The sequence below is a fragment of the Streptomyces sp. NPDC002306 genome (assembly GCF_053593435.1).
The window spans coordinates 1-56,824 of sequence record NZ_JBSFCK010000024.1 but is presented as its reverse complement, the minus strand read 5'-3'; the positions used below and the strand labels follow the sequence as shown (position 1 = coordinate 56,824).

50 protein-coding genes and 2 pseudogenes are annotated in these 56,824 nt (G+C 70.0%); 27 read left to right on the top strand and 25 right to left on the bottom strand.

From position 1 onward, the window contains the following. Positions 1-257 precede the first annotated feature (257 nt). On the top strand, positions 258-1,973 hold the full coding sequence (locus tag ACWCQK_RS31640; protein ID WP_451160819.1) for a HEAT repeat domain-containing protein: 1,716 nt from the start codon (positions 258-260) through the stop codon (positions 1,971-1,973). 231 nt (positions 1,974-2,204) lie between these two features. Here the strand turns inward: ACWCQK_RS31640 and ACWCQK_RS31635 are convergent, their stop codons facing one another. Further along, positions 2,205-3,074, bottom strand: a complete 870-nt coding sequence (locus ACWCQK_RS31635; RefSeq protein ID WP_451160817.1) for a helix-turn-helix domain-containing protein — start codon at positions 3,072-3,074, stop codon at positions 2,205-2,207. A gap of 104 nt (positions 3,075-3,178) precedes the next feature. On the opposite strand from ACWCQK_RS31635, the gene ACWCQK_RS31630 reads away from it, so the two are divergent. Both ACWCQK_RS31630 and ACWCQK_RS31625 read left to right on the top strand, forming a co-directional pair. Then, positions 3,179-4,213, top strand: coding sequence for an alpha/beta hydrolase (locus ACWCQK_RS31630; protein WP_451160815.1), 1,035 nt, complete (start codon positions 3,179-3,181; stop codon positions 4,211-4,213). A 302-nt stretch (positions 4,214-4,515) separates the two neighbouring features. Next, complete coding sequence (locus tag ACWCQK_RS31625) at positions 4,516-5,784, top strand: APC family permease (RefSeq protein ID WP_451160813.1); 1,269 nt, start codon at positions 4,516-4,518, stop codon at positions 5,782-5,784. Between the two features lie 1,587 nt (positions 5,785-7,371). On the opposite strand, the gene ACWCQK_RS31620 is transcribed toward ACWCQK_RS31625, so the two are convergent. Beyond that, positions 7,372-8,793 (bottom strand): RICIN domain-containing protein, encoded by a 1,422-nt coding sequence (locus tag ACWCQK_RS31620; protein ID WP_451160811.1) that lies wholly within the window; start codon positions 8,791-8,793, stop codon positions 7,372-7,374. Between the two features lie 652 nt (positions 8,794-9,445). On the opposite strand from ACWCQK_RS31620, the gene ACWCQK_RS31615 reads away from it, so the two are divergent. From ACWCQK_RS31615 to ACWCQK_RS31605, 3 genes and pseudogenes are all read left to right on the top strand, one after another. Next, the gene (locus ACWCQK_RS31615) at positions 9,446-9,826 is read left to right on the top strand and encodes an alpha/beta hydrolase fold domain-containing protein (RefSeq protein ID WP_451160809.1); all 381 of its coding nucleotides are present in this window, start codon (positions 9,446-9,448) and stop codon (positions 9,824-9,826) included. 389 nt (positions 9,827-10,215) lie between these two features. Next, entirely contained in the window at positions 10,216-11,058 is an 843-nt protein-coding gene (locus ACWCQK_RS31610) for an alpha/beta fold hydrolase (protein WP_451160807.1), read from the top strand. Positions 11,059-11,135: 77 nt separating this feature from the next. After that, positions 11,136-11,276, top strand: a pseudogene (locus ACWCQK_RS31605) (IS630 family transposase); the annotation flags it as partial. A 107-nt stretch (positions 11,277-11,383) separates the two neighbouring features. On the opposite strand, the gene ACWCQK_RS31600 reads toward ACWCQK_RS31605, so the two are convergent. The 3 genes from ACWCQK_RS31600 to ACWCQK_RS31590 form a co-directional block, all read right to left on the bottom strand. Beyond that, positions 11,384-11,701 (bottom strand): immunity 53 family protein, encoded by a 318-nt coding sequence (locus tag ACWCQK_RS31600; RefSeq protein ID WP_451160805.1) that lies wholly within the window; start codon positions 11,699-11,701, stop codon positions 11,384-11,386. Positions 11,702-12,102: 401 nt separating this feature from the next. Then, positions 12,103-12,798, bottom strand: coding sequence for an NUDIX domain-containing protein (locus ACWCQK_RS31595; RefSeq protein ID WP_451160886.1), 696 nt, complete (start codon positions 12,796-12,798; stop codon positions 12,103-12,105). A gap of 77 nt (positions 12,799-12,875) precedes the next feature. Beyond that, a complete protein-coding gene (locus ACWCQK_RS31590) occupies positions 12,876-13,259 on the bottom strand; it encodes a DUF4406 domain-containing protein (protein WP_451160803.1) in 384 nt (127 codons plus the stop codon). A 48-nt stretch (positions 13,260-13,307) separates the two neighbouring features. Between ACWCQK_RS31590 and ACWCQK_RS31585 the strand changes: the two genes are divergently transcribed. Together ACWCQK_RS31585 and ACWCQK_RS31580 are read left to right on the top strand one after the other, a co-directional pair. Then, positions 13,308-14,066, top strand: coding sequence for a DeoR/GlpR family DNA-binding transcription regulator (locus tag ACWCQK_RS31585; protein ID WP_451160801.1), 759 nt, complete (start codon positions 13,308-13,310; stop codon positions 14,064-14,066). A gap of 585 nt (positions 14,067-14,651) precedes the next feature. Beyond that, a complete protein-coding gene (locus ACWCQK_RS31580; RefSeq protein ID WP_451160799.1) occupies positions 14,652-16,808 on the top strand; it encodes an outer membrane protein assembly factor BamB family protein in 2,157 nt (718 codons plus the stop codon). A 190-nt stretch (positions 16,809-16,998) separates the two neighbouring features. Here the strand turns inward: ACWCQK_RS31580 and ACWCQK_RS31575 are convergent, their stop codons facing one another. Both ACWCQK_RS31575 and ACWCQK_RS31570 read right to left on the bottom strand, forming a co-directional pair. Continuing rightward, positions 16,999-17,799 carry a crotonase/enoyl-CoA hydratase family protein gene (locus tag ACWCQK_RS31575; RefSeq protein ID WP_451160797.1) on the bottom strand — a complete coding sequence of 267 codons (801 nt, stop codon included), beginning with the start codon at positions 17,797-17,799 and terminating at the stop codon, positions 16,999-17,001. Positions 17,800-18,000: 201 nt separating this feature from the next. Next, positions 18,001-18,465 carry an acyl-CoA thioesterase gene (locus ACWCQK_RS31570; RefSeq protein ID WP_451160795.1) on the bottom strand — a complete coding sequence of 155 codons (465 nt, stop codon included), beginning with the start codon at positions 18,463-18,465 and terminating at the stop codon, positions 18,001-18,003. Positions 18,466-18,666: 201 nt separating this feature from the next. On the opposite strand from ACWCQK_RS31570, the gene ACWCQK_RS31565 reads away from it, so the two are divergent. After that, on the top strand, positions 18,667-19,584 hold the full coding sequence (locus ACWCQK_RS31565; RefSeq protein ID WP_451160793.1) for a class I SAM-dependent methyltransferase: 918 nt from the start codon (positions 18,667-18,669) through the stop codon (positions 19,582-19,584). A gap of 166 nt (positions 19,585-19,750) precedes the next feature. Here ACWCQK_RS31565 and ACWCQK_RS31560 read toward each other — a convergent pair whose 3' ends face one another. The 3 genes and pseudogenes from ACWCQK_RS31560 to ACWCQK_RS31550 form a co-directional block, all read right to left on the bottom strand. Continuing rightward, the gene (locus ACWCQK_RS31560; protein WP_451160791.1) at positions 19,751-20,737 is read right to left on the bottom strand and encodes a hypothetical protein; all 987 of its coding nucleotides are present in this window, start codon (positions 20,735-20,737) and stop codon (positions 19,751-19,753) included. 364 nt (positions 20,738-21,101) lie between these two features. Further along, positions 21,102-22,640, bottom strand: a complete 1,539-nt coding sequence (locus ACWCQK_RS31555; RefSeq protein ID WP_451160789.1) for a CYTH and CHAD domain-containing protein — start codon at positions 22,638-22,640, stop codon at positions 21,102-21,104. Positions 22,641-22,755: 115 nt separating this feature from the next. Continuing rightward, positions 22,756-23,015, bottom strand: a pseudogene (locus tag ACWCQK_RS31550) (kinase); the annotation flags it as partial. A gap of 664 nt (positions 23,016-23,679) precedes the next feature. On the opposite strand from ACWCQK_RS31550, the gene ACWCQK_RS31545 reads away from it, so the two are divergent. Together ACWCQK_RS31545 and ACWCQK_RS31540 are read left to right on the top strand one after the other, a co-directional pair. Next, complete coding sequence (locus ACWCQK_RS31545) at positions 23,680-24,843, top strand: 4-hydroxybenzoate 3-monooxygenase (protein WP_451160884.1); 1,164 nt, start codon at positions 23,680-23,682, stop codon at positions 24,841-24,843. 75 nt (positions 24,844-24,918) lie between these two features. Next, positions 24,919-26,655 (top strand): methyltransferase, encoded by a 1,737-nt coding sequence (locus ACWCQK_RS31540; RefSeq protein ID WP_451160787.1) that lies wholly within the window; start codon positions 24,919-24,921, stop codon positions 26,653-26,655. A 683-nt stretch (positions 26,656-27,338) separates the two neighbouring features. Here ACWCQK_RS31540 and ACWCQK_RS31535 read toward each other — a convergent pair. Together ACWCQK_RS31535 and ACWCQK_RS31530 are read right to left on the bottom strand one after the other, a co-directional pair. Beyond that, the gene (locus ACWCQK_RS31535; RefSeq protein WP_451160785.1) at positions 27,339-27,812 is read right to left on the bottom strand and encodes a VOC family protein; all 474 of its coding nucleotides are present in this window, start codon (positions 27,810-27,812) and stop codon (positions 27,339-27,341) included. A 413-nt stretch (positions 27,813-28,225) separates the two neighbouring features. After that, positions 28,226-29,116 carry a LysR family transcriptional regulator gene (locus ACWCQK_RS31530; protein ID WP_451160783.1) on the bottom strand — a complete coding sequence of 297 codons (891 nt, stop codon included), beginning with the start codon at positions 29,114-29,116 and terminating at the stop codon, positions 28,226-28,228. A 385-nt stretch (positions 29,117-29,501) separates the two neighbouring features. Here ACWCQK_RS31530 and ACWCQK_RS31525 point away from each other — a divergent pair, with 385 nt between their 5' ends. From ACWCQK_RS31525 to ACWCQK_RS31505, 5 genes are all read left to right on the top strand, one after another. Further along, complete coding sequence (locus ACWCQK_RS31525) at positions 29,502-30,290, top strand: SDR family NAD(P)-dependent oxidoreductase (RefSeq protein ID WP_451160781.1); 789 nt, start codon at positions 29,502-29,504, stop codon at positions 30,288-30,290. A gap of 84 nt (positions 30,291-30,374) precedes the next feature. Further along, the gene (locus tag ACWCQK_RS31520; protein ID WP_451160779.1) at positions 30,375-30,722 is read left to right on the top strand and encodes a carboxymuconolactone decarboxylase family protein; all 348 of its coding nucleotides are present in this window, start codon (positions 30,375-30,377) and stop codon (positions 30,720-30,722) included. 427 nt (positions 30,723-31,149) lie between these two features. Beyond that, entirely contained in the window at positions 31,150-31,995 is an 846-nt protein-coding gene (locus ACWCQK_RS31515) for a hypothetical protein (RefSeq protein ID WP_451160777.1), read from the top strand. Positions 31,996-32,427: 432 nt separating this feature from the next. Continuing rightward, positions 32,428-32,850 carry a DUF4395 domain-containing protein gene (locus tag ACWCQK_RS31510; RefSeq protein WP_451160882.1) on the top strand — a complete coding sequence of 141 codons (423 nt, stop codon included), beginning with the start codon at positions 32,428-32,430 and terminating at the stop codon, positions 32,848-32,850. Positions 32,851-32,857: 7 nt separating this feature from the next. Then, positions 32,858-33,286, top strand: coding sequence for a thioredoxin family protein (locus ACWCQK_RS31505; RefSeq protein ID WP_451160775.1), 429 nt, complete (start codon positions 32,858-32,860; stop codon positions 33,284-33,286). A gap of 186 nt (positions 33,287-33,472) precedes the next feature. On the opposite strand, the gene ACWCQK_RS31500 is transcribed toward ACWCQK_RS31505, so the two are convergent. Continuing rightward, the gene (locus tag ACWCQK_RS31500; RefSeq protein WP_451160773.1) at positions 33,473-33,910 is read right to left on the bottom strand and encodes a hypothetical protein; all 438 of its coding nucleotides are present in this window, start codon (positions 33,908-33,910) and stop codon (positions 33,473-33,475) included. A 322-nt stretch (positions 33,911-34,232) separates the two neighbouring features. On the opposite strand from ACWCQK_RS31500, the gene ACWCQK_RS31495 reads away from it, so the two are divergent. Beyond that, a complete protein-coding gene (locus ACWCQK_RS31495) occupies positions 34,233-36,296 on the top strand; it encodes a TolB family protein (RefSeq protein ID WP_451160771.1) in 2,064 nt (687 codons plus the stop codon). Between the two features lie 178 nt (positions 36,297-36,474). Here the strand turns inward: ACWCQK_RS31495 and ACWCQK_RS31490 are convergent, their stop codons facing one another. Beyond that, complete coding sequence (locus tag ACWCQK_RS31490; RefSeq protein ID WP_451160769.1) at positions 36,475-37,101, bottom strand: TetR/AcrR family transcriptional regulator; 627 nt, start codon at positions 37,099-37,101, stop codon at positions 36,475-36,477. Between the two features lie 89 nt (positions 37,102-37,190). Between ACWCQK_RS31490 and ACWCQK_RS31485 the strand changes: the two genes are divergently transcribed. Continuing rightward, positions 37,191-38,447 (top strand): NADH:flavin oxidoreductase/NADH oxidase family protein, encoded by a 1,257-nt coding sequence (locus tag ACWCQK_RS31485; protein WP_451160767.1) that lies wholly within the window; start codon positions 37,191-37,193, stop codon positions 38,445-38,447. A 461-nt stretch (positions 38,448-38,908) separates the two neighbouring features. Here ACWCQK_RS31485 and ACWCQK_RS31480 read toward each other — a convergent pair whose 3' ends face one another. Beyond that, positions 38,909-40,510: a succinic semialdehyde dehydrogenase gene (locus tag ACWCQK_RS31480; protein WP_451160765.1), complete on the bottom strand. Its 1,602-nt coding sequence runs from the start codon at positions 40,508-40,510 to the stop codon at positions 38,909-38,911. An 11-nt stretch (positions 40,511-40,521) separates the two neighbouring features. Beyond that, on the bottom strand, positions 40,522-41,439 hold the full coding sequence (locus ACWCQK_RS31475) for an acetoacetate decarboxylase family protein (RefSeq protein ID WP_451160763.1): 918 nt from the start codon (positions 41,437-41,439) through the stop codon (positions 40,522-40,524). A gap of 382 nt (positions 41,440-41,821) precedes the next feature. Between ACWCQK_RS31475 and ACWCQK_RS31470 the strand changes: the two genes are divergently transcribed. After that, positions 41,822-42,070, top strand: coding sequence for a plasmid stabilization protein (locus ACWCQK_RS31470; RefSeq protein WP_451160761.1), 249 nt, complete (start codon positions 41,822-41,824; stop codon positions 42,068-42,070). A 160-nt stretch (positions 42,071-42,230) separates the two neighbouring features. Here the strand turns inward: ACWCQK_RS31470 and ACWCQK_RS31465 are convergent, their stop codons facing one another. Next, positions 42,231-42,680: a hypothetical protein gene (locus tag ACWCQK_RS31465; protein WP_451160759.1), complete on the bottom strand. Its 450-nt coding sequence runs from the start codon at positions 42,678-42,680 to the stop codon at positions 42,231-42,233. Here ACWCQK_RS31465 and ACWCQK_RS31460 point away from each other — a divergent pair. Beyond that, entirely contained in the window at positions 42,668-42,925 is a 258-nt protein-coding gene (locus ACWCQK_RS31460) for a hypothetical protein (protein ID WP_451160757.1), read from the top strand. The genes ACWCQK_RS31465 and ACWCQK_RS31460 overlap by 13 nt on opposite strands. Before the next feature lie 299 nt (positions 42,926-43,224). Further along, complete coding sequence (locus ACWCQK_RS31455; protein ID WP_451160755.1) at positions 43,225-45,192, top strand: potassium transporter Kup; 1,968 nt, start codon at positions 43,225-43,227, stop codon at positions 45,190-45,192. A 203-nt stretch (positions 45,193-45,395) separates the two neighbouring features. On the opposite strand, the gene ACWCQK_RS31450 is transcribed toward ACWCQK_RS31455, so the two are convergent. Beyond that, positions 45,396-45,854: an ATP-binding protein gene (locus ACWCQK_RS31450; RefSeq protein ID WP_451160753.1), complete on the bottom strand. Its 459-nt coding sequence runs from the start codon at positions 45,852-45,854 to the stop codon at positions 45,396-45,398. A gap of 171 nt (positions 45,855-46,025) precedes the next feature. Between ACWCQK_RS31450 and ACWCQK_RS31445 the strand changes: the two genes are divergently transcribed. The 3 genes from ACWCQK_RS31445 (at position 46,026) to ACWCQK_RS31435 (ending at position 48,358) form a co-directional block, all read left to right on the top strand. Continuing rightward, positions 46,026-46,388, top strand: a complete 363-nt coding sequence (locus ACWCQK_RS31445) for an STAS domain-containing protein (protein WP_451160751.1) — start codon at positions 46,026-46,028, stop codon at positions 46,386-46,388. Between the two features lie 197 nt (positions 46,389-46,585). Beyond that, complete coding sequence (locus ACWCQK_RS31440; RefSeq protein ID WP_451160749.1) at positions 46,586-47,941, top strand: PP2C family protein-serine/threonine phosphatase; 1,356 nt, start codon at positions 46,586-46,588, stop codon at positions 47,939-47,941. 192 nt (positions 47,942-48,133) lie between these two features. Continuing rightward, positions 48,134-48,358: a hypothetical protein gene (locus ACWCQK_RS31435; RefSeq protein WP_451160747.1), complete on the top strand. Its 225-nt coding sequence runs from the start codon at positions 48,134-48,136 to the stop codon at positions 48,356-48,358. Between the two features lie 318 nt (positions 48,359-48,676). Here the strand turns inward: ACWCQK_RS31435 and ppk2 are convergent, their stop codons facing one another. Together ppk2 and ACWCQK_RS31425 are read right to left on the bottom strand one after the other, a co-directional pair. Beyond that, positions 48,677-49,708 carry a polyphosphate kinase 2 gene (gene ppk2 / locus ACWCQK_RS31430; protein ID WP_451160745.1) on the bottom strand — a complete coding sequence of 344 codons (1,032 nt, stop codon included), beginning with the start codon at positions 49,706-49,708 and terminating at the stop codon, positions 48,677-48,679. A 140-nt stretch (positions 49,709-49,848) separates the two neighbouring features. Next, positions 49,849-50,055, bottom strand: a complete 207-nt coding sequence (locus ACWCQK_RS31425; protein WP_451160743.1) for a hypothetical protein — start codon at positions 50,053-50,055, stop codon at positions 49,849-49,851. 226 nt (positions 50,056-50,281) lie between these two features. Between ACWCQK_RS31425 and dps the strand changes: the two genes are divergently transcribed. Continuing rightward, a complete protein-coding gene (gene dps / locus ACWCQK_RS31420; protein ID WP_451160742.1) occupies positions 50,282-50,845 on the top strand; it encodes a DNA starvation/stationary phase protection protein Dps in 564 nt (187 codons plus the stop codon). A gap of 106 nt (positions 50,846-50,951) precedes the next feature. Here the strand turns inward: dps and ACWCQK_RS31415 are convergent, their stop codons facing one another. The 5 genes from ACWCQK_RS31415 to ACWCQK_RS31395 all read right to left on the bottom strand — a co-directional run bounded on the left by ACWCQK_RS31415 (position 50,952) and on the right by ACWCQK_RS31395 (position 55,469). Beyond that, on the bottom strand, positions 50,952-51,983 hold the full coding sequence (locus ACWCQK_RS31415; RefSeq protein ID WP_451160740.1) for an iron-containing redox enzyme family protein: 1,032 nt from the start codon (positions 51,981-51,983) through the stop codon (positions 50,952-50,954). Next, positions 51,980-52,240: a CDGSH iron-sulfur domain-containing protein gene (locus tag ACWCQK_RS31410; RefSeq protein ID WP_451160738.1), complete on the bottom strand. Its 261-nt coding sequence runs from the start codon at positions 52,238-52,240 to the stop codon at positions 51,980-51,982. Before ACWCQK_RS31410 ends, ACWCQK_RS31415 begins: the two co-directional genes overlap by 4 nt. Continuing rightward, the gene (locus ACWCQK_RS31405) at positions 52,224-52,865 is read right to left on the bottom strand and encodes a HemK2/MTQ2 family protein methyltransferase (RefSeq protein WP_451160880.1); all 642 of its coding nucleotides are present in this window, start codon (positions 52,863-52,865) and stop codon (positions 52,224-52,226) included. Before ACWCQK_RS31405 ends, ACWCQK_RS31410 begins: the two co-directional genes overlap by 17 nt. Positions 52,866-53,121: 256 nt before the next feature. Continuing rightward, positions 53,122-53,388, bottom strand: a complete 267-nt coding sequence (locus ACWCQK_RS31400; RefSeq protein WP_451160736.1) for a DUF4235 domain-containing protein — start codon at positions 53,386-53,388, stop codon at positions 53,122-53,124. 497 nt (positions 53,389-53,885) lie between these two features. After that, complete coding sequence (locus tag ACWCQK_RS31395) at positions 53,886-55,469, bottom strand: sensor histidine kinase (RefSeq protein ID WP_451160734.1); 1,584 nt, start codon at positions 55,467-55,469, stop codon at positions 53,886-53,888. A 112-nt stretch (positions 55,470-55,581) separates the two neighbouring features. Between ACWCQK_RS31395 and ACWCQK_RS31390 the strand changes: the two genes are divergently transcribed. Together ACWCQK_RS31390 and ACWCQK_RS31385 are read left to right on the top strand one after the other, a co-directional pair. After that, positions 55,582-56,355 (top strand): response regulator, encoded by a 774-nt coding sequence (locus ACWCQK_RS31390; protein ID WP_451160732.1) that lies wholly within the window; start codon positions 55,582-55,584, stop codon positions 56,353-56,355. Positions 56,356-56,530: 175 nt separating this feature from the next. Next, positions 56,531-56,701 (top strand): hydrophobic protein, encoded by a 171-nt coding sequence (locus ACWCQK_RS31385; RefSeq protein ID WP_451160730.1) that lies wholly within the window; start codon positions 56,531-56,533, stop codon positions 56,699-56,701. The last annotated feature ends 123 nt before the right edge of the window (positions 56,702-56,824 follow it).

Genomic DNA, 56,824 nt, shown 5'->3' with positions numbered 1-56,824 from the left:
GTCGTACTCGTAGGTGCTACTGCCCCTACGACAAACTGACCGGACGGCCTCCGGTTTCGTGACAAGATCCCCTATCTGCCGTGGCGGGCCGGTCGCGGTCACTGAGTGGGGCAGGGCCACGGCGTACCAGAAGCAGCACTCCAGGAGTGCCGGCCCGTCGACCTCGACTCGGATGACGTCGTCGATCACGATCATGAGCGGCGAGACGGCAGTGCGGCCCGGGCGTCGGTGTCAGTGCCCTCCGTCATCCTTCGTCCGTGACCAACCAACTTCACGGCATCGACTGGGCGGCGATGAGTCATGCCTACGGCCCGGCCGACGACGTTCCGGTGTGGCTGACGGAGATGACTTCGCCCGATCCTGACGTTCGGGAGAAGGCGCTGAGGAACTTCTACAGTGCTGTCCACCATCAGGGAGACCTGTACCCGTGCACTGCCGCGAGCTTGCCGTTCCTCTTCACACTGGCCGACGATCCCGGGACGCCGGACCGTGCCGCGATCGTTGGGCTGCTGCTCAGTATCGGAGCCGCATCTTTGGATCATGACGTCGACGCCATCCATTTTTCGCCGGACGGAACCGAGTCGACGGCTTACGCGGACATCGCGGCGGTGATGCGCGAGCGCGCCGAGGCCTTTGTCCGGTACACGGCGGATCTGGATCCGTTGGTGCGCCGGGCGGCGATCGAGGGTGTGGGCTCCTTCCTCGACGACGGTGACCGCGCGGTGGAGATCCTGCGAGGCCGACTCGTGGCCGAGAGCGACACCGTGGAACGGCTGTTGGTCGTCCGGACGATGGTCGGCATCGCCTTGCGACTGCCGACCGTACGATCCGCTGTCACGGACTGGCTCGACGCGTTGGCCGATGACGCGACCGGTCTTCCGATAGACGCCGCCACCCGGCTTGCCGCCCTGACCCACCAGGTCCGCCTCGCCCCCGAGCGGAGCGGTGAGGACCTCGTGCCGCGCGCGATCGCGTTCCTGAGGGAGATCACCCGCGTGCCCGCGGTCGCCGAGCAGTGCGACGGGTGCGTGTGGTGCCGTCGGACGTCTCACGTGCGAGGGCGGGACACCCTCTCCAGTTCGACACGCCCCGAACACCTCGCCGCCAATCACTTCGACCGGCAGCACCACTGGCCGGAACACTCTCCGGTCAGCAGCGTGATACGCGCCCTTCATGTGGCTCTGGGTGATCGGGTCCATGACCGTGCCGCCCTCCTGGCCGAGCAGCTCACCAGCTCCGATATCGCCACCCGGTACGACGCGGTAGAGATGGCCAAGGATTTCCCCGGTCCGCTACCCCGCGACCTGACGCTCCTCGTCCTCCGCCTTCTCCTTCCCGACGACCCCTACATCGCCGGTCGGATCACTCACGGACTCAGCCGCTGGTGGGGAAGCGCGCTCTCCGTCGCCCTCGAAGACACCGCCACCGCCTGTGACGCCCTCGCTGCCTACGTCGCCACTCAACGAGGTGAACACGGTCCCGATGTGTGGGCTGTTGACAACCCCTTGGTCCGCCACGCCTACCAAGAAGCGATCATGTCCCTGGCCGACCACCGGGACTCCCGTGCCCTCCCCGACGTGCTGACCGCTCTCGAGACCGGCGTCGACGACTGGCGCGTTCTGTACGGCGTGGGCGGCTACCCTCAAGCCGCCCACCAGCTCGTACCGCTCCTCGCCGACGGACTGCGCCGCGTCGACCCGGCCGACCCGCACGCCCCCATACCCGCCGGCCTTTACCTGTCCTGTTTGGCTCAACTGGGTGACGCCATCGCCGTGCCTGTGATCACCGACTCCCTTACGTGGGCGCTTCATCACGAATGCAGGAGTGTGGTGGTCGACTCCCTCGAAGCACTCACGGCATTCGGGACAGCCGCGGCATCGGCTGTCGCCCTCATCCAGCCGTTGGCCAAGGCGCAGGACACGAGCGTGCGCACCGCCGCCGAGGCCGCTCTGGTCGCTATCGGGGCAAGGTAGATCGCAACTCGCCCCCATGCAGACGGAGTACCTGCTTCTGCCTCACCAACTGGCCGCGCTGGACATAGGGAACCGTGGAGCCTTGCCCTGTAGCTCGCGGGCGTGTCGTCGTAGCGCCTGGCGGCACGGTGGCAGGCCGCCTGCGCAGGGCGCCGGGTGTGCGGCCCGCCGTAGCCCTCGTTGTTCGCGGTCCGTGTCGGGAGCGCTGCCGCCATCACGTCAGAGGGCGGCTCAGCCGCTGGTTTCGGGGGTGTGGCGGGTGGGAGGGCCGGCGGCCCAGGAGGCCAGCAGGCGGAGGGCGTCGTGCGAGGGGGTGCCGGGTTCGGCGGTCATGACCAGCAGTTGCTGGTCGGCGGTGTGGGAGAGCACGTCCCAGTCGAGGGTGAGGTCGCCGACCACCGGGTGACGGTAGCGCTTGGTGCCGCTGATCATGGTCGCCACGTCGTGGTCGGCCCACCAACTGCGGAAGTCGGGATCCCGCACGCACAGTTCGCCGACCAGGGCGGTGAGTCGGGGGTCCTCGGGATTGTGGGCGGCTTCCATGCGCAGGAAGGCCACGCAGGTGCGGGCGACGTCCTCCCAGTCGCGCATCATTCCGCGTGTCCGGGGATCGGTGAAAGCGAGGCGTACGAAGTTGCGCTGGTTCTCTGGAATTTCCGAGAAATCCGTGATGAGTGCGGCGGCGAGGGGATTCCACGCGAGGATGTCCGTGTAACGGCCGAGGATCAATGCGGGTGATTCCGTGAGCTGGTCGAGGAGTCGCCGCAATTGCGGCCGCACCTGCTGGGTGGTCCGTTTCCGGGGACGGTCGGTATTCTTCCCTGCGAGGCCGAGCAGGTAGGCGCGCTGGTCGTCGTCCAGACGCAGGACGCGTGCGAGCGTGGTGAGGACGGTTGCGGATGCCTGAAGGCGGCCTTGTTCCAGGCGGGCGTAGTAGTCGGGGCTGATCGCCGCCAGCTGGGCGACCTCCTCCCGGCGCAGGCCCGGCACCCGGCGCACGGAGCGGCTGTCCGGCAGGCCCACCGCCTGGAGGCTCAGCTCGGACCGGCGGGCCTTGAGGAATTCCCCCAGCTCGTTGCGCTTCGCGCTCTTGCCGCTCATACCTCTCATTGTCGCAGCTCCGGCCGTTGTTGTGAGGGGGAGAGTTTTGTCCTAGGCACGCCTTGTCCAGATAGGAATTCTCCGCTTTTCGGGTGCGGGCCCGAATGTCAGACTCAATTCTGTGGACGCGATCGAAAGCGTCCCGAAAATCATTGAAAGGGACGGTGGCGTTCCCCGCTCCGCCCCTCGGATCGCGTGCCAGGGCACGTGAAGGAGATCCAAGCATGAAGTCGAATGTCACGTTTCCCAGCAGCGGCATGATGCTGGCCGGACATCTGTACACGCCCGACGACCACACCGGCGGCCGTCGCCCCGCGGTGATCGTGGCGCATCCCTTCGGGGGCGTGAAGGAGCAGACCGCGGGCCTGTACGCGGAGAAGCTGGCCCGCGAGGGTTTTGTCACCCTGGCCTTCGACGCCGCCTGCCAGGGTGAGAGTGAGGGCGAGCCGCGCTTCCTGGAGAACCCCTTCCAGCGTGCCGAGGACGTCAGGAGCGCGGTCAGTTTCCTGTCCACCCGTGGCGAGGTGGACTCCGAGCGCATCGGCGCCCTGGGTATCTGCGCCGGCGGCGGCTATGTGCCTTACGCGGCGCAGACCGACACGCGTGTCAAGGCGGTCGCCACGGTCAGCGCCGCCGACATCGGTGCACTGTTCCGCGAGGGCCTCGGCGGCGGGCAGGGCGAGGAGGTCGTCCGCGGCATGCTGGAGCAGGCCGGCCGGGACCGGATCGCGGAGGCCCGCGGCGAAGAGCCCCGTCTGGAGCGCGTCGTCCCGGAGTCCGAGGCCGACGCGCAGGGCTTCCCCGTCCTCTACCAGCAGGGCCGCGAGTACTACCGCACTCCGCGCGCCCAGCACCCTCACTCGCCGAACTGGTACGTCGCCCGCAGCGTCGACCAGCTCGCCCAGTACTCCTCCTACGACCTCATCCGCCTCATCTCCCCGCGTCCGCTGCTGATGATCGCCGGGACCGAGGCCGACACCGCCTACTTCAGCCGCGAGGCGATCGAGAAGGCGAACGAGCCCAAGGAACTGTTCTGGATCGACGGCGCCAGCCACATCGACCTCTACGACAAGGAGGAGTACGTACCGACCGCCGTCGCCAAGCTGGCCGACTTCTTCCACCATCACCTGACCGACTGACGGCAGCGGCCCGGCGCAGCGGGCCGTCGGCTCCATGAAGCTCGCCGCGCCGACATCCCCCGGCCGGGGGCGCCCAGTTCCTGCACACGGGCATGCCGAGAGGAATCCGGGTCGGCCAGACCGCGTACGGGCCGAACCCGGACCCCTCACCCGGAACCGCCACCAGCAATGGAACAGCCGGTGGCGTGCATCCGGTATGTAGCGCGGCAGAGTCGAGGGCCTGCCGCCGGACAACTGATGCGATACCGTGCGCCGGTATCGGAGGCCGTGATGACTGCGGGACCGTGGTCGAGGAGCGCACGATGGGGACGACGGCGGCTGCCGAATCGGGAGACCTGAAGCCACACCTGGGCATGTTCGACGCCGTGGCGATCGGGCTCGGGTCGATGATCGGCGCGGGAATCTTCGCGGCACTCGCCCCCGCCGCGGTCGCGGCAGGGTCCGGGCTGCTGCTGAGCCTGGTTCTGGCCGCGGTGGTGGCGTACTGCAACGCCACCTCCTCCGCCCGGCTGGCCGCGCGCTACCCGCGGTCCGGAGGGACGTACGTCTACGGCCGTGAGCGCCTGGGGGACTACTGGGGCTACCTCGCCGGCTGGTGCTTCGTGGTCGGCAAGACGGCCTCCTGCGCGGCGATGGCCCTGACGGTGGGCTCGTACGTATGGCCGACCCAGGCGCACGCCGTCGCGGTCGCCGCGGTGGTGGCGCTGACCGCGGTGAACTACGTCGGCGTGCAGAAGTCCGCGTGGCTGACGCGTGGCATCGTCGCGGTCGTCCTGGCGGTGCTCGCCGCCGTGGTCACCGCCTGCCTCAACAGCGGCACGGCGCAGACCGCGCGCCTGGACGTCGGGACGGACGCCACCCTCGGCGGTGTGCTCCAGGCGGCCGGGCTGCTGTTCTTCGCGTTCGCCGGCTATGCGCGCATCGCCACCCTTGGTGAGGAGGTGCGCGAGCCCGAGCGGACCATTCCTCGCGCGATCCCGACCGCCCTCGGCCTCACGCTGATCGTCTACGCGGCCGTCGCCGTCGCCGTGCTCGCTGTTCTCGGGCCCGACCGGCTCGCCCACAGCGCGGCCCCGCTCGCCGAGGCCGTACGCGTCGCCGGTGTCCCGGACCTGGTGCCGGTGGTGCGCGTCGGGGCGGCTGTCGCGGCGATCGGTTCGCTGCTGGCGCTGATCCTGGGGGTCTCACGTACCGCCCTGGCGATGGCGCGCGACCGGCACCTGCCGCATGCCCTGGCCGCCGTCCACCCACGGTTTCACGTGCCGCACCGGGCCGAGATCGCGGTCGGCTCGGTGGTCGCCGTCCTGGCCGCGACCACGGATGTCCGGGGCGTGATCGGCTTCTCCTCGTTCGGCGTGCTGGCGTACTACGCCGTCGCCAACGCCTCCGCCTGGACCCTCACCCCCGCCGAAGGGCGGCCGGCGAGGATCGTGCCGATCCTCGGCACGGCGGGCTGCCTGGTCCTGGCCTGCGCTCTGCCGCTCGCCTCGGTGCTATGGGGAACCGCAGTGATCGCCGCCGGCGCCGCCGTCTACGGTCTACGCAAAACCCTGAACCGACGCGCCACTTGACCGCCTGGGCGCCGGACCGCCCGCGATGTCCTGGCACCCGGCGGCGCCGGCAACTGGCCGGCCTCGTCTCTGGAGACATCGCCGTCGGTCAACCTGCTCTGTGCGTCGGCTCACTGTTCGCTGCGGTCCAACGTCGACCGCCGCTGTTCGCACCTGCGGGTGTCAACTGCTGATGTCAGGAACCAGGGTGCTCGTCGAACTCTGAGTACCTGTACGCCGGATCATCTCCACGACCTGCGCCGTCTGCTCCTTGCGGGCCCAGAGCCGCACGGGTCCCGCAGACGATTCACATTCGATCACCAACGTGCTGGTCGGGAGCCACATCGATTCGCGGAGGGTCGTTTCGCGTGTACGGACGTAGCGCAGATCTGCCGGGAGTTCGCGCAGCCGCGTCCACGAACGGCGAGGCTCCCATCGGAACTCGTTTGCGGTCCGTACCCGTCCGAGGCTGTATCGGCGCCCCTTCTCCGGCAGGTTGGCCCCGACATGGAAGAGGACTGCTTCCCCCGCTTCGGCGCGAGCAGCTGTCCGCCGGGCTCGCCGCGTCGCGAGCATCGTCCCGATCACCATGCCGAACAGGACGCATATCGCCGTAGTCATGTGCGAAGTACATCAGGCGGCCTCCTGTTCACCAAGGGGTGGGCGCGCCTCTGACCTGGCGTTGTGGAGCGCGCCGTAGGAACCGGCACGAGTACCGGCACTCCTTGTACTCGAAGATGGGGCGCTCGCGCCTGCGTCACGGACACGAGCCTTGGCCGAGGGTTCAGTCCCGCGCAAGCCATCTCTTGACGTTGTCAGCCTCATCGACGGCGAGTTGACCGTCCCCCTGATCATGAACTGGGCGTACGTCCGAATCGCTGAAGTCCGGTGAGGGCGCGGCACCACGCGGAAGTTCAACCGGTGCGGGGGATGTCGCCGGGCGTTCCGGGGCGAGGGTCGCCCCCGAGAGGCGCGGTTGCGGAAGGGGAGCGGGAGCCCAGTCGGTGCCGCGGTGAGTCAGCCACCACTGGCCGATGACGTGGAACTTCTCCTCGAAGTGGCGGTCCCGTTGGAGAACTCCGGTGAGCGGTGCCCTGAGTCGGGTGCGGCGGCCGCCGGCCTCGTACAGCGCGATGACCCGACAGCCCGTGACTCGCTCGACGCGGACACTCTGCACGGACGCCCACGGAATGGTGCGGCGGCGGATGCCGTGCACCCTGGCGGCCGACGGGGTCAACGTGATCCCGAAAGGTGAAACCACAGCCGCCGCCACCGCCGCCAGCACGATCCACAGGCCAAGGAACCGTGTATCGAACATCGGCGTGCCGACAGCGTGACCGCCCGCAGGGCGGTGTTGAACCCCAGCCACACGGTCATGGGGAGCAAAGGGAGCACGCGTTGCCGGACGCCGAGCCGGAAGCGAATCGCCTCCGGGGCCGGGACCCCGCTCACCTCGGATTCCGTCATCGCCGTCCTGTCTCCCCCGGTCATACGCTGCTGATCCGTGCAAGATCGCCCGCGCAGCATGGCAGACGATCGCAGCATGGCCGGAGGCCCCCCGGCATCCCCCGCCCCCGCCAGCGGCTGGTGCCCTCGCACATCGCTCCGTCAGGAGGGATGGATGATGTCCCACTCCTGGTCGTCGGCATTGCTGCAGGTGAAGATCGTCAGCGCGGTGTCGTTGCCTCCCGTGCCGTAGCCGGAGACGTCCAGGCACAGGTGGTTGCTGGAGTAGTTGCGGATCCAGTAGTGGCCGCCGTCCTGCTTGTCCAGCCACCACAGCTGGTTGTCGGCGGTCGTGCCGTCGCACCGGTACTCGTACACGCCCGTTCGCGCGGGCTTGGCGCCGTAGTCGGGCAGGTCCATGCACATCTGGTCCTTGACGTTGCGGATCTGGAACAGGTCCGACTTCTGGGGACCGACGCCCCTCTCCCGCACCTCCAGGTTCCAGAGCTGGTTGTCGTGCGCGGTCCCGTCGCACGTGAACTCCCGCACCGGCCCTGCCGACTGGCCCTTCTCGTAGCCCGGAATGTCGGCGCACTTCTCGGTCGTGACGTTCCTGAGGACGACCCCGGACGCGGGAAGCGGCCCCGTCGCCGCCTTCTTCGTCGCCTTCGGACTCGCCACCGCGCCGCCGTCTCCGCCTCCGTCGCCGGCCGCGGGCGACTGCTGCGCCGGGGCCTGTGTCGGCTCCTGGGCGGGAGCCTGACTCGGTGGCGCAGGCGGGCTGGGCGTGGGCGCGGGAAGGGTGCTGACGCCGGCTTCCTGGAGCTTCTCGGTGGCGGCGCTGCGGACCTGGGGCCTGTACGCCAGCCACAGCATCACGAACGTGATCGCCAGCGCCATGAAGACACCCAGGAACGTCGCGAGCCACCGGGGCAGGAACCCGCGCTGCACATACGTGCCCTCCACGGGCTGCGGCTTCGTCCCCGACCGCAGGACGGCAAGGGTGTACGGCCGCTGCTCCTTCGACCCGAACCAGATGATCTGCCGCGGCCTCAACGTCGCCTTCACAAAGGCGGCGCGCCCCGGCTCGATCTGCACATTGCCCGGATGGATCTCGTAAGCGAGGTGGTCCCCGTTGTCACTCCCACTGACCGACGCCGTCAGCTTCGTATTGCCGAGGTTGTCGATCGCGAGCTTCGGCCGCCCGCGAAAGCGCCCCTTGACCGTCGGTGGCACCAACTCCGCCCGCAGCTCGGCGAACGGAGTGATCGTCAGGTTCCCCTCGGGGACCGTCGTCGCTTCCGGGTGCCCGGTCGACGTGATCCGCACGGCATACGGATTCGGGCCCGCCGCCGCGTCCGGACTCCGCGGCGGCGCGAACGTCAGCTCCACCGTGCCCGTCGTCCCCGGATACAGCCGCAGCGTCTGCGGTTCCACCGTCGTCCAGGGCGCGATCGGGCCCACCGGCTCGAAACGGTACTCGTCGACGATGTCGGCGGTGTTGCGCAGGCGCAGCCGTACGCGCGTGCTCGCGCCCGGGTCCACGGTCGCGGACGCGGGTTCCAGAGAAGTCCACATACTCACCGTCGGGACGGTAGCCGCGCGAGCGGTGCCGGTCAGGAGACCCAGGGGCAGGGTCGCCGGACTAACAGGCAGGTAAGGGTGCCCACGGGGGCGCCCCGCACCGGCAGGCACGAGACCAGGATGACGTGGCCGCGCGGTGAGTCCAGCGGTGCCGCGACGTGCGGGACATCACCGTGGATCACGGCGCAGGGGGTGTCGGAGCGGCCGGTCCGGGTCGGGGTCACCAATCCGGTCCGCGCGAACCCGATGGGCCAGTCGGCGCTGTCCGCCTGCACACCGAAAGCGCACGAGTCGTGTCGTTCCCGGCCGCGCCACCCGCCCCACCCGACGCGCCATCCGCCCGGCTGGTGACCGGACGACCCGACCCCAGGTAGCTACCGCCGACCCAAGATCGCTGCCGAATCCCGGGAGACGCACTTCGGTACGTGTCACACATTTGGGACGCACTCGGTCATAGGTGTGAAAGCGGGCACGAGCCCGCCGACCCGAGGAGTGCGGTGATGACCATGCCCGACCTGAAGCCCGCAGCTCAGAGGCTTGCGGCCGCGACGGCCGACCCGCCGTTGCTGTACGAGGTCGGTCCGGGAGATGCGCGGAAGGGGCTGGACGACCCGCAGGTGGCGCTGGTGGCGAAGCCGGACGTGACGGATGAGTGGATCACGGCGCCCTTCCAGGTGCGCCGTCTGCGGGCACCCATCGCGAGCCGGCCGTCGTCGCGTATGGCCGCTCGCCGCAGGCCGCGTACCCTGCCGCCATCAAGCAGGCATACGCGGCTGCTCGACGGATCACCGCGAAGAGCGCCAAGGGCAGCCTGCGCGCCTCGCACCTGGCGGTGCCCGGCGGCCCCGTCAGCGGCCATACGACCGCCGCCCTGACCCTCATGGCCAGGCAGCCGACCGCGCTCGTCATAGTCGACGAGAACGACGTACCGCGGGACGAGAGTGAGACCTGCGCCCGCGAGCTGACCCAGGCCACGACCACTCCGAACGACAGGGCCGCTCACGCCCCACCCACCGCCGCCCGCGGCACCTGAGACTGCCCGCAGCTCAGTCGCGGCGTCCGCAGGACCCACAGCACCGACGCTGTGCACCGCTTTGTCGCTCGTGAACGCGAGGGACCGTACGAGCGCAGAACAGTGATCATCCGAATCCGTTTCCTCCGCTGTCATCGACCCTACGGGCACGGTGAGCGGTGCGGGCGGGCCGATCAGCATCGACGCTCGGCAGCCTGCCCACCCGCGCGCGGGACCGTCGGGCCCGATCGATTCACCGAGCCGGCGCCTGCTCCTGGCAAGCCCCGGACATGGTCCCGCTTGCCGCCCACGATCCGCCTCTCCATGACTTGCGGCATCTCCTGCCGTACTACGCGGCCATCTCCAACTGTCCGGACATGGCCGAAACCTTCGCCTCGAAAGGGCTCTTCATGTCTCGTCATTCGCTTTCTCGGCGTGCCCGCACACCCCTCGCCCTCGCGGCCACAGCGGCTGTAGCCGTCGGTGTCGCCGCCACGGCGGTCGGTCCGGCGAGCGCCGCCAAGCCCACTTCCTCGAAGGCCGGCAAGCCGACCGTCGTCCTCGTCCACGGCGCGTTCGCCGATTCCTCCAGCTGGAACGACGTCATCAAGAAGCTGAAGAGGGACGGCTATCCGGTGGTGGCCGCGGCCAATCCGCTGCGGGGTGTGAGCAAGGACGCCGCCTCTGTCAAGGACCTGCTGGCCGGCGTCGACGGGCCCGTGGTCCTTGTCGGGCACTCCTACGGCGGAGCGGTCATCACCAACGCCGCCTACGGCTCCGACAAGGTCAAGGCACTGGTGTACGCCGACGCGTTCCTCCCCGACAAGGGCGAGAGCGCCAACGAGCTGGTGAGCAAGTTCGAGGGCAGTGTCATCGGCACGGTTCTGCGTCCCGTCCCGATCACCAACCCCGACGGCTCCAAGGACTTCGACTTCTACATCGACCAGTCCAAGTTCCACCAGGCGTTCGGTGCGGACGTCTCCGCGCACACCGCCGGCCTGATGGCGGTCACCCAACGTCCCGGGACCGGTACCGCCCTCAACGAACCGTCTGGTGAGCCTGCCTGGAAGACCACCCCCACCTGGGCCCTGGTGGGTACCAACGACAAGATCATCCCCCGGAAGCTCCAGGTCTACATGGCCAAGCGCGCCCATGCCCACATCGAGGAGGTCAGGTCCTCCCACGCGGTGAGCGTGTCCCACCCTGACGCCGTCACCCGCGTCATCGAAAAGGCAGCGCGGACGGTCCGCTGACCCGCCGTCGCAGAGCCTCGCAAGGTCACGGACTCCTCCGACTGCGGAGGGGCCCGTGACCGCTCGTTGGGGGTGTGGTGGCTGAGCCTGTCCGTGTGCGTAGGCCGACCGACCAGGAGAGGCGGAAGCCGCAGACGATTGCGCGCCGTGGCAGCATCAGTTCGGCGCGCTACCGGCGCGCGATGATGCTGCTGGCCTCGGGCGGCGGGCGAATGCCCGCTGCCCCGGCATCCTCGCCGCCCAGCAGACGGAGCGCGCTCATCTCCGCGGTGAGAGGGGCATCCGTGGGGTGGCAGGCCCGCACTCGCGGCGTGCGAAGCTCTGCTCAGAGGTCTTCCGCGACACTCTCCGACGCCCACATCCTGAACAACGAGAGTCCCTCGGTCAGATTGCCGGGGCCGCAGGCGATGTGAAAAGTCTGCTCGGACGTCCACGCCATCACCCAGTCATGCTCGTCTCGAGTAACGCGCTGATGAGGATGCTCCCGGTCAGCCAACTCCGTCTCCTCAAGATCGATCTTGACGAACCATCCCGGGTTGTCGAGCGTCTCGATCCTCACGCCCCATTCGTGTTCCCAGTCGCCATCGCACTGCATGGCGTACCAGTTCTGCAACCACTCAAGGACGTGCTCGGACTCGGACATGGACGCGATGGTAGGCGTACCACGCGCGGACCAACGGACCCGGTGAACCTTCCCGGTCATGGCACTGGCACTGGCACCTCCGAAGCATGATCGCGTCCAGGTGGGCACGGGCAGGCGGACAACCGAGAGGGCGATCTCGCTCGCGGAGTCCAGCAGGGCCTCGAACAGCGCGGTGGCCTCCTGTAGACCGCCCTCCCTCAACCGGCCCTCTCCCAACCGGCCTTCCCCCGCGGCTGGCTTCCCCTGCGGCCGACTCCCCCAACGGGACCCGAGCGACGTCCGCCGCCGCGTCCGAGTCGGACTTCACGAGCCGGTCCGAGCGTGGACGCTCCCGCTCCGCGGGCACGGGCCGCCCCGGGAGCGCCGGCGGGCGAGCCGCTGTGCCCGGTGCGGTACCGAGCTCACGCCGGAGCCGGCCGAGCTCCGTCCCGGGGGAGTCGGCCGGTGTCCGCTGCGCGGGCGAACGGACCGTCCAGAGCTGCCCATTGCAGGAGCATGATGGTCTTGCCGTCGGTGATGCGTCCGTCGCGGGTCATGGCGAGGGCCTCGGCGAAGGGCAGTTCGAGGACTTCGATGTCCTCGCCGTCCGCCTCGAGTCCTCCGCCGGTGCCCGTGCGGTCGGCGGGTGTGTACGGGGCGGCGAAGAAGTGGAGGCGTTCGGTGACGGAGCCGGGGCTCATGTAGGCGTCGAAGACGTGGGTGAGCTGGCCCAGGGTGACGCCGAGTTCCTCGGCGCTCTCGCGCCGGACGGCGGCGGGCGGGTCATCCGCGTCGAGCAGCCCCGCGGCCGCTTCGATGAGCATGCCGTCGGGGTGGTCGTTGACGTAGGCCGGGTAGCGGAACTGCCGGGTGAGCAGGACGCAGCCGCGTTCGGTGTCGTAGGGCAGGGCGACGGCGCCGTTGCCGCGGTCGTACGTCTCGCGTTGCTGGGTTTCCCAGCGTCCGTCGTGGCGGCGGTAGTCGAAGGTGGTGCGGCGCAGGACATGCCAGCCCTGGGAGGTGAGTTCGACGTCGCGGATCACGACGTCGGGATTGCCGTCCAGGCTGCGTCCGGCCTGGTCGAGGCCGGTGCGGCCGCGATGGTCGGGGGTGTCGATGCCGGGGTGGCCCGAACCCTCGCGGGGGCCGCTCCCGCCGGGGCGGGCAGCCCCTCCCCGGCCCTTCGCCGGGCTGGTCACGCGGCCTCCTGCGGCGCGTAGTGGGGGATCTCGGCCACGTCGTGGTAGACGGGCAGCCCGCGGCGCCGGGCGGTGGCGACGTCCTGGTCGGCTCCGGCGGAGTCGCCGGGCAGGCGCAGCACGGCGTCGCCATGGGCGAGCAGGCGGTCGGCGGTGGGGTAGAGCACGTCGTCGGCGAGGGGGTCGGTGGGGTCCGCGCCGGCGGAGCGCAGGACGGGCAGGGCGATCCATTCCCCGATCGCGGGGAGGTGGCCCGCGGCGAAGACCGGCCAGGCGGCGTCTTCGAGGCGGGCGAGGTTGGCGGCCATGGCCTGCGGGTCGCCGCCGGTGCCGGAGCGGTAGGGGCCGGCGATCAGGATGAGCATGCGCTGGTCGGTCACAGGCGCTAGAGTACATGCAGAAACGTGCAAGAACGGGAGAGAACGTGAATGCTGGCTGCTGAACGACGCGACCATCTGCTCGGTCTGCTCGCTCGCGAGGGCAAGATCGTGGCGAAGAACGTCGCCGTCGAACTGGGGATCTCCGAGGACAGCGTGCGGCGCGATCTGCGCGATCTCGCCGCCGAGGGACTGTGCCAGCGGGTCTACGGCGGCGCCCTGCCCGCTTCGCCGGCGGTGGTGGACTACGCCGCTCGGCAGGCCGTGGCCCCGGACGGCAAGCGGAAGGTCGCTTCGGTGGCGGCCGGCTTGGTGCGGCCCGGCGGCGCGCTGATTCTCGACGGCGGGACCACCGCGCTCGCCGTCGCCCAGGCGCTCCCGCAGGATCTCGCCTGCACCGTGATCACCCACAGCCCGACGATCGCCGCGGCCCTGCTCGACCATCCGCGGGCGGAGCTCTTCCTCCTCGGTGGCCGCGTCTTCAAGCACTCGGCGGTCACCTGCGGCGCCGCCGCGGTCGAGGCGGCGCAGAACGTCTCCGCCGACCTCTGCCTGCTCGGTGTCACCGGCGTACACCCCCAGGCGGGACTGACGACAGCTGACGCCGAGGAAGCCGCGATGAAACGTGCCCTGTCCGCGCGGGCCGCGGACACCTACATCCTCGCCTCCGCCGAGAAGATCGGCACGGCTTCACGGTTCCGCGTCCTGCCCTGGGAAAGAGTCAGCGGACTGATCACTGACGCCGACTCCCACGACCCGGTCGTCGAGCAACTCTCGGCACTGGGCGTGGAGATCCTGGTAGCCGACTGACCGCTACGAGCCGAACGCGGGCACGCGCACCCGTGCGGGAGCCCGTACGCGACCCCGCGCGAAGTGCGCGTGCGTGTGGACCGGTCGGGCTCGGCCGCGAGAACGCCGACGCCGCCTTCGGGATCTCGTTCGGGCACCCGATATCGACCTCTTCGCGTAGGTGTTTCTGGCATTTCCGGAGCTACCGAGCTACCGGCACTTCGGCACGAGGCCGCCCGCGTACAGGTGGATGCGGCCCTGGCATGGATGCGAATCTGGCAAAATCCTCGCAGCCGGGGATCATCCCGCTGGGTAGTCGTGGGTAGTCGTATTCCCCTTGCGAGTGCCACGAGTTGGGCCGGTTCTCGCGGCCGTGGGCCCCCGGCTTCCGCCGACCGCGCCAAGCCCGGCCACCCCATGTTGCGTTCATGGACCATCTAAGTCCACAGCGCCGTCACCCGCTCGCATCACCCTCTGTCCGTTGATCAAACTCACGCGATCGGGGACACCTTGTCCAGTTATTCACATGATGAGTGCCGGCACGCCCATACCGGGCGCCGTGACTTCCTGGGGCTCGCCGCGGGCGCCACGCTGACCGTTGCCGGGATGGGCTCCCTTCTGGGCGCCGCACCGGCGACGGCCGCGCCGGCCCACACGGCTTCGGCGGGCGGTCCCGACACCACCCTGCGTTTCGCCCTGGTGACGGACACCCATATCAATGTCGACTCGCCTCTGACCACGCAGCGGCTGACCCAGGTATGGGCTTCGATAGCCGCCCGCACCCCGGACCTCGTCCTGCACTGCGGAGACATCACCGACACCGGGCGGCCCGACGAGTTCGACCGCTACGCCGAGATCCTGCCGCCCTCCCTGCACGGCAAGATGCACTACTCCCCCGGCAACCACGACGTGCGGTGGGACGCGTCCGCCAAGGAGGAGTACCACACCCACTTCGGGCCCGCCCCGTACTCCTTCGACGCGGGCGGAGTGCACTTCATCGGGTTCGACCCCACCCAGGTCCTCCAGGAGCCCGGTCACTACGGCCCGGGCGGCCTCGACTGGCTGAGGGCCGACCTGCGGCGGATGCGGCCGGGCACACCCGCGGTGCTCTTCCAGCACTTCCCGATGGGCAACAACTTCTACTACGTGGACGACCAGGCCGCCGTACTGGAGGTCCTCGCCGACCACGACGTGCGGGGCGTCTTCGCGGGCCACATCCACAAGGAGGTGGTCACCAAGTTCAACGGCCTCACCCAGGTCGGGCTCAACGCGGTCAAGAACGGCGCCCTCTACTACTGGGTCGAGCGTCAGCGGGCCGCCGACGGTACGCCGCTGCTCCAGGTGAGCCGGGTCAGCGTCGCCGCCGACGGATCCGAGACCGAGGTACCCGTGACGGTCATGCCTCTGGCCGGTGAGGGACCGGGCCGCCCGCAGCGCCCGCAGTGGGTCTCTCTCGGCAAGGCCGCCGCCGGGCAACTGCCGGTGACCGTCAAGCTCAAAGCGGCCGCTCAGCCCACTCAGGTAGCGGTCGACCTCTACCCGCAGAGTGTCTTCGGCGGCACTTCCACTCCGGTGTGGCACGGCCTGACCGCCAGAGAGGGCCGCGAGTGGAACGGTTCGATCGACGTCTCGTCGCTCGCACCGGGCAGTCAGCGTCTGCGGCTCCAGGTCACCGGCCCGGACGGGACCTGGTGGGAGGGCACCGCACGGTTCGAGGTGGACCGCACCGCCGCCGACCCCCAGCCGCGGTGGCGCTACCGGCTGCCCGGCGCGGTCCAGGGCGGCATCGCCCTCGCCGCCGTCGGCTCCCGGCGCGCTGTGGTGGCCGCCTCCACCAGCGGAAAGGTGGTCGCGCTGCGCCCGGGTGACCACAAGCGCCCCTCGCCCCTGTGGTCCGCGCAGGTGGGCCCGGTGTACCGGAAGCCCGCGGTCGACGCCGAGGCTCGCACCCTTTTCGTACCGTCGTCGGACCACCGGCTGTACGCGCTGAAGGCGGCCGACGGGCACCGGAAGTGGCACTTCGACGCGGGTGCGCCCGTGCTGAGCGCGCCGCTGGTGGCTGAAGTCGACGGCCGGGAGCGGGTGTTCTTCTCCGCGGGGCAGTCGCTGTTCGCGGTGGACGCGCGCACCGGAGAGCGTCTCTGGTCGGTGCCCGACCGAGGCTTCTCGTCGGGGCGGGCCGCCGTTGACGGTCGGAGGGTCTTCACGGCCGCGGACGACGGGTACGCGCGCGCCCACGACGTGACGACGGGCGCCGAGCTGTGGTCTTTCGCGATGGCTACGGGCACCGAGAACCACGTGGCTCTCTACAGCGGTTGGGACAACGTTGTCGCGGTCGGCGACGGAGTGGTGGTCGTCGGGTCGGTCGCCGGGTCCTGGGGGCTGGACGCGGCCACGGGCGCGCTGCTGTGGAAGCTGGCCGGTAGCGCGATGTACGCGCCCGCCGTCGTCCTCGACGACGGATCGGCCCTGCTGACCACCGAGTTCGGCGTGATGTCCCGGATCGACCTCGCGACGGGCACGAAGCGTTGGCAGGCCGATCTGGCTGTACGGGTGTTCAACGCCGGCGTGGCGGTCGACAGCACGACGGCGTGGGCTCAGTCGGCCGACGGCCGACTGCTCGGCGTCGACCTGGCCGACGGGACACGGCGGGGTCGCCTCCAGCACAGCCTGGCGTACTCCTTCAGCACGCCGGTGATCGTCGACAACGTCCTGGTCGTGGGCGACCAGAACGGCACCGTGGCCGGCATCAGCCTGCCGTAGCGCTCCGCGGACGCCTCCCAGCGGAGCCGGTCTCGCCCCGCCCCACCGGGGACGAGTCCGGCTCGCTGTCGGCAGCCCGTCGGCGAGTGCGCTCGTGAGTGAGTTGTCTTCGCCGCAACACCGCGCGTGCGCTCGGGAGGGGGCTCCTTCGCCGCTCGGGAGGCCGCTCACGCGGGTGGCGGTGCGGGCCTCAGTGGCCGGTGAAGACGGCGTCGCGGCGTTCGACGAAGGACTTCACACCTTCGGCGCTGTCAGCTGAGGTCATGAGCCGGGCGAGGTCGGGCTTGAACTGAGCGACGGCCGCGGCATCACCCTCTTCGCGGGCCTGGTGGGCCGAGGCCAACGCGGCACGCACACCGAGCGGAGCCGAGCGTTCACTGATGACGCGTGCGATCCGCTTCGCGCGCTCGATCGCCGCGGCGCCGTCGGCCTGGACTTCCTGGATCAGTCCGATGCGGTGTGCCTCGGCGGCGCCGAACTCCTCGCCGGTCAGGATCCAGCGCATGGCGTTGCCCCATCCCGCTTCGCGGGGGAAGCGGAAGGTGGCTCCGCCGAAGGGGTAGATCCCCCGGCGGACCTCGAGCTGGCTGAAGCGGGAATCCTGGGCCGCCACACGGATGTCGGCGGCCAGGAGCAACTCGATGCCCGCGGTCATCACCCAACCCTGCGCGGCCGCCACGAGGGGCGTGGACCATGTCCCGTCCCGCCGCCACGGGTCACGGCCGCCGTCCGGGACCGCGAAGCCGCCCGAAGCGAGGTCTCCGCCGACATCCTGCATGTCCAGGCCGCCGGTGAAGTGGTCGCCATGGCCGAACAGGACTCCGCACCAGACGTCCTCGTCCGACTCCAGCAGTCCGTAGGCCATCGACAGCTCGCTGATCATCTGTCTGGTGAAGGCATTGCGCTTGGCCGGGCGGTTCAAACCGATCAGCAGCACGTGTCCGTCCCGCTCGACCGTGACGGTGGCGGCGTTCTCCGAGGTGGCACTCATAGTTCCTCCAAGGTGCGTGTCGTGTCGCGGCCGAGGGGCGCCGATGGGCATCCGATGTCGCTGGTGTCGACGGTGAGGTGTCCGTGCCCGTCAATCAGTCGCCTTTCTCGCGGTGTTCACGCCGAGGAGAGGCACGAGCACCTTCCTGAACGGCCCGCGGCCACCGTGGCCCGGGTGGACGCTTCGTGGCGCTCGCGTCCGTCAGCGCGGCGGAGGCCCCTCCCGCGATGACGCCGATGCGTGCAGCGCGGTGATCCACTCTTCGGGCCAGGGTGTGCTCTTGGCACCACTACGGTGGTTACGGTCGCTGTGGGCGGTCACATACCGGCCGCGAGCGGCCCGGCGTCCCGGCAGCCCCCGGAACGGCTCGCCCCACACCTCGAAGGTGAAGGTCATCGAGGCGGTGCCGATCCGGGTCAGCTCGACGACCGTACAGACCTCCTGGCCGAAGAAGAGCGGCGCCTCGAAGTCCACCTCGTAGTGAACGCGAGGCGCGACCGGGAAGTAGCCGTGCAGGCCCGCCTCGTCCATGAGAGAAGCCTCCGCGGCCTCTATGAATCGAACGACCGTGCTGTTGTGGTAGATGCCTCCCGCGTCCGTGTCGATCCATTCGACTCGCGTCCGGTGGACGCCGGACGGCTTCGGGGGCTGGAGCGGGGTGGTCACGCCGTGTTGCTCCTGGCGGTCGGCCGGCCTCGTGTCCGGGCCGGACCTTGGAATCATGCGGGTTTGCTTCCGCGGGTTACCGGAATTTCTGCCTCCTGCCCTTCCAGTCTGACCGCCCTGGTCGTAGCTCTCCTGTTGGGGCCGGGTCGGCGGCGTCCTGCTGAGGCCAGGTCGGGCGGGCGTGGTGTTGAATGCGGCTCCATGAGTGAGAGTGGGCGTGCGGCGAGCCGGACCGCGGTACTGGTCTGCCAGGGGCGGGCAGCGGCGGACGGGACATCCGCTGGCGGCCGGTTCACGGATCCGCTGGCGATACGGCTGCTGCGGGACGCGGAGCGGGTGCCCGTGGCCGAGGTACGCGCGGGCACCGCGCCGCAGGGCCGGCAGGCACGTGTCACGTTCGAAAGTGTGCGGGCGTGTGCCGAGGTGGTCGTGCCGCGGACCGTCGCGATCGACGAGGCCGTGCGCGCCCACGTCACCGGCCAGCTCGTGATCCTCGGCGCCGGTCTGGACACCCGCGCGTGGCGGCTGCCCGACCTCGCGCGGACCGATGTGTGGGAGGTCGACCATCCGGCCTCCCAGCAGGACAAGCGTGCCCGGCTCGCCGAGGCCGCCGCCGTGCCGCCCGGGGCCGACGAGAGCGGTCGGATCGCCGTCGAGCTGCCGGTGACGGCCCGTTCCGCACGCTTCACACCGGTCGATTTCACCGTCGACGATCTCGGTGCGGCGTTGGATGCCGCGGGGCACGACCCGTCCGCTCCGACGACCTGGCTGTGGGAGGGCGTCGTCCCCTACCTCGCGCGCGGCGAGGTGCGCGCCACGGTGGCCGCGCTCGCCGCCCGCACGGCCCCGGGCAGCGCGCTCGTCGTCAACTACCAGACGCCGTCGGCGCGAGCGGCCGTAGGACGGCTCCTGACGCGTGTGCTCGGCAGTGCCGTGACGTCGGGCGAGCCGTGGCGTTCGCTGTGGAAACCGCGGCAGATGGCCGCGCTGCTCGCGGAGCACGGGCTGCGGGTGCTGTCGGACGACGATCTCCTCACCCTCGCGCACAGCCTCGGCAGCCCGGCGCTCAGGCGGACGTCACTGCGGTCCGGCCGCGTGGCGGTCGCGGTCAGCCACTGACGTACGGGAGTGACGGCGCGGTGAGGCGGCCGGTCGATCCCGGGGCGGTCACATCGGGGCGTGTGCCGCGGCGACGTCGGCGATGAGGTGCGGTGGCCCGGCCCGGGACGCCGTCCAGCGGGCCGTACGCAGCACCGGCCTCGCCCACCCGCGGTTCACCGTCGGCTCATGCCGTCTCGGCGTACCGCTCCCCCGCGAATGCCCGCACCACCGGCACGACCGCGTCCGCACCGCCGGGCAGCCGGTCCAGGCGCACCAGGGCGAATGCCTTGTGTCCGTCGGCCAGGTAAGTGGGGTTGTCGTGCGGCCGGGTCCCGGGCAGCGGCCACACCACGAGCCATGGACGCGGGTCGGTGCTGGTCGGCGGGCGGCCGACGGTGATGGCCGCGATGTCCTGCCAGGGAAAGAACGATTCCTCGCGGGTGACGTCGCGCATGCCGACGCCGGCCGGGCCGACCCGCAGGCGCAAGGGCTTGCGCCAGCGCCGGTAGGAGCGGGCCGCGAGGTAGGCACAGCCGATCGCGCCGAGCGGGCCCAGCGCGGTGAAGGGCTCGGGGCCGACGGCTCGGCCGTGGACGAGTTCCCAGAAGGTGTATCCGAGGACGACGGTCAGCGCCCCCCACATCAGTGCCCAGGTGCCGGCCCTTCGCCGGTCGACGAACTCGCGCTCCCCGCCGGGCACGCGGAGCCCGGACACGGTGACGGGGATCGGCGGACGCACGGCGCGCGGCGCGGTCTCGAAGGCGGCGCCGCCGTGTTCGGCGAGTACGGTCGTCAGCGCGGACACGCTCTGGTCGAGGTCCTCGCAGTCGACGATCGTATAGCGCAGCCGGCTTTCGAGCGTCCGGTCGGGTTTGCGGGGCAGCGTGACACCGGCCGCCGGCCAGAGCGTGAGGCGTGGCTTGGGCGGTGTGGTGGTGTCGCTGTTCTCACCGGTGTTCGGGAGGTGCCACAGGGAGACGGCGTCGATCTGCTCCCAGGCGAGTTCCGCGTCGTGGAGAGTGATCCCGAAACCGTCGACGCGCAACCGGAACGGCAGCCGGGCCTTGCCCAGGTCCTTGGCCCCGGCGTAGACGACGGCGAGCGCCAGGAGTCCCACCACCGCCGGTCCCCCGGCTTGCCGGGAGAGCGCGAGCCAGACCAGTGCTCCCACGACAGCGACGACACCTCCGGCCACCCATCGCCGGCCCCGTCGTCTGAGTGTCCGCTCGACCGTGAACTCCACTGCTCCCCCGCCCCCTTGTCCGTCCCCACCGGCTCTCATGATGCGGTCGGGAAGGCGCACGGCCATGGCCGCGAGCGGGGTGTTGCCCAACCGTGACGCCTCTCAGGACGGCCGCTGACATCGGTCACGGCCGCGTCGTCCGCCGTTCACCACGGGACCCACGAAGGCGGACCGGCATCGCGCCGGTATCGCCCTCGTCGCCGCTCCTGAACCGGGTCGGAACCCGGTCGGCCGGGAGGCGCTGGACTCGCAGCGATGGTGCGGCGGTGGCCCATTCAACGAAGGTGGATTCTCAGCGAACGAGTTCCTTGCGGAGCGCGGCCTTCGACACATCGGCCCACGCCGCGGGCAGTTCCCGTTCCCGGGCGTCGGCCACGGCTCGCTCCTGCCCGTACAACATGCCCCAGGTGAAGCTGGGCTCTCCCGCCGCATGCGCCGCCAGGGCCAGTTGTCTCAGCGCGTCCCGCGCGACGACGCTGTCCTGATGGTCCCCGAGCACCTTCTGCACCGCCTTGACGCGCTTGCCGAGCCGCTTGGCGGGGCCACCGAGCGAGGCACGCGCCGGTTCGGTGGCGTACCGCGTCTTCTTGGCGGCCTTGCGTGCCTGATGAAGGGCCGCGTCGCGTTCCGTCCCCGCTGACAGCTCGCCGGCGTGTGCGACCCGGTCGGCCAGCGGCTCGTACTCCTTGAGGATCGCCTTGACCATCACCTTCTCCGGCTTGAGGACGGCTTTGCGTCGCAGTGGGGGCTGCTCCGTGAGCGCGGCCAGAGAGTTCAGAAGGCGCAGGTAGCGGGGCGAATTCAGGGCGTCGAGGGTCCGCTGCCGCGCCTCGGAGGTGCGGGCGACGTTCCACACCTGCAACCGCGCGCCGACGGCCCCCAGAACCAGTTCCCGGGGCGCGTCCGCGATGTGTGAGCCGAGCCGTTGCATGAGGACTTCCTGGTCGCGTTCCACGCCCAGCTCGGCGCCCAGCCACTTGAGCTCCTCGCGGATCGGATCGGTGACCTTGCGCTCCAGCACCGCCCGGTAGGAACGCAGGGTGCTGCGCAGCCGACGGCAGGCCACCCGCATCCTGTGCACCGCGTCGGGCAGGTCTCGGCGCACGGCGGGATCGAGTTCCACGAGGGCGCGTACCTGCTCGTCCACGTACCGGAGGAGTTCCTCGGCGGCCGAGCCGGATACGACCTTCCCGGCACGTGTGTCCGTCCGACGCGGCGCCCCCGCTCCCGTCTCCGCCAGGGCGCGGGCCAGCTTGGACGGATGGCCCGCACGCTCGACGCCGTTCTTGCGCAACGACTTCTCCACGATGTCGAGCAGCCCGGGATCGGCGTCCTCGGCGAGCTCGATCTCCATCTCCGTCCACGATGCCTTCGCGGTCGTGCCGAGGAGGGCTTTGGCGCGGACCTCGTCGAGGCTGACCTCCGCGAGGACCGTGCCGTTGGAGCCGACGAGGTGCAGGGTGCGGCGGGAGGTCCTGATACGGACCACCGGCCGCAGCTCGGCCCCCCGGCTGCGGGACAGTGCCAGCTCGCACAGGATGTCGGGAAGGGTGTCGGACAGCGGTGTGCGGACCTCCTCCCGGCTGTCCCCGGACATCGGCAGTTTGAGGTGCCAGCCGGCGTCGGACCCGCCCGTCCTCCGTCGGACCGTGGCCGCTGAACCGGCCAGGCGCAGGTCGTCGGTGTCGTAGTACACGGCGTCCAGCTCGTCGGTGCCCTTCTCCAGGACCGAGTCGATGTCGTCGACGCCGACGAGGTCCGGCAGCCACGAGGTGTCATCAGCCGACGACGCTTCGTACTTTCGTTCTGTCTCCCGCTTCGAATGGGTCATACCGGGCGCGTGCACGCCTCACCGCGGCTCAAACACGCGCGGCGGAAGATGCTGCGCCAGTTCCTGCTGATGGCGTGGTTGACCTCGCGGTTTTACCTGCGCCGGCCGGTGTCGGTCAGCGTTCCAGGGCGGGCAGGCGGGCCAGGCCGGTCTCGCGCATGATGCGGTCGACGGTCTCGTGCCGGGCGCTTCCGGCGCCGATGAGGTCTCCGCGTCACCGGGCAGGAGATCACGCGGCCGGTACCAGTCACGCAACTGCATCTCGTCGACCTCGTCGGCGATCAGCTTGGTGGCGTGCCGGGCGAGGGTCTCCGCGAACGGTACGTCCAGGTAGTAGCCGTGGGTCGGACCGCAGTGATCAGCACGCAGTCGAGCAGTGACATGGCATGAAGCCGGCGAACGCGAACCGGCCGTGCTGATCGCCCGGTTGACGGGAGCGTCGTGACGCAGACCGTCCGGTGCGGCGCCCAGGCACCTCCCGTTCCCCTGCGACGGCGCCGGTACGGCTCATACACGGTGGGGCCAATTCGGCGAGCTCCGGTTCGACCATGCCGGGCGGCTCGACCGCGAGCCGCGGAGACAGGCCACGGGAGCACTGCTTTGGCCGGCTCCGGCAATGCTCCGATCGTCACCGCCGACGGCGGCGCGGTGCTCGGCGCGACCGCGCCTGGCGGCTACGTCAGCAACGCCGCCCGGTGATCGTGTGGTTCCAGGGCGGCGGCCTGGTCACCGGCACCGGACAGGACTGCGACCCCTCCAAGCTGGCGGCGCAGGCCAGCGTGGCGTCACCGTCATCTACCGTCTCGGCGCCCTCGGCTTCCTGGCGGGCCGGTGGCCGCCTCGCCTGCCACCACGACACACGCATGCCCATACGCGCCCGGCCAAGGCCTACTTGGGCCTGTCCGGAGTGAGTATCCCTTCGCCGTTCAACCAGGGCATTCAGGTGACTTCGGCGCGAGAACCGATTTTCAGCCACTTAGTATGTGTTTCCGTGACAGACGGGAAAAGCCAACGGCATCCGGGCGACCACGCGACCGATGTGGTCATCCTCGGCGCCGGGCCGGCCGGGCTCGTGCTCGGCAACATCCTTGTGGACCGGGGGATCGACTGCGTCGTCCTGGAGCGGGCCGAGCGCACGCACGTGCAGACGCGGGCACGTGCCGGATTCCTGGCCGCCAACACCGTGCGGATCCTGCACCGGCACGGCCTCGCCGAGGGGCTGCACCGGCACGGGCTGGCCCACAGCACCTGCGAGTTCCGTACCGAGGACGGCCGGTTCCGGCTGGACTACAGCGAGCTCGGGCAGCGGGAACAGCACACCGTCTACCCCCAACAGGACCTGGTGACAGACCTGTTGACACGGTTCCTTGAACACGGCGGACAGATCCGTTTCGCCACCGAGGCCATGGCCGTGCGCCACATCGACAGCGAGCGGCCCGAGGTGGCCGTGCGTGAGCCGGACGGGCGGCCGGCCCTGTGGCGGGCACGGTACGTGGCCGGCTGCGACGGACGTCACGGCGCGGCCCGGCGTTCCCTGCCGGACGGTTCGGTCCGCCACCACCGCGATCACGGCGTGACCTGGCTCGGCCTGCTCGCCGAGGCGCCGCCCAGTATGGACGCCGTCGGGTACGCGGTCCACGAACGCGGATTCGCCGGGCACATGGCCCGCACCAGCGAAGTCACCCGCTACTACCTGCAGTGCGAGCGCGGCACCCCGGCCGACACCTGGTCCGAGGAGCGGATCTGGGACGAACTGGAACTGCGGATGCGGGCGCGGGAGTACGGACCGCTGCGTCGCGGGAACATCGCGCAGCGTTCCGTCGTCGACCTCGAGTCCGACGTGCTCGAACCGCTGCGCCACGGCGCGCTGTTCCTCGCGGGCGACGCCGCCGCTCTGATCAGCCCGTCCGCAGCGAAGGGCGCCAATCTCGCCGTGCTCGAAGCGGCGATCCTGGCCCGCGCCCTGATCGACGACCTCACGGCCGGAGACCCCGAGGGCCTCGACTCGTACTCGGCGCGCTGTCTGACGCACATCTGGCGCGCGCAGGAGTTCTCGCACTGGATGATCGGGCTGCTGCACGGCCCGTCCGGCGCGGACGGCGAGTCGCTGTTCCACAACTCCCTGCGCCGCTCCCGTCTCACCTCGCTGCGCACCTCGCGCAGCCACCAGGACTGGTTCGCCGAGCACTACGTCGGCGTGTAGCCCGTCATCCCCCAACTCCGCACCCGCGTACGTCCGTATGCACACATCCGAACCCCGGAATGAGGATCCCCCGCGATGATCACGGCATTGTCGGGCGATACGTCCCGCCTGCGCGCGACGGTCGACTTCGTCAAGGAACAGGACACCGCCACGCTGCTTCCGCTCCTGCTTCCCGGGCTCGACGGCCCGGAGCTGCGGGCGTTGGTGGAGCGTTGCGAGTTCTCGCACGCGGCGCTGCTCGTGTTCCCGCCCGACGAGGCGGTGTTGGACGTCACGTTCGCCGACTGCGGTCTCGTCGCGGACGCGCCGCCTCGGCCGAGTGTCGTCGTGCGCGAGCGTCTGGCCGTACGGCACAAGCGGGGTGCGGCGGAGCTCGACGTCGGCGTCCTGCGCCCCGCGGTCGAGTGTCTGGACGGGGCGCGACGCGTGGTCGAGGTGTTCGCGCTGACCGTGCCGCCGGGGTCGGACCTCGACACGCTCGCCGCGCACGAGCGACAACAGCAGCACGAGGCGCATGTCGCCTTCGAGGTCGAGGCAGCGGACCCGTTGGTGCTGCGCGGCCTGTGCGCGGCCTTCGGGCAGTACGGCGCCACCCCCGACGGCGGCGGCTACAACCCGCACGAGAACGGCACAGTCTTCTACTTCACCGCGCCCGCCGAGGCCAAGGCCGCCTACCGGCGGGTGGAGTTGTACGTCCCCGGCGACCACCGCGACATCCTCGCCCCCCACCTCGACGAACACCGCCGGCGACAGCCCGCCGAGGCCCTGGTGCGTCTGCTGACCGGGGCGTGGACCACGCAGGCCCTGGCCACGTTCGCACGGCTGGAGGTGGCCGAAGCGATGGACGAGGAGCGGGGTGTCGACGTGGCGGAACTGGCGCGCCACGTCGGTGCCTTCGCGCCGAACCTGGCCACTCTGCTGCGCTACCTGACCATGCTCGGCGTGGTGAGCGAGGGCCGCGACGGTTTCCGGCTCACGGAGACCGGCAAGCTGCTGCGCGCGGACGCCGAAGGGTCGATGCGGCCGCTGGCGCTGATGTACGGGGGACCGTTCTACGAGTCCTTCGCCGGGCTCGGACACACCGTGCGCACGGGACAGGTCGCCTTCGAGCAGCGCTTCGGCGAGAACCACTTCGACCACTTCGCCCGCGATCCCGAACTCGCCGAGCTCTTCGACCAGTCGATGGCCGCCGGTGCACGGATGTTCGACCCGCTGCCCGCCCACCCGGTCCTCACCGCGGCGGCCGATGGGGCCACCGTGGTCGACATCGCCGGGGGCAACGGAGAGTTGCTCGGCCGAATCCTTTCCGCACACCCTCGCCTGCTCGGCGTGCTGTTGGAGCGCCCGCACACCGTCGAGACGGCCCGCCGCCTGCTCGGTGCGGCGGGTCACACGGCGCGGTGCACCTTCCGGGCGGGTGACTTCGCGGACGTACCCGCGGGCGGCGACGTCTACGTCCTGTCCCGCGTCCTGCACGACTGGGACGACGACCGCTGCCTCGAGATCCTGCGCCACTGCGCCGGCGCGATGACCGACACCGCCGATCTGCTCGTCGTAGAACGCGTCCTGCCCGCCGACGGCTCGGCCTCGCTGGCCACGGCCTGGGACCTGCACATGATGTGCAACGTCGGCGGCCGCGAACGGCGCGCCGACCACTACGCCCGACTGTTCGCCGACGCGGGCCTCACCCTGGTGGACCGGACTCCGCTGCCCCTGGACGGCAGCGTGCTGCACGTCCGCAGGACCGGCCCGGCGCACAGCACTGCTGATGCCGACCTCCGAGCAGACGGCGTTGACGGCGGATCCCGTTGAGGGGAATGGGCCACGTCCAGCGGGCGCTCGCGTTGACGTGACGGGTCTCGGCTCGTCACGCGTCCGCCTCGTCGACTGAGCGTGGCCACCGCATGAGCCTGGCAGCCGCTGACGGGCTGAGGGACTGACGGACAGTAACGTGCAACGCGTCTCGCCACCCCGCACTCAGCCATTCCCGGACGGCGACCCCGAGGTGCGACGGGGAGACCGATCCAGAACCCGCCAGGGCCTCATAAGCGGCTTCGCTAATCTTTTCCGCCGGATAACCATCGGCGTTTCCCTATGACGGATCTACGGGTGCGCCCTAAACCGGCGCAGCATACTATACAAGGGGCGGCAGACCTCGAAACCCAGGAAGGCCGGTTGTCATGCATTGCTTTGACTGCATTCTCGAGAGTCGCGCTTCGACCGTACCGGTAAGTCCATCCGTAGCGGCAGCTGTATGTGCACGGTGTGGGGCTGGGATCTGCGGAAAGCACGCGCATGCCACCAGTGAACCGCTCTCCGGAGCAAGGGAATCCTCCCACCCGGCACCCGAGGCCAGGCGACTCACCTGCGACACCTGCCATACGGCGGAAAGTGCTGCCGCCCGCCATTCTTGAGCTTCGCACCTTGCCCAGAGGGAGAACGGGAAGCGGCCCGTTCTCCCTCTGGGCAAGCGACGGGCGTCGGCGCCGCCGGTATCACCGGCCAGGCTGCCGCTCCGTGATCTCCTGGAGCACCCAACCGTTGCCGTCCGGGTCGGTGAAGGTGGCGTAGGAGGCGTAGGACGCACGGTCGGGGTTGGGGCCGGCGATCCGTTCCTGGCCTGCGCCTCGATGGACGGCGTCACCGGCTTCGTGGCCGTGGTGGAGGAGTCCTCCGGCGTCGTGGAACACCTCGCTGACCTTGATCCCGCGGCCGACAAGCTCCGCGCGCGCCTCCTCGACATCCGAGACGATGAGGTACAGGCCCTGACTCGAGCCCGGGTCGGCGGTGACCATTCCCTCGCCGAAGATGATCGAGCACGCGGAACCGGGCGGGGTGAGGTGCACCAACCGGTAATCGTCGCTGAACGTGTTGTCGACGTCCATGCGGAACCCCGCCGTCTCGTAGAAGCTCTTGGCGCGATCGACATCGGAGACGGGAAGTACAACGACTTCGAGCTTCAGATCCATCTTTTTCACCTTCGTGGAATCGACTTCCGGAAGAATGCGATAGCAATTGACCGGACGGAATGCTGAAGTCGATTCGCCTCCTACTGTTCGACCTTCGACACATTCGACTACGCTGAAACAGATTCGCCCTAAATCGCCCGCCTGCCACAATCGGCGAGGCCTCAGGCGTCACCATAGTTGGGCGCTATTATTGGGGCGCAAGAATTACAGAGGCTCACACAAGACACGCCCTTTCCAGTGTCTCTCGGCCCAGTCTCGCGCGCACTCTGAGACCAGAGGCCCAAGCTCTGCCCTAGATCGCGGGCGGCGCTCAGGCTCTCGACCCGTACACCGCCGTACCTCTCCGGAGGCAACTCAGCGCGATTGCGGCGGTGATGACCTATCGCCGATGCTCGGCTCGCAGAGGTGAAAGGTCAGACGTTCCCGGTCGGGCCGTCGGACCCGGTGAGAGCGTTGACCAGTTCCTCCAGGTCGGCTCCGAGCGGGGTGTCGCAATCCCAGACGGCCTCATAGGCGATGTCGACGGGCACCCCGGCCAGGAGCAGAGGGCGGCAACTCGCGTGCTCGTGCGTGATCTTGGAGCGTGGCAGCAGCGCCGCACCCAGGCCTATCGCGGCCCACTCGTCCACGGCCCTGAAGCTGGCCGCCTCTCCGGGGTAGGTACGCAATGCCAGGTGGTTGTCGTCGAAGAGCTCGGTCGTGAAGGTGGTCAGGCCACAGGTGCTGGGGCCGAGGATGTAGGCGGCGTCCGCCACATCCTTCAGTTCGACCGGGCCCTCGCCTCCTGGTGCGGCGGGGTCAACCACGACCACCGGTTCCCGGGCGATCACGCGGTGCCGGAACGTGGGCAGACCAGGCACGGCCGGGACAAGGATGATGTCCAGCCGGCCCGCCTGGAGGTCGTTGCTCAGGGGCTCCTGATCCGCCTCCCGCAGGACCACCTCGCACGGACGCCTGAGAGTGCGGGCCGCATGGAACGCCCGTCCCACCAGTTCGGCACCGATCAGCGGTGACACGCCCATGCGAATCGGCTCGGTGACCGGGCGGGCCAGCCGTTGGGTCTCGGCGAGGAGCGTGTCGAGGTCGTCGAGGACGCGGTCGATCAGCGGCAGAATCCGTGCGCCATGGGGCGTCGGCTTGACTCCCCGCGGAGAGCGGCTGAAGAGCCTGACGCCGAACTCCTCCTCCAGCCGGGCAACGCCGTTCGACAGCGCCGGCTGCGTGACACCGTAGGCGCGCGCGGCGGCACTGAAGGAGTTCGTTCGGGACACCGCTTGGGCGTAGCGCAACGTCTCGATGTTCACGACTTCAGCCTTCTCGTCCGGGGCATAGCCATCGCTTATACCCGCATTCGCCCTTGTCCTCTACCGCCTCCGCATGGGGCGTCCTACAGTCGAGGCATTCCCCGGGACAACGGGGAGACGGGCCGGCGCCGCGAGGTTCCGGACCGCCGCCCCGAGCCGGCGCTCTTCGAGAGTCGCGGACGGCTCGCGGCATCACGTGCTCGCGCTCGCTTGCCTCGCGCAAGCAAGGAGCACGGACACTTCCACGCTCAGGCGGGGCGACCGCCATTCCCACGTCTGAGCCACGCCCACACGGTCCCTTTTATCCAGATATTACACAGAACGCGAACCCGAACCCGAACGGTTCCCGCGAACCGACGCGAAGCGCATGTAAGGAGCACACAGCATGTCCACCAACGCGCTCGACTTCACCGGACGGAAGGTCGTCGTCATCGGCGGCACCAGCGGTATGGGGCTGGCTTCCGCCCGCCGCGTACTCGAGGGCGGCGGCAGCGCCGTCGTCACCGGCCGGAGCCACGCAAGCGCCGAAAAGGCCGCGGCCGAGCTGGCCGAATTCGGAAAGGCCGTGGGCCTGGCCGCCGACCTGTTCGACCGTGCCGCAGTGGATCGCCTACGCGACGAACTCACCGAGCAGCACGCCGACGCGACCCTGCTCGTCAATGCCGCAGGTGTCTTCGAGCCGAAGACATTCCTGGAGCACAGCCAGGAGGACTACGACCGCTACCAGGCCATCACGCGGGCCTTCTACTTCGTGACCCAGACCGTCGCCGGCAACATGATCGCCCGCGGCAACAAGGGCGCCATCGTCAACATCGGAGGCATGCTGGCACACCAGGCGATGGCCGCCACCCCGTCCTCGGCGTACTCGGTGGCCAAAGCCGGGCTGCACTCCCTCACCCAGCACCTGGCCATGGAGCTCGCTCCGCACGGAATCCGGGTCAACACCGTGGCTCCCGCCGTGGTGCGCACATCCATCTACGAGGCCTTCATCCCCAAGGATGAGATCGACGCCACGCTCGACGGACTCAACAGCTTCCACCCCCTCGGCCGGATCGGAACCCCGGACGACGTAGCTCCGACCGTGGCCTTCCTCCTGTCCGACCAGGCCGACTGGGTCACGGGCGCCACCTGGGACGTCGACGGCGGCGTCAGGGCCGGACGCAACATCTACTGACCGGCGATCACTCGTCGACTCCCCCCACACACCGACCGGCTGCCGGGCCACCACACCCCACACGGCCGACACATCAGGAGCGTTGTGTCTTACCACGAGCACACCGACCACCAGTACGCCAAACACATCCGCGCAGGCGCCCCCGATGCCTTCAAGGCGTTCATGGCCTGGGACAACCAGGTCCTACGAGGCGGCAACAATGTCATCCCGCCGAAATACACCGAGCTCATGGCCGTGGCCGTGGCGCTGACCACCCAGTGCGCCTACTGCATCGAGGCACACACCAAGGCCGCGCATACCGCGGGGGCAACTCAGCAGGAACTTGCCGAGACGATCATGACCGCCGCGGCCCTGCGCGCCGGTGGCAGCTACGCACACGGGTTCATGGCCATGAAGTTCTTCGACCAGGCCGACAGGACCACCACCCCGTGACCTGACACAAGAGTCGGCGCACCGACTACTCCTGTCGGCGCGCGGTGAGCGCCGCGTCCAGGTCCGAGCCCCCGCACGGGCGTTGCGGGGGCCGGCGGCCGGCGCTCGCTGACGATGACGCCCTCCCTCAGGAAGAGACCGCACCGCCGGTCCGGCCACAACGGCTGCCAACACTGAGGCCAGAAAATCGAGTTGACCCATCGCCCAGCGGCGCGCCCAACCCACCCCCAAGGCCTTACACCTCCCTCTCGCATACGAGCCTTCGGGAGCGGTTCGAGCGTTCAGTACGGTCGTAGCGGCCTCGGCGCGGTCGGAGAGTGCGGGCCGGGGAGGACGAAGCCGGGCCGCTGCGGACCCACGCAAGATCGCGACTATCGTTTTCCTCCTCACCGAGGGCACAAGAACCTCACAACAAGGGGCGGGACACATGAAGCACATCCGGACTGTGACGTGGGCCGGCATCGCCGTCGCCGCGCTGGCCGCGACCACCGCATGCGGTTCGGAAGCTGCGAAGCAGACCGCCAACGCCGTCAGCCATGCCGACACGATCATGGCGGCGCTGACCCGCGCATCCGACAAGACGTCGAAGCTCGGCTCGGCCGAGGTGGAGTCGACCGTCGCGATAACCTCGGCCGGCGGCAAGCCCATCTCGATGAAGGGCACCTATTCCTGGGGCGACGGCGCCGCGCTCGACGTCGAGATGGACACGGCGAACGCGCAGATGCAGTCCTTGCAGGACGACCCCACAATGACGATGAAGTTGGTCGACGGGGCGTACTTCTACGAGGTGGACCCGCAGCCCCGTGGCGCGCTCAAGGGCAAGCACTGGATGCGCATCGACGTCTCCGCCATCATGGGCGAGTCGGGCGCCAAGAACATGGCGGCCAACGCCGACCCCACGGCAGGCCTGCGCTACATCGGCGCCTCGAAGAACGTGAAGGACCTCGGCGAAGAGACAATTCGCGGCAAGAAGGCCACCCACTACCGGGGCAGCGTCGGCACGGCACAGATCAAGGCGTCCAACCTCACCGCCCAGGAGAAGAAGGCGGCCCTCAACTCCATGGCGGCGACCGGCGGGAAGATGGACGTCGACCTCTGGGTCGACGCGAACGACCTGCCCGTACGTGTGCAGCAGCTCGGCGGCGGTATGACGGTGACCATGGACTTCCTCAAGTTCGGGACCACCCGTCCGATCACTGCCCCGCCGGCCGCCGACACCGGCGATCTCACCGAACAGGTCAAGAAGCAGCGCGACCAGACGCTCGGCCAGTAGGAAGCTGCCGGGCACCGCGAGGGACCCGCTTCCCAGTCGCCCGCCGGGACCGGCCTGACCTGGCGGGCTGGCTGCGGGCGGCGGCCGTCCCGGCGCGAGGTGTGCGGGTCTGTTTCGGCTGCCGCCGTGGCGGTTGTGGCCCCAGGGCTCCTCGGCGGCTGGGCCGTGGTCGTCACGCGGCACCGCGGTGTCGTGCTCCTGCTCGCCCTCGGCGGTCGGCCCGCATGTCCAGCAGGTGAGCGGTGATTGACCGCGGCGGGTGTGGCTGCTGCAATGACCGCATGTTCTCCGCGACGTTCCTGGTCATCAGGGCTCACATCGACTTCGGTCGGGTGTGGTCCGCCGCGTGTCGTTGACCGCGCGCCCGATTCGCCAGGATCCCTTCGTATCGTCCCGGAGTTCGCCATGCCTGACCTCACCTCCGCTGTACCCGTGCGACTCGACCCGCGTGGGCCGCGCTTCGCCGCCGTACTGACGACCCTTGTCCTGCTCGTGGTCCTGGCCACGGGCAGCGGCGTGTTGCTCGCGGCGCAGGCTGTCGTCTTCGCCCTCGCCGCGATTCTGGGGATGCGCCATTCCCCGTACGGCTGGCTCTACCGTCGGCTGGTGCGTCCCCGTCTCGGGCCGCCGCGGGAGCTCGAGGACGAGCGACCGCCACGGTTCGCGCAGGCGGTCGGCCTGAGTTTCGCGGTCGTCGGTGCGGCGGGTTACCTCTCCGGTGCCACCTGGCTCGGCATCACGGCGAGCGCGGCGGCCCTCATGGCCGCCTTTCTGAACGCCGCCTTCGGCTACTGCCTGGGTTGCGAGCTCTACCTGCTCGCGCTCCGCGGCCGGGCCCGGCTGAGCCACGGGTGAGGCTGTCATGAACGATCCGACCGGGCTGCTCGTGGCGGCCTTCGCGCTGGCGGCCGCGACCGTCTTCGGGCTGGTCCGCGCCCGTCGTGACGGCAAACTGCGCGACAAAGGCCGGGACGGCACGCTGCAGTTGTCCTCCGGTGAGCTGGGTCAGCCGCTCGGCGAGCGGGCGACCCTGGTGCAGTTCTCCACGGCCCTGTGCGCGACCTGCCCCGGTACCCGGCGCCTGCTGGCCGACGTGGCCGCCGGCACACCTGGCGTGCGCCATGTGGAGATCGACGCCGAAGCGCGGCTCGACCTGGTCCGCCGCGTCGACGTGCTGCGTACACCGACCGTGCTTGTCCTCGACCCCGTCGGCCGTGTGGTGCGCCGCGCCTCCGGGGCACCGACCCGGGCCGACGTCGTGTCGGCGGTGGAGCTGGCCACGGCGGATTGAGGGACCACCTACCTTCCCGGGTCCAGCAGCTGTCGTGTGGCCTGCCGTCATGGCATCATCCGACGCGCTGAATCCGGATGTGTCGAGGTGGCCGCGAACCTTCGCGAGGGTCGTACGGGAATCCCTCCGGCGGATAACACCGTCGCCACCGGCGGAGGACTTCACCTAGCGGTGCGACTCCGCTCCTTACGGACCTGTCGAGGGGCGGGTGGCCCGAGGAAAACCCAACTCGCCGAGCAGCGCGTCGAAGATGTCCTCCACGAACGTCTCTCGCGAGCGAAGCAGCTCCTCGATCCGGGACTGTTGCCCTCCAGTTGGGATGCCGGCAGCTTCCGCCCAAGCGAGCGCGCCTTCAGCGCCGGTTGGGACACTCGCTTCGATCTCCACGCGCTTGCGTTTCACGGCCTCGTCGAATTCAGGTGTGTCCAGCCACAGGGCCTCGTCGTCCAGATCCTCAGGTGTCTCGACGAGGAGTGCCGCGGCGACATCCGGGTTCAGCCACGCCTGCCAACGCCGGCCGTCGGTTCCCAGCCCGGTCACGAGGGCGACGTCCCCCAGCCCACCGACGAACCGAACCTCCGGTGAGCCAGCCCAGCCTGCTCTGTCGGTGGTGCGGCTCGTCACGGATGTGTTCGTCGGGCTCGTCGCCGACGCTGGAGAACGGGCGCGGGTCGCCATCGATGGACCGGACGTCGCTGCCGCACAGCAGAGCGCCTCATCGGCCACAGGCGACACACACATTTGTTCATCCAGCGTTCAAATCCGCTTGGCGGTGGATCGCGTGCCATCACATAGTGTCCGTCTGCTGACGAGTGATCTCCGGGGGCCTGGAGCGCCGCGCGCATGAGCGCGCGCCGAGATCGCAGGGGCTGCGTATCCGCGCACCTGGACGCGAGGGGCGAGGCGCTCGGCAGGCGAACAGGGACTCTTTCTGGGGGGCTTTCTCTTGAACTCTCGCAAGCGCCGCGACCTCGCGGCGATCACCTCGGCCGCCTCGCTGGTGGCCGGTCTGCTCGGCGCGCTGGCGCCAGGCGCGCAGGCGGCTCCCGCGACGGCCGGCGAGGTGACCGCCGGTCAGATCGGGCTGTACGGCGGTTCGGGCGTCGAGGTGGTCAACGCCGACGGCACGGGTCTGCGTTCCGTCCCGAACATCCCGAACTACCACTACAGCCCGAACTGGGCGCCGGACGGCAGCAGGCTGGTTGCCGGATGGAGCCAGCTGGCCACCGGCCGGGCCACCGGCGCCACCTCGCTCATCACCCTGCCCTGGGCGACCAAGGTGCGCTCCAGCGCGTCGTACGACGACCCGACGTTCTGGCTGGACGGCCGGTACGTGGTGTTCAGCACGGACGGCCAGCTCGCCTACGGGCCCTCGGACGGCTCGTGGGCCCCGGAGCCGCTGCTGACGAGCGCTCAGGAGCCTTCGACGGTCTGCGACCTCCACCCGACGGCGAGCCCGACGGGCACCCTGGCCTTCGAGCGGCGCAACAACTACGGCTGCTACGACAACCAGGGCATCTGGACGTACGACCCCGCCACCAAGGCCCTGAAGAAGATCATCGCGTCCGGTTCGTCGCCGGTGTTCTCGGCGGACGGCGGCAAGTTGGCCTTCACACGCGTCGTGGACGACTGGACCCAGCTGTTCACGGCCGACGCGAGCGGCGGCAACATCCAGCAGGTGACCACGGACGCGTCCGACCACCTGAACCCGACGTGGGACCCGGCCGGCGGACGGATCGCCTACGACGCGCACACCTCGCACGCCGGCTGGTCCGACGACGTGCAGACGGTACGGCTGCTCGACCTCGCGAGCGGCACGTCCACCGAGGTCACCGGTGCGGGCAAGGGCGGCAGACCCGCCTGGCAGCCGCTGCGGAAGAACTCCCTGGTGCGGGTGTACGGGACGGGCTCCGTCGGCATCGACGCGGCCGCCTCCCGCTGGACGTTCGACAAGTCGGGCGGGACGCATGTGCCCGGCCTGATCGCGGCCAGGTCCGCGGTGCTGGTCAACAAGGGCATCGCCACCTACTCGGCGCCCGCCGTCGCGCTGGCCCCCGAGAAGCAGGGCCCGGTCCTGATGACGTCCGGCAGCGGTCTGGACTCCGCCACGGCCGCGGAGCTCAAGCGCACGCTTCCCAAGGGCGCCACCGTCTACCTCAACGGCAGCACGCGCGTCCTCTCCACCAAGGTGGCCAGCCAGGTGCAGGCGCTCGGCTACAAGGCGCTGCGTCTGGACGCCCCCGACCTCTCGGCGCTGTCGGTCCGGGTCGCCAAGCAGATCACCGCGGCCCCGAGCTGGATCTTCGTCGCCGACGGCGCTGAGTACCGCGACCCGATCGCCGCGGCGTCGGCCGCCGGCGCGCTGGGCTACCGCGGCACCGGAGTGGTCATCCTCACGAACGGCAGGACCGTCCCGTCCTCGGTCAAGAACTACCTGAACGCGCTGAACCCGAAGAAGACCAATCTGGTGACGGTCGGCCCCAACGCGGCCTGGGCGATGGAACACACGACGTTCACCAAGGTCTGGAACTTCTGGACCATCGGCGGCAAGACACACGAGGACGTCGCCGCCAACCTGGCCCGGTTCTGGTGGACCTCGCCTACCGTGGCCACCGTCGAGGACACCCAGAACTGGCAGAACGCGGCCGCGGGTGGCAGCGCCGCCGCCACCTACGGCCCGATGCTCTGGTCGGCCGCGTCCGCTCTCTCGGCGCCCGCCGGGAAGTACCTGAACGAGGAGGCCGCGAGTATCTGGGGCGTGCAGACCTTCGGCGGGAACACGTCGTACTCGGTCGCCAACCGCACCTCCATCAGTTCCGCGATCGCCGCGAGCAGTGCCTGGACCACCACCTACTCGTTCGCGAACGGTGATGTTCCGTCGGCGTCCACCACGGCACGGTCGTCCTTGGCCGCCGGTACCACGCCGACGGCGACCGGCCGGCCCGTGGCCGGCCCCACGGTGGTGCCCGGCGAGCACCTGCCCGTGCCCGGCGGACGCACCGCCCGCTAGGCTTTTCGGTTCCGATCAGGCCCCATCACGATGGTCCGCCGCTGAGCGGCGGACCATCGTCGTGCGGCGACCGCACACGGAAAACCCGACGTGGGGTGCGCGCCGTCCCCGCCCCTTGACCGGGCGAGTCGCCCAGGCTGCGGTCGCTTGTCCGGGCGGTCGCGCGGTCATACGTTCCTCACGCCTTCGTCTGCTTCGGCGCCGCAGCCGCAGCCGCATTTGAGGTGATCGGGGAGATGGCGAGCAGCGCGGAAACGGCTGTGCGGACCTGATGGGCGACCACTTCGGGGGTCGAGGTGTCGAGCTTGCCGTCGAGGTGCAGGAATGCGAGGCCGTGGACCAGGGCCCACACCGGGGTCGCCAGCACCTCGGGGTCGGCGCCGGGAAAAGCGCCGCGGACGATGTCACGGACGTACTCCGAGAGGGCGGCGGTCGCGGCGGCCCGTTCCTCGTTGTCGGGATCGCAGGGTTCGGCGAACATCACCCGGAACATCGCCGGGTGGTCGAGCGCGAAGCGGACGTAGGCGACGGCGATCGCGGCGAGGTTGTCGGGGGTCGTCGAAGAGGGATGGGCCGCGGACAGATAGCCGCCGAGTTCGCGGTATCCCTCGGCGGCGACGGCGGAGACGAGAGCGTCGCGGTCCGCGTAGTGGCGGTAGGGGGCTGTGGCCGACACGCCGGCCCGTCTCGCGACCGCGCGCAGGGACAGTCCCGCGCTGCCGTCCTCCTCCAGCAGTTCCCGCGCGGCACGCAGGCAGGCGGCGCGCAGGTCGCCGTGATGGTACGAGTCGCTCGCTTGTGGCACGGGACACCCTCTCTCATGTTTACACCGCGCACATTGCTCGCCTAATGTGAACGGTGTACACATTGTAATCGATGACGAGGAGTACCCGGATGACCAGCGAACTGTTCTCACCGCTGCCCTTGCGCTCCGGGCAGATATTGGGCAACCGGATCGCGAAGGCGGCCATGGAGGAGAACATGGCCGGCGCGGGCCAGCTGCCCGACGGTCAGCTGTTGTCGCTGTACCGGCACTGGGCCGGTGGCGGTGCCGGACTGCTGATCACCGGGAACGTCATGGTGCACGCCGAGGCGTTGACCGGTCCCGGCGGTGTCGTGCTCGACGAGGCCGCGCCGCTGGAGCCGTTCACCGAGTGGGCCGAGGCCGGCAAGTCCGGGGGCGGAGCCATGTGGATGCAGATCAATCACCCCGGCCGCCAGATCCAGGCGGACATGCCCGGCGTCGTGTGGGGCCCGTCCGCGGTGGGGGTCGACCTTGGCAGGCACAGCAGCCGTTTCGGCCGCCCCGCCGCCATGACCCCCGAGCAGATCGAGGCCACCGTGACCCGGTACGCGGTCACGGCCCACCGCGCCGAGAAGGCGGGGTTCGACGGGGTGGAGATCCACGCCGCACACGGCTACCTGCTCTCGCAGTTCCTGTCCCCCCTCGTCAACCAGCGCACCGACCAGTGGGGCGGATCCCTCGAAAACCGGGCCCGGATGCTGCTGGACGTCGTCCGCGCCGTGCGCGCGGCGGTCTCGCCCTCCTTCGCGGTCGCGGTGAAACTCAACTCCGCCGACTTCCAGCGAGGCGGATTCGACGCCGACGACGCGCGGCAGGTGATCACGATGCTCGAACCGCTCGGCGTCGACCTGGTCGAACTCTCCGGCGGCAGTTACGAGAGCCCCGCGATGTCCGGCCGCCCCGCCGACGCGCGCACCCGGACCCGTGAGGCGTACTTCCTGGACCTGGCCAAGGATCTGGTCACGACCAGCCCGCTTCCGCTGATGCTCACCGGCGGCATCACCCGGCGCGATACCGCCGAGAAGGTCCTCGCCAGTGGCGTGGCGCTCGTCGGGATGGGCACGGCCCTCGCCCTCACTCCCGATCTGCCCGACCTCTGGCGCGACGACCGCGAGGCCGACCGGCAGCCGCGGCCGGTGACCTGGTCCGACAAGGCCCTCGCTTCCGCCGCGAGCATGGCGCAGGTCCGTCACCAGCTGCGCCGCCTGGCTCGCGGACGCAGTCCCAGGCCCCACACCCACCCCGTGTACGCCCTGCTCGCCGAACGGCGCCGACAGCGACAGGCGCTGCGCCACTACCGCGCGTGGCTCACCTCGCGGGAAGCCGACACCGCGAGCCGCGCGTAGTCGGCCCAGCCCTCGGGCGAACCGTACCCGCACCCGTACCAACCACCGGCCGCGCCCTCCGCGCTCATCACGAGCGAAGGGGGCCGACGGCTCGGGGCGTTCAGGAAATGGCTGGTGACCAGCCCGATGGAGAGCGGCGCCACGCGGACCCCTCCCCCGTGAAACCCCCCTCGCCATCCGCCGCGTGAGATGAAACGCAGGCAGGTGGCCACTCCCGCTGTCCAGGTCCTCGGTTCGACGCCGGAACGCTGGAGGTCGCTCGTCGGGCGCCGCTCAAGCAGGTTCCGCGCGGGTCACGCCGTCACAGAACCGCCGGCGTCACTCCGGGGTCCGCCGGCTGTCGGGAAGCCCCGCACCCGATCCGCTCCCCGACGCGGAGATGCACGTACGGCCGCGGCTCGCACGTGCATCGAGGGTGACGGCGGCTTGATCGAAGCCGCGGTCGCCGGGCTTCCGGCACTTCAGCGAACGCCGGCCGCCTTCAGGACCTTCAGGGCGCCGGTCAGCAGGGTGGCCCAGGTTTCGGGCGAGATCCCGGCCGGTGGGGAGAACCCTTGGACGCGCTGGTGGGCGACGGTCTGGGCCTCGGTGTACTTGAGGATTCCGTCGGCGCCGTGGCGGCGGCCGAGTCCAGAGTCGCCCATGCCACCCATCGGTGCGTCGATGCTCCCCCATGCGGCGGCGAACGCCTCGTTGACGTTGACGGTGCCCGCGTGCACGCGGGCAGCCACCGCCCGGCCCCGGGCTCCGTCGCGGGTCCACACGCTGGCGTTGAGGCCGTACGGCGTGGCGTTGGCCCGTGCGACCGCTTCATCGACGGTGCTGAAGGGGTAGACCGAGACGACGGGACCGAAGGTCTCGTGGTCGTACAGCGTCATGTCGGGGGTGACGTCGGTGAGGATGGTCGGCTCGTGGAACAGCGGACCCAGGTCCGGCCGCGGCCTGCCGCCGGCGAGGAGCGTCGCGCCCTTCGCGACGGCGTCGTCGACGTGGGCGGTGACGGTGTCCAGTTGGGACGGGGTGGTGAGGCTGCCGACGTCGACGCCGTAGTCGTAGGCGGCACCGATCTTGAGCTGTTCGGTACGGGCGACGAACGCGGCGACGAACTGGTCCCGGATGGACTCGGCCACGTACAGGCGCTCGATGGAGACACACAGTTGACCGGCGGAGGGGAAGCAGGCGGCGACCGCTCCGTCGGCGGCCTTTTCGATGTCGGCGTCGTCCAGGACGATCATCGGGTTCTTGCCGCCGAGTTCCAGGGATGCGCCGATGAGCCGTTCGCCGGCGTCGCGCGCGATCTTGCGTCCGCTGGCGGTGGAACCGGTGAACATCATGAAGTCGGCGTTGGCCATCAGCGCGTCCCCGATGGAGCTGCCCCGCCCCACCACCATCTGCCACACCCCGGCCGGCAGGCCGGCCTCGTGCATCAGGTCCAGTGCCCACAACGCGCTGAGGGCGGTCTGTGTGTCGGGCTTCTGGACAACCGCGTTGCCCGCCATGAGGGCCGGGATGGCGTCGCCTGCGGCCATGCTCAGCGGGTAGTTCCACGGGGAGACGACCGCGACGACACCCTTGGGGTGGCGCAGTTCGGTGGTGTGGGTCAGCACCGGGATCGCGCCACGACGGCGCTTGGGCCGCAGGAACTTGGCGCCGTTGCGCGCGTAGTAGCGGGAGGTGATCGCCGTGTCCAGCACTTCGAGGAACGCGTCGCGGCGGGTCTTGCCGTTCTCGGCCTGCATCAGGTCCAGCGCCTCGTCCTGGCGGGCCAGCACCAGGTCGTGGAACCGCAGCAGGATCTTCTTGCGCCGAGTCAGGGATACGGCGGCCCAGGCCTTCTGGGCGATGCGGGCCCGCGCGAAGGCGTCCTCGACGTCCGCGGGCGTCGAGACCGGCAGGTCGGCGAGCGGGACACCGGTGTACGGGGCGGTGGTGGTGACCCGCACGGCGTCCGCCGCGGCGGTGACGCGCGCCGCCAGACGCTCGATCCGGGCCGGAGCCAGTGAGGCGGGCAGCCCGGTGCCGCGTGTGGCGGCGGCGGGACGGGTGGTGTGGTCGGTGACCATGACGGGGCTCCTTACTTCCGGCTCTGGACCGAGGTGGGGACCGGCATGTGCAGGGCGAGCTGCCCCTCGGTCACGACGTCGAACTGGACCGCCCTGATCGGGCGCAGCGACCGCAGGTCATCCGCCATACGGCCCTCGCCGACGTGGAGTTGGACAGCGCGTGGAAGCAGCGCGGTGCCGGCCGACAGTACGTGGGTCTGGCTCAGCGTCGAGTGCCACGCGCCGTTGATGGACGTGTAGGAGGTGAGGGCCGAGACCCGCTCTCCGCTCGGATACGCGGTCTGCGCCGGCGTGACCGCCGAGAGGGACAGGTCCGTTCCGCCGGCGTCATTGGCCACGCGTGCGCTCGTCCGCTGGGCGTCGATGTCGACATCGAGCCGGGTGACCCACTTGGGGAAGCCGTAGCCGTCGTGGCCGCGCACCTGGGCGATCTCCGTGCTCACCGGCAGGGACAGCACGTAGGAGTCGAGGTGCTCGTTCTTGAGGCCCGCGACGAGGTCGAAGAAGCCGAACCTGCCGTGCCGGGCGGGCTTCACGGCGATCCCGACGGCGGCCTCGGTGTAGGAGTCGATGTCGCACACGTCGTAGCTGAAGAACATCACCGAGACCAGCCCCACCCCTGGTGCGACTTCCAGCGGCGCCAGTTCTTCGGGCAGCCGGGCGCGGATCGCGCGGGAGCGGGCGAGCATCGTCAGCCGGGCGGTCGAGATGCGGTAGTAGAAGTTCGGCGTCAGCGTCGGGCCGATCGCCGAGTCGACCTTCGCCTTCGGCAGCCGCCGGAAGAAGTCCACTCCGCTGACGCGGGGATCACGAGCGACCGCGTCGAGATCCGTGTCCATCCGATAGCGGTCGTACAGACCCCCCTTGGGGACTCTCACCGTACGGCCACCCAGGTCCACCTTGGTCATTTCCTGCTGAGGCGATGACATCCGCGCAGCTCCCTCACTCACATGTTGACAGTGCTCACATGAAGCTAACCCGCAATGTAAGCACCGTCAACACCACACCGGGCCCCGCAGCCCGTGAGAACCGTTACAGCGGCAGGGTCCTGTCCGGAACCGAATCGCCTTCAGGGCCCGACGGGCGAAGGCGATGGTCATCGGTGCCGCGCTTCGTCCGCACCAGGACTCCGGCCGATGGCCGCCACCGGCATCCGGGACGCGGGAAGCTTCGCGTGAGCCGCCGTCTCGAATTGGCGCGCTGTGTGCGCAGGGCGTTGAGTGGAGATGCACACGGGGTGCGCATGCATGTGGTGCCCTGCACGGCGGACACCCCGGCACACCAGGAATCCGATCGCTGGTAGGAGGCATCATGCCTACTGGATCGAGCAAGAAACGCGAACGGCAGTACGAGCAGATCAAGGAAAACGCCAAGGAACACGGTGTCTCCGACCAGCTCGCCGAAGAGGTGGCGGCGCGCGCGGCACAGCCCGGCGGACGCTCCCGCAGCACCTCGCAAGGACCCACGAAGCACCAGCTGTACGAGGAGGCCAAGGAGAGGCACATCGACGGCCGCTCCACCATGAACAAGGACGAGCTGCGCAAGGCCCTCGGCCGCTGACCGCTCGCCCCCTCAGCACATGGCAGCACTCGTCGACGCGGCCACCGCCGCACGGCGACGGCACATGTAGGGCGACGGTCTGGCCTTGAAGAAGAGCGGCGCGCAGTAGCCGTACCTCGTCCAGGCCCCGTGGGGCCTGCGTGATCTCCGGAGGGGGCCATCACCGCGCCGCGGTGATGGCCCCCTCGACCACGCCCGTGGCATCCGAGTAGGAGCCGGGCAGGAAGTCGGCGGTGCCGACCGCATGTCCGTCGCGTGCGGCGGGCAGGTCCTTGAAGGTGCCGAGGTCGAACAGCTTCTGGATGTTGTTGGCCGGTGAGCCGTCGTTGTTCGTGCAGTAGATGACGTAGTCCGCGTCCTTGAGCAGGTCGGCCTTCTCGTACGACACCGACTTGGTGCTGCCGTCCTCGACCGCGTCCGACGCCGAGGCGAAGTGCGCCCCCAGCCGGTTCAGTACGTCACCGACGGCCGAAGTGGTGCTGCAGATCCCGTAGTTGCCGACGTCGAAGCCGCCCTGGATGACGTCCCAGTCCGAGTTCTCCAGTTCTCGTACACCTTCGTGAGGTAGGGGACGTCGACGCCGACGATGAGGACCGGTTGCGTGCCGCACTGGCCCTCGCGGGCCTGGACCTCGACCGCGCGGCATTCCCCGCGGAATCGGCTGTCGACCGCGTGCTCGTCGGCCGCACCTCGATCGTCGTCGCCCGCCGGCTCTCCCAGGCCGTCGCCGCCGACCGGGTCGTTCTGATGGCCGACGGACGGATTCGCGCCACCGGCACACACACCGAGCTCCTGACGACGGACAAGGCCTACGCCGCACTGTGGGAAGCGTGGACCGACCGGCCCGAGGTCTGATCCGACCGGCCCTTGAGCCGAACCGGCCGCAACACGGGCTGCGGTGCCGATCGGAACGCGGGCCTCGGTGCCGGCCGACCGGCTGGCCCTTCCCTCGGGGCCATCCGCCGCGCCGCGCCCGACGGGGTCCCGCCGCCTCACGCCGTCTCCGCCGCGTGATCGGCGCACATCTGGTCCAGATCGGTCGTCAGTGGTGCCGAAGTGGGCGATCACTGTGGGCGATTGCTCCGGTGAATCGGTAGTGTCCGCTGCGATGCACCAGGCCTGCGGCATCGCAGTCCGCGAGGAGGAGGATCACCATGCCCGATCGTCGGCACGAGGCCGCGGCGGACGAGGCGTCCGTACCGCCGCCGGAGGCACGTCGTGCGAGCGTGCGCGACACGGTGCGGCTCGCCGTGGTGATCGGCGCGCTCGGGGTGGTCTTCGGTGACATCGGGACCAGCCCGATCTACACGCTCCAGACCGTGTTCAACCCCAGCGACCCCCACCCGGTCCCGGTCAGCACGCAGAACGTGTACGGGGTGGTGTCACTGGTGTTCTGGTCGGTGGTGATCATCGTCATGGTCACCTACGTGCTGCTGGCGATGCGCGCCGACAATGACGGCGAGGGCGGCATCATGGCGCTGATCACGCTGCTGCGGCGGTGGAGTTCACAGCGCGGGCGTCGGACGGCCGCCGTACTGGCCGCACTGGGCATCTTCGGCGCGTCGCTGTTCTTCGGCGACAGCATGATCACACCGGCGATCTCGGTACTGTCCGCGGTCGAGGGGCTGAAGGTCGTCGAGCCGTCGCTGGGCAGCGCGGTCGTCCCCATCACCGCGGTGATCATCGTGCTGCTGTTCCTGGTGCAGCGCCGGGGAACCGCCGCGGTGGGCCGGGTGTTCGGGCCGATCATGATCGTCTGGTTCGTGGCCGTCGGCGCGTGCGGAGTCGTCGGCATCGCCGACCACCCGGACATCCTGCGGGCGCTGTGGCCGAGCTACGCGCTGGGTTTCCTGCTCGGCCATTTCGGCACCGCTTTCTTCGCGCTCGCGGCAGTGGTCCTCGCGGTCACCGGCGCGGAGGCGCTGTACGCGGACATGGGGCACTTCGGCCGCCGGGCGATCACCCGCGCATGGATGTTCCTCGTCTTCCCCGCCTGCATCCTGAGCTACCTCGGCCAGGGCGCGCTGATCCTCGACGATCCGCACAACATCAGCAGTCCGTTCTTCCTGCTCGTGCCCGAGTGGGGACGGTGGCCGATGGTTCTGCTGGCCACGGCGGCCACGGTGATCGCCTCGCAGGCGGTGATCACCGGTGCCTACTCGGTCGCCTCCCAGGCGGCTCAGCTCGGCTACCTGCCGAGGCTGCGGATCGCGCACACCTCCGAGTCCACCATCGGCCAGATCTACGTCCCCTGGATCAACTGGCTGCTGATGGTCTCGGTCCTGACCCTGGTCTTCGCCTTCCGCAGCTCCACGGCCCTGGCCTACGCGTTCGGCATGGCGGTCACCGGCACCATCACCATCACCACCCTGCTGTTCTTCTACATCGCCCGCACCAAATGGGGCACGCCCACCTGGCTGATCGCGATCGGCGCGACGCTACTGCTCTTCGTCGACCTGCTGTTCGTCGCCGCCAACCTGACCAAGCTGATCCACGGCGCGTGGCTGCCGCTGCTGATCGGCGTCACCGCGTTCACCGTCATGACGACCTGGCAGCGAGGCCGCGACATCGTCACCGCGGAACGAGCACGCCACGAGGGCTCGCTGCGCGAGTTCGTCGACAGCCTCCGCAGCGGGGAGACGTCGGTGCTCCAGGTCCCCGGCACGGCCGTGTTCCTCAACCGCGGCAAGGAGACGGCGCCGCTGGCCATGCGGGACAACGTGGAACACAACCACGTGCGGCACGCTCAAGTCGTGATCCTGTCCATCGAGACCGAGCCCGTGCCCCGTGTCTCGTCCGACCGACGGATCGACATCGACGACCTCGGCTACAGCGACGACGGGATAATCCACGTCACGGCCCGGTTCGGGTACATGGAGACGCCGGATGTGCCCGGCACGCTGGCGATGCTCGACCCGGCCCAGACCGAAGGGCCGTTGCAGCACGACCACGCGTCGTACTTCCTGTCGAAGATCGAGCTCCAGCGCGGCAAGGCACCGACGATGGCACCCTGGCGCAAGCGGCTGTTCATCGCCACCTCCTACATCACGGCCGACGCCGCCGAGCACTTCGGCCTCCCCCGCGACCGCACGGTCATCATGGGCTCCCAGATCGAGGTGTAGGCGCGCGTGTAGCCGGCGGCCGTACCGGCGGACGACAGGCACGTCGTACGGGAGAGGCGGCTTCTTCCACGTCCGCCGGAACCGGCCGGGCAGCGGCAGCGGCAGCGGCAGCGGCAGCGGCAACGGCAACGGCAGCGGCAGCGGCAACGGCAACGGCAACGGCAACGGCAACGGCAAGCCTGCGGAACCGTTTCTCCCGTACGTCAGTGGCGCGCGGGGTTCTCGGCCAGGGCGATGTGCGCGGTGACGCGTTTACCTTCGGGATCGAGGTGGACGTCGAAGCGTTCGGCGACGGCCATCACGATTTCCAGGCCGTGCCGGCCGAGCCTGCGGGCATCGCCGGAGCAGGCAACCGGCCGGACGCGAGCACTGTCCTGCACGGTCACCTCCACCGCGCCGCCCGCGATGCGCAATTCCATCAGGACGGGACCGGGGGCGTATTTGCGGGCGTTGGTGACCAGTTCGCTGACGACGAGTTGGGTGACGTCCATCGCGCGCGCCGAGACGGTCACCTCTCCGTCCGCACGGGCGCGGGCGAGGAAGTCGGCGGCCAGCCGGCGCGCCTGGGCGATGGAGGAGTCCGCGCCGTCGAGCGGCAGCGCGGTGGCCAGGGCATGAGCATGGTGCGGACTCACTTCGTCACCTCGGCCGACTGGCTCCATCCTCTGCCCGCCTTCGATCGCCTGGTGCGTTCGACTACCCGGGACGACCGGAAGCACACGATTTTCTCCAGATGGGTCTGACCGATCGCGTATGTCCTCTCGCGATACCGGGGCAAGCTTGCGGTACGTGCCTGGACCCGGGCCGCATCAGCGACCACAGGCGAGGACGACGTGACCACACCACAGCCCGCACAGCCCGGCTTTCTCTCGGTCCGGCATGCCCTCGTCGACGGCGTCCGCGTCGTGGCACTCCACGGCGACCTGGACCACGCCACCCGTGACCGCGCCGAGAGGGCACTCGTCCCACCGGACGGCGACGTCGCCTCCCGCACCGTGGCCGACCTCGCCGGGGTGGCCTTCATGGACTCCAGCGGCATCAACGCGCTCATCGCCGCCTACCGGCCCACCGCCGCGACCGAGGGATGGCTGCGCATCGCGGGTGCGCAGGCACCGTTGCGACGGGTGATGGAACTCGTCGGCCTCGACCTGCTCATCCCCTGCTACCCCACCCTGGACCAGGCCCTTCAGGACTGACGCGCCCCGGCCCAAGTCGGCGCCACCGCGCGCCTCCGTCCCGCGGCGCTCCCACCTCACAGGACAGCAGCACGAACCAGCTCCCGGCGCCTGCTCGCGCGTTAGGCTGGAACAGCACGTCAAATCTTTTGACGTCCGGTGGTAGTGGCCGCCGTCATGACGCCTGCGGAACCCGGGCACCGATCAGGGGGTACCGCATGCTTGACGTCACGTATCCCGGCGGCCTGCGCGGCGACGGACTGCCCGCGGCCCTCTCGGACCCACGGCGTCTGGCCGCGGTGGCGGCGACGGGACTGCTGGACACCCCACCCGAGGCAGCCTTCGAGGACCTCGCCCAGCTCGCCGCGGCGGTCACCGGCTGTCGGCGTGCCTTCATCACCCTGGTCGACGGCCGACGTTCGTTCTGGAAGTCCTGCGTCGGAGTGCCCGTCCAGGACCCGGCCCCACGGCAGAACCCGGTCGAGGAGAGCTTCTGCTACTTCCTCGTCGGCCTGGCCGGGGACCCGTTCGTCGTCGAGGACGCCGCAGTCGATCCCCGCACCCGTGCACACCCCTCCGTGGTGCCGATGAAGATCGGCGCCTGGGCGGGCTACCCGATCCTCGGCCCCGGCGGTGAGGTGCTGGGCAGCATGTGCGTGATCGACGACAACCCCCACGTCTGGCAGCCCGGCGAGCTGGGCTCGCTGGCCACCATGGCCCGCGCGGTCAGCAACGAGATCAACCTGCGTACGTCCCTGACCACCGCGGAGGAAGCCCTCGCCACCGCCGAGAGCGCCCTGGAAAGCTCCAGCGCGCTCGCGCGCAGTCTCCAGGACAGCCTGCTGCCCCCCGCGCTGCCGAAGGTGCCCGGGCTGGAGGCGGCAGCCACGTACCTGCCCGCGGCGGGTGGCACCACCGTCGTCGGCGACTTCTACGACCTCTTCCACGCCAAAGGCCCGTGGTGGTGCACCGTGATGGGGGACGTCTGCGGCAAGGGCACCGAAGCCGCCAAGGTCACCGCCCTGGCCCGGTACACCCTGCGCGCCGAGGCCACCCAGCACCTCTCCCCCGCCACCGTGCTGCGCCATCTGAACTCCGCCCTGATCGATCAGCGCAAGGGCGAACGCTTCCTGACCGCCGTCTACGCCACTTTCCGCGCCACTCCCGGCGGTCTCGCGGGCCGCCTGTGCACGGCGGGACACCTCCCGGCGCTGATCCGCCGTGCCGACGGCCGTATCCAGGAGGTCGGCCGGCCCGGTCACCTGCTGGGCATCCTGCCCGACGTGCACCTCACCGACGTCCGCTTCCGCCTCGCCCCCGGCGACACCCTGCTCCTGTACACCGACGGCGCCACGGAAGCGCGCGAACGCCGCACCGCCGCTTCCGGCGAGCGTCCCCTGTTCGGCGAGGCCGCCCTGGCCGCCGCACTCGCCGACTGCGGTCGCCTGGACGCCCAGGGCATCGTCACCCGCCTCGGCCGACTGCTGACGGAACACAGCGGTGACTGGGCCAACGACGACACCGCCCTGCTCGCCTTGCGCGTCCCCCAACAGGCTGACCCCGTCACGGGCTGACCCCGGGCGCACCCAGCCGTACGCACTCGATCGCACCGGCCGTGAGCAGGATGCCCACCCGCTGGTACGCACCCCTCGCGCGCACCTGCTCGTACGCACGCGAGCGCACCGGCCGGGGCAGCGCGCCACGAGCGATGGCGCCCGCCGCCCATCCCCCGCGCGCCGGCACCCGGGACGGGTCAGGCTGGAGTCATGGCCGCTGCGATCCCAGTCGTGGTGTACCCGGCCGCCGAGGACGGCGGCCGCCGCGTACGCGTGGGCGAGGCATTCCTCGGCATGGCGTACAGCCTGCTCGACGTGGCCGAGTTCCTGCGGCGGGCAGGCATCGAGGGGATCGAGGGGATCGAGCCGGACGATGTCGCGAGCTGGGACCGCATCGAGTGGAAAGGCGGCGGCCCACAGGCGTGGACCACGTGAACGCCCACCCAGCGGCGGATACGCGCGGCATCACCCGCCACGTCCGCGGGCAGGGCGCTCCGCCAGCCCGGCAGGTCATGGGCCCCGCCACAGCCAGCAGGTCATGAGGCGGCTTCTCCGGCACACGGGCCGAACCAGAGAAGCCTGGACCACGCCGGCTCCCCAGGGAGCACCGCCGGCACCGGTCTGCCCACCAAGTCCCCCTGGCCGGCCGACCCCACACCTCCCTGCACGGACCGACGCATCACCACTGCATCACCGCTCCTCTCCTCCCGCGGGCCCCAGCCTTGCCCTGACGCGTCCTCGGCACCATGAGCGTCAGTTTTCGGCGGAGGGCGAATGCCGGGGGTGGCGCCCGGGGCCCAGTGGACGGCCGGCCAGCGGGGTGGGAGAGAGATCGGCGTCTTCCTCCCCAGCCTCCAGGAGGGTGTCTGCGGCGCCCACGATCAGCGGGTCGGGGCGGCCGACCGCCGCGCTGTCCTTGCGGTCGTAGTCGATGCGCGCCAGGAGGCTGCGCAGGGCCTCCAGCCGGCCTCGTCGCTTGTCGTTGCTCTTCACCACCGTCCACGGCGCACGCGCGGTGTCGGTGGCCCGGAACATCTCGATCTTGGCGGCGGTGTACGCGTCCCACAGATCCAGCGAAGCCACGTCCGTGGGGGACAGTTTCCACTGCCGGACCGGGTCGACCTGGCGGATCGCGAAGCGGGTGCGCTGTTCGGCGCGCGAGACCGAGAACCAGAACTTGACCAGCGTGATCCCGTCGGCCACCAGCATGTCCTCGAAGGCGGGGCACTGCTGCAAGAACAACTCGTACTGTTCGTCGGTGCAAAAGCCCATGACCCGCTCGACCCCGGCGCGGTTGTACCAGGAGCGGTCGAAGAAGACGATCTCACCGGCGGTCGGCAGGTGGGGTACGTAGCGCTGGAAGTACCACTGCCCCGACTCCCGGTCGGTCGGCCTGTCGAGGGCGACGATCCGGGCTCCGCGCGGATTGAGCCGCTCGGTGAACCGCTGGATCGTGCCGCCCTTGCCGGCGGCGTCCCGGCCTTCGCAGATCACCACCAGGCGCGCCCCGGTGTCCTTCACCCAGCGTTGCAGCTTCAGCAGCTCGATCTGCAGGATCCGCTTGGCCCGCTCGTACTCCCTCCGGCTCATCTTCCGCTCGTACGGATAGTTCTCCTGCCACGTCCGGATCGGGGCACCGCGCGAGTCCAGCAGCACCGGCTGTTCGGGCCGGTGATCGTCCACGCTCAGCCCCGCCAACAGATCCTCGGCCTCGGAAAGATTCCGTTCTCGCTCGTCCACACCCCACCACGTACCCCCGGAACACGTCCGGGCACGAAGCCGCATCGGGACATGTCGCGGGGCCGGCTCAGGACGGCAAGGACGGCAAGGGCCCGAGTTGCGCTCGGCGGTTCAGAGGATCTGCAGCGCGGTCACGGGGCCCCCTGTGCCGCGACGCCCGCCGGCCGGCCGTTCCAGTCGTGCCGTCACCACACCTCGGGCCCACCGCCGTGCCACTCGATGACGGGCGAGTTCGCCACGTCGATCTCATCCACGCCTGCCCACCCCGCCCGGCGCATGATCTCCGCCAAGTCGCGCAGACTGCATGCCGTCCCCACGGAGGTCTGATCCACACGCACTTGGCGTCCCTCGCCTTTGACGGGCGGGTAGACGATCACGGAACGTTCGGTCACTCGGCAAGCATCACCCGCGGCCACGACCGCCGCATCCGGACGCATCCCGCGAGGCCGGGCCGCCCCTCCTCGTCGTCCCGGCCAGTGGCTGGTCGACGAGGTCGGTCCCGGACCAGGTGACTGGCGAGGCGACGCACCCGGGCCGGCGGCGTCCCAGGTCTGGGACGGTCGAAGGGGGGCATCCGTGCTGTTGATACGCAAACGGCGTCGACAACCGAGGTGAGCCATGACCAAGGACCTGACCCCCAAGTACACGGTGCCCGGCATCCAGCGCGAGGCGGCAGGCCGACTGATCGGGGCCCTCCAGACTCGCCTGCACGCGCTCAACGACCTGCACCTGACGCTCAAGCACGTGCACTGGAACGTGGTCGGGCCGCACTTCATCGCCGTCCACGAGATGATCGACCCGCAAGTCGACCGGGTCCGGGACATGGCCGACGACGTGGCGGAGCGCATCGCCGCGCTCGGCGGGGTCGCACAGGGAACTCCGGGCGCACTGGTCTCCGAGCGTACCTGGGACGACTACTCCATCGGCCGGGCCGACGCCATCGCGCATCTCGGCGCGCTCGACCTGGTCTACACGGGAGTGGCCGAGGGCGTCCGCGCGGCGGTCAAGGAGGCGGGTGAGATCGACCCGGCCACCGAGGATCTGCTGATCGGGCAGCTGCGTGACCTGGAACAGTTCCAGTGGTTCGTGCGCGCGCACCTGGAGAGCTCGGGTGGCACGCTCGCCACCGGCCGGGCTCACACGGAGGAAGAAGCAGCGGCGCGGGGAGCCGAGCTGAACTGACTTCCCTCCCGGTGCCGACGGGCCGGGTCTCCTACGAGAACCGGCCCGTCGGCACCGGCCGGGTCCTCGAAGCCGGTGAAGCCGGTCGCAGCGCGTGCACCCTCGGTCAGCGCTCGGGCAGAGCGGTCCGCAGTGCGCTGCGTCCGTGACCCCAGGCTTCGCGGATGTAAATCTCGAGACGGTCTTCCAGCAGGACCGTCGCCGCGCAGCCGAACGCGATGTCCTCTTCCAGCTCCGGTTCGTCGGCGAGGAGGCCGCCGATGACCTCGTGCCGTACCACCTGCTCGTGGACGGCGTCGGCCTCGACGTGCTCGGCGTAGAAGTGCTCGGCGGCGCGACCCGCTCCGCACCGCTTCATGGCCTTGGCCAGCCGCCTGGACCCCGGAGGTGAGGTGACCTCGACGCAGGCGAAATGACCGACGAGCGCGCCGCGCAGCGCGCGGTGCAGGCCGAAGAGCGACATCAGGTTCACCGTCGCCAGCAGCGCCGGCGGTGCCTGGTCCAGATAGCGGCCGTACGAGGGATCCAGGCCGAAATCGGTCATGAGATCGGCGAAGAGCCGCGCGTGGATGCGGTCGGGGCGCCCGGCGCCGAACTCGTCGTACTCGATGGCGACGAGCGCGGCCTTGGCCCTGCCGGTGAGCCGGGGGATGGCCCAGGCGTGGGGGTCGGCTTCCTTGAGGTGGTACAGGGAGCGCAAGGCCGCGTACTCACGCAACTGCCAGAGTTCTCCGCCGGTTTCGAGCGAGTGGCTGAGACTGCCGGAGAGGTCGACGGGCTCGACGAGCAGCGGGGCGAACGCGTCCTCGACCGACCGGGGACCGTCCACCAGCTCGCCGCGCAGGGCGTGCAGGAAGGCCGCTTCCATGGCCCCCCGCATCCGCAGCAGGTCGGGGTCCCATTCCCGCTGGTCGTCCACCTGGTCGAAGCCACGGTAGTGCAGTTCGTAGAGCAGGTAGAGGGCGAGGTGCAGGTCTTCGCCCCAGGGGTCGGCCCTGCGTATGGATTCCGCCGCGTACTCCGGGGGGCCGCCGGAGCGCAGGGCCCGTGTCACCGCGCCGGACAGTTCGCCCCGCCCTTCGACGAGGCGCGGGCCGACGGCGGTCGCCGTAGGGGTGCCGGAGGCGCGAGGGGTCATGTCGGTTTCCTGTCCTCGGGTGGCGACGTGGTCCGCTCGCGACGGCGATGACTGGTGTCGCACCAGGGGTACGTACGGCTGCGGCGGCAGGTGCAGATCGCGACCATGAAGCGGTCGGACCGGGCGATCGTCCCGTCGTCCAGGACGATCTCGACCGGTCCTTCGACCAGGACCGGGCCCTGCGGCTCCAGGGACACCCGGCGGGCGGGCGCCGTGACGGACGACGGGCACGGGCGGCGGTCAGCGGTACCGGGCACGGATGATCACCAGGTCTTCCCATTCCTCGGCTTCCGCCACCAGACCCTGCTGCTGTAGCCAGGCCCGTCGCGAGCGCAGAACGGGGCCCCACGGAACCGAGGCCTCCGCACTGACTTCCGCGTCCAGCCCCAGCCTGGCGAGGCAGTCGAGCGTCTCCGCCGCCCCGCACATCCCTGAGTGCACCATGAGCAGGACCCCGTCGCGACGCAACAGAGAGGGGGCGCTCGCGCAGATACGGTCGATGAGCCCGCGCCCGTCGGGACCCGCGTCCCAGGCCCGCTGCGGTCCACGAGAGGGAAGCCGGTCGCTCGGGGCGGGGACGTACGGCGGGTTCGCGACGACCAGATCGAACCGGCATCCTTTGGTACGCGCCTCGAAGTCGCCGTGCAGGACACGCAGCGGGAGCCGGTGACGCCAGGCGTTGAGCCGGGCCGTGACAACCGCGGGCCACGAGATGTCGACCGCCGTGACCCGGGCTCCCCTGGCCGCGGCGCGCAGAGCCACGGCGCCGGTGCCCGTACCGATCTCCAGGACGTCCGCGGCGGGCCGGACATCCTCGTGGGCGAGCGCCTCCGCGAGCAGCACGGTGTCCGCTTGCGGCGGGTAGGCGCCCGGCAGCGCCATCAGGCCGTCCGGCAACGTGGCCGTGGACAGAACCGACAGCGTGGACGAGGTCTCGACCCTCTGGGGCACCGCGTACCTCCGGGTTCGCGTGCGACGTACGGACTCGACGCCACGCTCCGACTGCCCTGTGCACAGCTCCCCACCCGGAACTGCGTCGATCTTCAGAGGAACCGACGAATTTCGGGACCCGGTTGTCGGAGGCGCGTCAGCCGCCCTTGCGGCCGACGGGGTGATCGCGAGAACAGCGTCACGGTGGTCAGCCTGGCCATGTACCGGTCAGGCCACGAGTGGCGGTGGCTCCGGCACGGTCGACGGCTGCCTTGACCGCGGCGAAGATGGCACCTTGGAGCGCGGCCGCGAGCAGCACCTCGCGCCAGGTGCGTCCCTCATCGGTGGCGTCGGGGGCGTCGTCATCGTGGCGGAACACTTTCCAGGCCTGCTTGAACATCGCCCCGGCGATCATGCCGCTGGCCGCTCCCAGAGCGAGACCGACCGGCCTGTAGGCGATCTTTGATGCCTTCATGTGAATCACTCCTTCCCGCGACGGCGGGCAGGCCGACGCGTGCCGTCACCATCGCCATCGCCACGGCCGTCATGCTCAGAAGCACGGAGTACGTCCCCCCCTCCGGCCCAAGTACCCCGAACGAGCCTGTTCAGGACCGGCAGGCACGCCCCGCGCGATCCTCCCCGCCGAGGCCGACGACGTGGGCGATCTCGGTGGGTCCTGAGGGTCTACGCCCGTCGTGGCCGAAGCGTCCTTCGTCCCGCTGGGACGCTGGGATCGGCCTCGGGGACCGGTGTCGTGATGCCCTTTTCCGCCGAGCCCTTGCTCTGGTCCCCCGGTAAGCGCAGCGCAGGCTAGCGCAGTAGCCCCGGCACGGGGGCCTGCCTGTCCGCCGGCACGGGGGCCTGCCTGTCCGGCAACGGCCTGTACGACAGTGCCCCACCCCACTGCGGCCTCTTCGACTACCGGCCGCCCAGGAGGGCACGTCGCGGACAGCGCTCCAACTGCGCGTCCGGTCAGGTCTCCTGCGGAGCGGCGGACGAAAGGCCCGTCTCCAGCGGCTCGTTCATTAGGCTGAACGTGATGCGGGTGCCGTCCGCGTACTCGGGGTCGACGCCGATGGTCCCGCCGTGGAATTCGACGATCTTCCTGCACATCGCCAGGCCGATGCCGCTTCCTTTGTAGGCGTCCTTGGTGTGCAGCCGCTGGAAGATCACGAACACCTGCTCCGCGTACTGGGTGGAGATGCCGATGCCGTTGTCGGTGACGGCGAACCGCCACAACTCCCCATCCCGCACGGCAGATACGTGGATCCTCGGTGGTTCCTGCGGGCGACGGAACTTGACGGCGTTGCCGATCAGGTTCTGCCACAGCATGCCGATCTGCGTGGGATCGGCGACCAGGGTCGGCAGCGGGTCCTGGGTGATCACCGCATCCGCCTCTTCGATACTGACGCTGAGGGCGGAAAGGGCCTGCTGCAGCGCCGAGTTGAGGTCGATGCTCTCGTGGTCGCGGTGGACGCGGCCCACCCGCGAGAAGTCGAGCAGGTCGTTGATGAGGGTCTGCATACGGTTCGCCCCGTCGACCGCGAAACCTATGTACTGATCCGCCCGGTCGTCGAGCTGACCTCCGTAGCGCCGCTGCAGCAACTGGGCGAAACTGGAGACCTTGCGCAGGGGCTCCTGAAGGTCATGGGAGGCCACGTACGCGAACTGCTCCAGTTCGGCGTTGGACCGCTGGAGATCCATGGCCTGCGCGTCGAGGCGCAGCCGCGCTTCCTCGGTGAAGTCCAGTTCCCGTACGAGGCGCCTGCGCATGAAGTCGATCTCGCCGCTGAGCCGCCGCAGGTCCGCGGGACCGGTCGGCGTGATGGCGTGGCCGAATTCGCCTTCGGCGACGGTGCGGGCGTCCGCCCCGAGCCGCTCCAGCGGTGTGGTGATGCCCCGGCGCAGCGCTTCGAAGACCGTTGCCGCGAGGACGACGATGAGGAGCGCGATCGCGCTGAACACCCAGTTCCGTAGCCTCATCGTGGCCGCGAGGTCCTCTCGCGCCCGCACCCGGTCCGCGCGCAGCCGTTCCTGTTGGGTGGTCATGGCCGTACGCAATGCGTCGAAGGTCCTTTTGCCGTCGGCGGCGCGTTCGGTGGCCAGGGGCGAGGGCGAGCCGGGCGGTGAGGCCGCGATCGGGCGGGCGATCCGCTCCTGCCACGCTCCGACGGCGTCCTTCACGACCTTCAGATCGCGCAGGCCGTCGGTGTCGCCCTTGAGCAGCTCCGAGAGCCTCGCGGTGTGCGTCTTCTGCTCGGCGAGTCCCTGTTTGTAGGGCCCCAGAAAGTCCGGCGAGCCGGTCAGCCCGTAGCCGCGGATGCCGGTCTCCTGGTTGAGGAGAGCCGCTTCAAGGCGGATCGACGTGGTCAGCGCGGGAGATTTCACGTCGATGAGATCATCGCTGATCGACGCCGTCCGCCCCAGGACCCACGCCCCCGTGGCCCCGAGCAGGGCCAGGACGGTCAAGGACAGGGCCACTCCGCGGCGAAGCCACTGCCGGGTCGTCCACGTGGACAGCCCACGCGCACGCGGCAGCCTCTCGTCGCCGGTCATCCTCTGTCCCTCCGCCGTGACGGCCGCCTTGGAAGACGGCGCAGCGCACACTGTAGGCGCACTCGACAACAGTTGTTGTCGTGAGACAGGTATGGGGCCTAGTGTGCCCGGTATGCCTGGCAGGAACTTCGATGTGGATACGAGCACGCAGGAGAAGTCCGCACGTGCGGACGCGGCCGTCGACGAGCTCGCGCGGCGCCTCACCCTCCAACTGCTCGCGGACACCCCACACTCGACATCCGACGAACCGACGCGGGCCCTGACCCGGCTTCACGTACTGACGCACCTTCAGCGGGCGGCCGAACGCCTCCAGCGCACCGCGGCCTTGGACGCCGCCCGGGCCGGCGCCGGCTACCCGCAGATCGGCGAAGCGAGTGACATGACACGCCAAGGAGCCCGGCGCCGCTGGCCGGGACTCTTCCACCACTCTGACGAAGCACCCACGGAGCACCCGATGCCGGCCACGCCCGCCCGCCCGTTCGACGTCCTGCTCGTCGAGGACGACGTCGCCGACGCCCTGCTCATCGAGGAAGCGCTCTCGGAGCGGGGTGCCCGCAACCTGGTCCGGGTCACCGACGGCGTCGCCGCGCTGGAGCACCTGCGCACCCGGGGCAGCGTACGTCCCGACCTCATCGTCCTCGATCTCAACATGCCCCGGATGAACGGCCGTGACCTGCTTCGGGTTCTGAAGACCGACGAGAACCTGCAGACCATCCCCGTGGTCGTCCTCACCACGTCATCCGCGCCGGACGACGTCGCCGACGCCTACAACAGCCACGCCAACGCCTACGTGACCAAGCCCGTCAACCTGGTGGAATTCGAAGAGGCCGTGCAGAGCATCGACACCTTCTACCTGGAGACCGCGACCCGGGCGCCCCGCGTCTGAACTCCCACTCGAAAATTGTGGGCCCCTCCGGGTCACCCCCGACGTCGGCCTGAAACCGGGAAGTTGTCCCACAGAAGCTTCTGCGTCAATTCTTTGGTGTCCGGTCAGAAATGCGTGAGGGCGCAGGAGTGCAGGTCGTTTCGCGGGGCACATGAGGCGACGGAGGTTGAAAACTATGGTTCCCGTACTTCTTGTTCTTCTGCTCGCCCTGGTCCTCTTCGGCGCCGGTTTCGCGCTCAAGGTTCTGTGGTGGATCGCAGCCGTCGTCCTGGTCGTTTGGCTTCTCGGATTCGTGATCCGCCCCGCGGGCACGGGTGGCAGGCGAAACCGCTGGTACCGCTGGTAAACAACAGTCATCACGCCTGATGGGGGTGGGGGCGGCGCCCCGGCGGCCGGGGCCCCCCCCCCAGACGGGGGGGTTTTGCCCGGGGGGGAAGGATTCGGGGGGGCACCCCAGTGGGGGGGACAA

What these genes read in the sequence shown, in the direction of transcription:
- ACWCQK_RS31635 (WP_451160817.1), bottom strand. Translation starts at nt 3,074, where the DNA reads ATGAGCGGCAAGAGCGCGAAGCGCAACGAGCTGGGGGAATTCCTCAAG.
- ACWCQK_RS31630 (WP_451160815.1), top strand. Translation starts at nt 3,179, where the DNA reads ATGTCAGACTCAATTCTGTGGACGCGATCGAAAGCGTCCCGAAAATCA.
- ACWCQK_RS31625 (WP_451160813.1), top strand. Translation starts at nt 4,516, where the DNA reads ATGGGGACGACGGCGGCTGCCGAATCGGGAGACCTGAAGCCACACCTG.
- ACWCQK_RS31610 (WP_451160807.1), top strand. Translation starts at nt 10,216, where the DNA reads ATGTCTCGTCATTCGCTTTCTCGGCGTGCCCGCACACCCCTCGCCCTC.
- ACWCQK_RS31600 (WP_451160805.1), bottom strand. Translation starts at nt 11,701, where the DNA reads ATGTCCGAGTCCGAGCACGTCCTTGAGTGGTTGCAGAACTGGTACGCC.
- ACWCQK_RS31585 (WP_451160801.1), top strand. Translation starts at nt 13,308, where the DNA reads ATGCTGGCTGCTGAACGACGCGACCATCTGCTCGGTCTGCTCGCTCGC.
- ACWCQK_RS31580 (WP_451160799.1), top strand. Translation starts at nt 14,652, where the DNA reads ATGGGCTCCCTTCTGGGCGCCGCACCGGCGACGGCCGCGCCGGCCCAC.
- ACWCQK_RS31575 (WP_451160797.1), bottom strand. Translation starts at nt 17,799, where the DNA reads ATGAGTGCCACCTCGGAGAACGCCGCCACCGTCACGGTCGAGCGGGAC.
- ACWCQK_RS31565 (WP_451160793.1), top strand. Translation starts at nt 18,667, where the DNA reads ATGAGTGAGAGTGGGCGTGCGGCGAGCCGGACCGCGGTACTGGTCTGC.
- ACWCQK_RS31555 (WP_451160789.1), bottom strand. Translation starts at nt 22,640, where the DNA reads ATGACCCATTCGAAGCGGGAGACAGAACGAAAGTACGAAGCGTCGTCG.
- ACWCQK_RS31540 (WP_451160787.1), top strand. Translation starts at nt 24,919, where the DNA reads ATGATCACGGCATTGTCGGGCGATACGTCCCGCCTGCGCGCGACGGTC.
- ACWCQK_RS31535 (WP_451160785.1), bottom strand. Translation starts at nt 27,812, where the DNA reads ATGGATCTGAAGCTCGAAGTCGTTGTACTTCCCGTCTCCGATGTCGAT.
- ACWCQK_RS31525 (WP_451160781.1), top strand. Translation starts at nt 29,502, where the DNA reads ATGTCCACCAACGCGCTCGACTTCACCGGACGGAAGGTCGTCGTCATC.
- ACWCQK_RS31515 (WP_451160777.1), top strand. Translation starts at nt 31,150, where the DNA reads ATGAAGCACATCCGGACTGTGACGTGGGCCGGCATCGCCGTCGCCGCG.
- ACWCQK_RS31505 (WP_451160775.1), top strand. Translation starts at nt 32,858, where the DNA reads ATGAACGATCCGACCGGGCTGCTCGTGGCGGCCTTCGCGCTGGCGGCC.
- ACWCQK_RS31485 (WP_451160767.1), top strand. Translation starts at nt 37,191, where the DNA reads ATGACCAGCGAACTGTTCTCACCGCTGCCCTTGCGCTCCGGGCAGATA.
- ACWCQK_RS31480 (WP_451160765.1), bottom strand. Translation starts at nt 40,510, where the DNA reads ATGGTCACCGACCACACCACCCGTCCCGCCGCCGCCACACGCGGCACC.
- ACWCQK_RS31475 (WP_451160763.1), bottom strand. Translation starts at nt 41,439, where the DNA reads ATGTCATCGCCTCAGCAGGAAATGACCAAGGTGGACCTGGGTGGCCGT.
- ACWCQK_RS31470 (WP_451160761.1), top strand. Translation starts at nt 41,822, where the DNA reads ATGCCTACTGGATCGAGCAAGAAACGCGAACGGCAGTACGAGCAGATC.
- ACWCQK_RS31455 (WP_451160755.1), top strand. Translation starts at nt 43,225, where the DNA reads ATGCCCGATCGTCGGCACGAGGCCGCGGCGGACGAGGCGTCCGTACCG.
- ACWCQK_RS31450 (WP_451160753.1), bottom strand. Translation starts at nt 45,854, where the DNA reads ATGGAGCCAGTCGGCCGAGGTGACGAAGTGAGTCCGCACCATGCTCAT.
- ACWCQK_RS31440 (WP_451160749.1), top strand. Translation starts at nt 46,586, where the DNA reads ATGCTTGACGTCACGTATCCCGGCGGCCTGCGCGGCGACGGACTGCCC.
- ACWCQK_RS31435 (WP_451160747.1), top strand. Translation starts at nt 48,134, where the DNA reads ATGGCCGCTGCGATCCCAGTCGTGGTGTACCCGGCCGCCGAGGACGGC.
- ppk2 (WP_451160745.1), bottom strand. Translation starts at nt 49,708, where the DNA reads ATGCGGCTTCGTGCCCGGACGTGTTCCGGGGGTACGTGGTGGGGTGTG.
- dps (WP_451160742.1), top strand. Translation starts at nt 50,282, where the DNA reads ATGACCAAGGACCTGACCCCCAAGTACACGGTGCCCGGCATCCAGCGC.
- ACWCQK_RS31415 (WP_451160740.1), bottom strand. Translation starts at nt 51,983, where the DNA reads ATGACCCCTCGCGCCTCCGGCACCCCTACGGCGACCGCCGTCGGCCCG.
- ACWCQK_RS31405 (WP_451160880.1), bottom strand. Translation starts at nt 52,865, where the DNA reads ATGGCGCTGCCGGGCGCCTACCCGCCGCAAGCGGACACCGTGCTGCTC.
- ACWCQK_RS31400 (WP_451160736.1), bottom strand. Translation starts at nt 53,388, where the DNA reads ATGAAGGCATCAAAGATCGCCTACAGGCCGGTCGGTCTCGCTCTGGGA.
- ACWCQK_RS31395 (WP_451160734.1), bottom strand. Translation starts at nt 55,469, where the DNA reads ATGACCGGCGACGAGAGGCTGCCGCGTGCGCGTGGGCTGTCCACGTGG.
- ACWCQK_RS31390 (WP_451160732.1), top strand. Translation starts at nt 55,582, where the DNA reads ATGCCTGGCAGGAACTTCGATGTGGATACGAGCACGCAGGAGAAGTCC.
- ACWCQK_RS31385 (WP_451160730.1), top strand. Translation starts at nt 56,531, where the DNA reads ATGGTTCCCGTACTTCTTGTTCTTCTGCTCGCCCTGGTCCTCTTCGGC.